This is a genomic window from Streptomyces sp. NPDC058086 (assembly GCF_042885015.1).
GTDB lineage: Bacteria > Actinomycetota > Actinomycetes > Streptomycetales > Streptomycetaceae > Streptomyces.
Map to the genome: position 1 here is coordinate 1 of NZ_JBHVST010000045.1, position 55,853 is coordinate 55,853.

General features: G+C 71.9%; 52 protein-coding genes and 3 pseudogenes (1 of these 55 running past the window's edge). 30 read left to right on the forward strand and 25 right to left on the reverse strand.

Annotation, left to right across the window (positions count from 1 at the left end; all coding sequences use genetic code 11):
• A pseudogene (locus ACFVWD_RS30025) lies at positions 1–168 on the forward strand (sugar kinase); the annotation flags it as partial.
• 129 nt (positions 169–297) lie between these two features.
• Here ACFVWD_RS30025 and ACFVWD_RS30030 read toward each other — a convergent pair.
• Together ACFVWD_RS30030 and ACFVWD_RS30035 are read right to left on the reverse strand one after the other, a co-directional pair.
• Positions 298–849 (reverse strand): DUF3455 domain-containing protein, encoded by a 552-nt coding sequence (locus ACFVWD_RS30030; RefSeq protein ID WP_389600583.1) that lies wholly within the window; start codon positions 847–849, stop codon positions 298–300.
• A gap of 352 nt (positions 850–1,201) precedes the next feature.
• Complete coding sequence (locus ACFVWD_RS30035) at positions 1,202–1,681, reverse strand: hypothetical protein (protein WP_389600585.1); 480 nt, start codon at positions 1,679–1,681, stop codon at positions 1,202–1,204.
• A 91-nt stretch (positions 1,682–1,772) separates the two neighbouring features.
• On the opposite strand from ACFVWD_RS30035, the gene ACFVWD_RS30040 reads away from it, so the two are divergent.
• On the forward strand, positions 1,773–2,138 hold the full coding sequence (locus ACFVWD_RS30040; RefSeq protein ID WP_389600587.1) for a MerR family transcriptional regulator: 366 nt from the start codon (positions 1,773–1,775) through the stop codon (positions 2,136–2,138).
• A gap of 179 nt (positions 2,139–2,317) precedes the next feature.
• Entirely contained in the window at positions 2,318–3,151 is an 834-nt protein-coding gene (locus ACFVWD_RS30045) for an alpha/beta fold hydrolase (RefSeq protein ID WP_389600589.1), read from the forward strand.
• A 13-nt stretch (positions 3,152–3,164) separates the two neighbouring features.
• Here ACFVWD_RS30045 and ACFVWD_RS30050 read toward each other — a convergent pair whose 3' ends face one another.
• Together ACFVWD_RS30050 and ACFVWD_RS30055 are read right to left on the reverse strand one after the other, a co-directional pair.
• Positions 3,165–4,124, reverse strand: a complete 960-nt coding sequence (locus ACFVWD_RS30050; protein ID WP_389600591.1) for an SDR family NAD(P)-dependent oxidoreductase — start codon at positions 4,122–4,124, stop codon at positions 3,165–3,167.
• Positions 4,125–4,575: 451 nt separating this feature from the next.
• Positions 4,576–5,613: a PHP domain-containing protein gene (locus tag ACFVWD_RS30055; RefSeq protein WP_389600592.1), complete on the reverse strand. Its 1,038-nt coding sequence runs from the start codon at positions 5,611–5,613 to the stop codon at positions 4,576–4,578.
• Between the two features lie 127 nt (positions 5,614–5,740).
• Here ACFVWD_RS30055 and ACFVWD_RS30060 point away from each other — a divergent pair, with 127 nt between their 5' ends.
• From ACFVWD_RS30060 to ACFVWD_RS30075, 4 genes are all read left to right on the forward strand, one after another.
• On the forward strand, positions 5,741–5,977 hold the full coding sequence (locus ACFVWD_RS30060; protein WP_389600594.1) for a hypothetical protein: 237 nt from the start codon (positions 5,741–5,743) through the stop codon (positions 5,975–5,977).
• A 232-nt stretch (positions 5,978–6,209) separates the two neighbouring features.
• Positions 6,210–6,596, forward strand: coding sequence for a hypothetical protein (locus ACFVWD_RS30065; protein WP_389600596.1), 387 nt, complete (start codon positions 6,210–6,212; stop codon positions 6,594–6,596).
• 3 nt (positions 6,597–6,599) lie between these two features.
• The gene (locus tag ACFVWD_RS30070; RefSeq protein WP_389600598.1) at positions 6,600–7,328 is read left to right on the forward strand and encodes a hypothetical protein; all 729 of its coding nucleotides are present in this window, start codon (positions 6,600–6,602) and stop codon (positions 7,326–7,328) included.
• Positions 7,325–7,702 carry a peptidase inhibitor family I36 protein gene (locus ACFVWD_RS30075; RefSeq protein WP_389600599.1) on the forward strand — a complete coding sequence of 126 codons (378 nt, stop codon included), beginning with the start codon at positions 7,325–7,327 and terminating at the stop codon, positions 7,700–7,702. The genes ACFVWD_RS30070 and ACFVWD_RS30075 overlap by 4 nt, the downstream gene beginning before the upstream one ends.
• 117 nt (positions 7,703–7,819) lie before the next feature.
• Here ACFVWD_RS30075 and ACFVWD_RS30080 read toward each other — a convergent pair whose 3' ends face one another.
• The 3 genes from ACFVWD_RS30080 to otr(A) form a co-directional block, all read right to left on the reverse strand.
• Positions 7,820–8,401: a VanZ family protein gene (locus ACFVWD_RS30080; protein ID WP_168514332.1), complete on the reverse strand. Its 582-nt coding sequence runs from the start codon at positions 8,399–8,401 to the stop codon at positions 7,820–7,822.
• Between the two features lie 310 nt (positions 8,402–8,711).
• Positions 8,712–9,374, reverse strand: a complete 663-nt coding sequence (locus tag ACFVWD_RS30085; protein ID WP_389600600.1) for a DUF4230 domain-containing protein — start codon at positions 9,372–9,374, stop codon at positions 8,712–8,714.
• A gap of 185 nt (positions 9,375–9,559) precedes the next feature.
• Positions 9,560–11,416, reverse strand: a complete 1,857-nt coding sequence (gene otr(A) / locus ACFVWD_RS30090) for a tetracycline resistance ribosomal protection protein Otr(A) (RefSeq protein ID WP_389600602.1) — start codon at positions 11,414–11,416, stop codon at positions 9,560–9,562.
• Positions 11,417–11,662: 246 nt separating this feature from the next.
• Here otr(A) and ACFVWD_RS30095 point away from each other — a divergent pair, with 246 nt between their 5' ends.
• A complete protein-coding gene (locus ACFVWD_RS30095) occupies positions 11,663–12,616 on the forward strand; it encodes a ribose-phosphate pyrophosphokinase (protein WP_054234269.1) in 954 nt (317 codons plus the stop codon).
• A gap of 131 nt (positions 12,617–12,747) precedes the next feature.
• The gene (tuf, locus tag ACFVWD_RS30100) at positions 12,748–13,941 is read left to right on the forward strand and encodes an elongation factor Tu (protein WP_099919106.1); all 1,194 of its coding nucleotides are present in this window, start codon (positions 12,748–12,750) and stop codon (positions 13,939–13,941) included.
• Positions 13,942–13,985: 44 nt separating this feature from the next.
• On the opposite strand, the gene ACFVWD_RS30105 is transcribed toward tuf, so the two are convergent.
• Positions 13,986–14,366, reverse strand: a complete 381-nt coding sequence (locus ACFVWD_RS30105; protein ID WP_385370069.1) for an anti-sigma factor antagonist — start codon at positions 14,364–14,366, stop codon at positions 13,986–13,988.
• Positions 14,367–14,530: 164 nt separating this feature from the next.
• Positions 14,531–14,968, reverse strand: a complete 438-nt coding sequence (locus ACFVWD_RS30110) for a MarR family winged helix-turn-helix transcriptional regulator (RefSeq protein ID WP_168514340.1) — start codon at positions 14,966–14,968, stop codon at positions 14,531–14,533.
• A 105-nt stretch (positions 14,969–15,073) separates the two neighbouring features.
• On the opposite strand from ACFVWD_RS30110, the gene ACFVWD_RS30115 reads away from it, so the two are divergent.
• Entirely contained in the window at positions 15,074–16,531 is a 1,458-nt protein-coding gene (locus ACFVWD_RS30115) for an aldehyde dehydrogenase family protein (protein WP_389600604.1), read from the forward strand.
• 33 nt (positions 16,532–16,564) lie between these two features.
• Entirely contained in the window at positions 16,565–17,671 is a 1,107-nt protein-coding gene (locus ACFVWD_RS30120) for an NAD(P)-dependent alcohol dehydrogenase (RefSeq protein ID WP_389600606.1), read from the forward strand.
• 46 nt (positions 17,672–17,717) lie between these two features.
• Here ACFVWD_RS30120 and ACFVWD_RS30125 read toward each other — a convergent pair whose 3' ends face one another.
• Positions 17,718–18,668 carry an NADP-dependent oxidoreductase gene (locus ACFVWD_RS30125; RefSeq protein ID WP_389600608.1) on the reverse strand — a complete coding sequence of 317 codons (951 nt, stop codon included), beginning with the start codon at positions 18,666–18,668 and terminating at the stop codon, positions 17,718–17,720.
• Between the two features lie 69 nt (positions 18,669–18,737).
• Between ACFVWD_RS30125 and ACFVWD_RS30130 the strand changes: the two genes are divergently transcribed.
• Positions 18,738–19,694: a GlxA family transcriptional regulator gene (locus ACFVWD_RS30130; RefSeq protein ID WP_389600610.1), complete on the forward strand. Its 957-nt coding sequence runs from the start codon at positions 18,738–18,740 to the stop codon at positions 19,692–19,694.
• 136 nt (positions 19,695–19,830) lie between these two features.
• The gene (locus ACFVWD_RS30135) at positions 19,831–20,682 is read left to right on the forward strand and encodes a hypothetical protein (protein WP_389600611.1); all 852 of its coding nucleotides are present in this window, start codon (positions 19,831–19,833) and stop codon (positions 20,680–20,682) included.
• A 4-nt stretch (positions 20,683–20,686) separates the two neighbouring features.
• Here the strand turns inward: ACFVWD_RS30135 and ACFVWD_RS30140 are convergent, their stop codons facing one another.
• The 3 genes from ACFVWD_RS30140 to ACFVWD_RS30150 all read right to left on the reverse strand — a co-directional run bounded on the left by ACFVWD_RS30140 (position 20,687) and on the right by ACFVWD_RS30150 (position 23,071).
• Positions 20,687–21,241, reverse strand: a complete 555-nt coding sequence (locus tag ACFVWD_RS30140) for a TetR/AcrR family transcriptional regulator (protein ID WP_389600613.1) — start codon at positions 21,239–21,241, stop codon at positions 20,687–20,689.
• Positions 21,238–21,600, reverse strand: a complete 363-nt coding sequence (locus ACFVWD_RS30145; protein ID WP_101403984.1) for a DUF1304 domain-containing protein — start codon at positions 21,598–21,600, stop codon at positions 21,238–21,240. The genes ACFVWD_RS30140 and ACFVWD_RS30145 overlap by 4 nt, the downstream gene beginning before the upstream one ends.
• Before the next feature lie 160 nt (positions 21,601–21,760).
• The gene (locus ACFVWD_RS30150) at positions 21,761–23,071 is read right to left on the reverse strand and encodes a PucR family transcriptional regulator (RefSeq protein WP_389600615.1); all 1,311 of its coding nucleotides are present in this window, start codon (positions 23,069–23,071) and stop codon (positions 21,761–21,763) included.
• 344 nt (positions 23,072–23,415) lie between these two features.
• Here ACFVWD_RS30150 and ACFVWD_RS30155 point away from each other — a divergent pair, with 344 nt between their 5' ends.
• From ACFVWD_RS30155 to ACFVWD_RS30170, 4 genes and pseudogenes are all read left to right on the forward strand, one after another.
• On the forward strand, positions 23,416–25,137 hold the full coding sequence (locus tag ACFVWD_RS30155; RefSeq protein WP_389600617.1) for a fatty acyl-AMP ligase: 1,722 nt from the start codon (positions 23,416–23,418) through the stop codon (positions 25,135–25,137).
• Positions 25,134–27,968 carry a beta-ketoacyl synthase N-terminal-like domain-containing protein gene (locus ACFVWD_RS30160; RefSeq protein ID WP_389600619.1) on the forward strand — a complete coding sequence of 945 codons (2,835 nt, stop codon included), beginning with the start codon at positions 25,134–25,136 and terminating at the stop codon, positions 27,966–27,968. The genes ACFVWD_RS30155 and ACFVWD_RS30160 overlap by 4 nt, the downstream gene beginning before the upstream one ends.
• A gap of 60 nt (positions 27,969–28,028) precedes the next feature.
• Positions 28,029–28,826, forward strand: a complete 798-nt coding sequence (locus ACFVWD_RS30165; RefSeq protein ID WP_389600620.1) for a phosphopantetheine-binding protein — start codon at positions 28,029–28,031, stop codon at positions 28,824–28,826.
• Positions 28,799–29,782: pseudogene (locus tag ACFVWD_RS30170) on the forward strand (cytochrome P450); the annotation flags it as partial. The gene ACFVWD_RS30165 and the pseudogene ACFVWD_RS30170, both read left to right, overlap by 28 nt.
• Before the next feature lie 85 nt (positions 29,783–29,867).
• Here ACFVWD_RS30170 and ACFVWD_RS30175 read toward each other — a convergent pair.
• Positions 29,868–31,526 (reverse strand): amidohydrolase, encoded by a 1,659-nt coding sequence (locus tag ACFVWD_RS30175; RefSeq protein WP_389600622.1) that lies wholly within the window; start codon positions 31,524–31,526, stop codon positions 29,868–29,870.
• A gap of 22 nt (positions 31,527–31,548) precedes the next feature.
• Positions 31,549–33,042, reverse strand: coding sequence for an APC family permease (locus ACFVWD_RS30180; protein WP_389600624.1), 1,494 nt, complete (start codon positions 33,040–33,042; stop codon positions 31,549–31,551).
• A gap of 182 nt (positions 33,043–33,224) precedes the next feature.
• Between ACFVWD_RS30180 and ACFVWD_RS30185 the strand changes: the two genes are divergently transcribed.
• The 3 genes from ACFVWD_RS30185 to ACFVWD_RS30195 all read left to right on the forward strand — a co-directional run bounded on the left by ACFVWD_RS30185 (position 33,225) and on the right by ACFVWD_RS30195 (position 34,910).
• Entirely contained in the window at positions 33,225–33,983 is a 759-nt protein-coding gene (locus tag ACFVWD_RS30185; protein WP_389600699.1) for a TetR/AcrR family transcriptional regulator, read from the forward strand.
• Complete coding sequence (locus tag ACFVWD_RS30190; protein WP_389600626.1) at positions 33,980–34,441, forward strand: pyridoxamine 5'-phosphate oxidase family protein; 462 nt, start codon at positions 33,980–33,982, stop codon at positions 34,439–34,441. Before ACFVWD_RS30185 ends, ACFVWD_RS30190 begins: the two co-directional genes overlap by 4 nt.
• Before the next feature lie 76 nt (positions 34,442–34,517).
• Positions 34,518–34,910 carry a VOC family protein gene (locus ACFVWD_RS30195; RefSeq protein WP_168498961.1) on the forward strand — a complete coding sequence of 131 codons (393 nt, stop codon included), beginning with the start codon at positions 34,518–34,520 and terminating at the stop codon, positions 34,908–34,910.
• A gap of 44 nt (positions 34,911–34,954) precedes the next feature.
• On the opposite strand, the gene ACFVWD_RS30200 is transcribed toward ACFVWD_RS30195, so the two are convergent.
• Positions 34,955–35,272 carry a DUF4235 domain-containing protein gene (locus ACFVWD_RS30200; protein ID WP_389600628.1) on the reverse strand — a complete coding sequence of 106 codons (318 nt, stop codon included), beginning with the start codon at positions 35,270–35,272 and terminating at the stop codon, positions 34,955–34,957.
• A 150-nt stretch (positions 35,273–35,422) separates the two neighbouring features.
• Between ACFVWD_RS30200 and ACFVWD_RS30205 the strand changes: the two are divergent.
• Positions 35,423–35,869 (forward strand): annotated as a pseudogene (locus ACFVWD_RS30205) (cation transporter); the annotation flags it as partial.
• Between the two features lie 66 nt (positions 35,870–35,935).
• Here the strand turns inward: ACFVWD_RS30205 and ACFVWD_RS30210 are convergent.
• Together ACFVWD_RS30210 and ACFVWD_RS30215 are read right to left on the reverse strand one after the other, a co-directional pair.
• Positions 35,936–36,379, reverse strand: a complete 444-nt coding sequence (locus ACFVWD_RS30210; protein WP_389600629.1) for a nitroreductase family deazaflavin-dependent oxidoreductase — start codon at positions 36,377–36,379, stop codon at positions 35,936–35,938.
• Positions 36,380–36,486: 107 nt separating this feature from the next.
• Positions 36,487–37,116 carry a LysE family transporter gene (locus ACFVWD_RS30215; RefSeq protein WP_389600631.1) on the reverse strand — a complete coding sequence of 210 codons (630 nt, stop codon included), beginning with the start codon at positions 37,114–37,116 and terminating at the stop codon, positions 36,487–36,489.
• A 405-nt stretch (positions 37,117–37,521) separates the two neighbouring features.
• On the opposite strand from ACFVWD_RS30215, the gene ACFVWD_RS30220 reads away from it, so the two are divergent.
• Both ACFVWD_RS30220 and ACFVWD_RS30225 read left to right on the forward strand, forming a co-directional pair.
• A complete protein-coding gene (locus ACFVWD_RS30220; RefSeq protein WP_389600633.1) occupies positions 37,522–38,709 on the forward strand; it encodes a cytochrome P450 in 1,188 nt (395 codons plus the stop codon).
• Positions 38,710–38,728: 19 nt separating this feature from the next.
• Positions 38,729–38,923, forward strand: coding sequence for a ferredoxin (locus ACFVWD_RS30225; RefSeq protein WP_054234301.1), 195 nt, complete (start codon positions 38,729–38,731; stop codon positions 38,921–38,923).
• A gap of 119 nt (positions 38,924–39,042) precedes the next feature.
• Here ACFVWD_RS30225 and ACFVWD_RS30230 read toward each other — a convergent pair whose 3' ends face one another.
• Positions 39,043–39,624, reverse strand: coding sequence for a TetR/AcrR family transcriptional regulator (locus tag ACFVWD_RS30230; protein WP_389600635.1), 582 nt, complete (start codon positions 39,622–39,624; stop codon positions 39,043–39,045).
• A 123-nt stretch (positions 39,625–39,747) separates the two neighbouring features.
• Here ACFVWD_RS30230 and ACFVWD_RS30235 point away from each other — a divergent pair, with 123 nt between their 5' ends.
• Both ACFVWD_RS30235 and ACFVWD_RS30240 read left to right on the forward strand, forming a co-directional pair.
• A complete protein-coding gene (locus ACFVWD_RS30235) occupies positions 39,748–40,206 on the forward strand; it encodes a nuclear transport factor 2 family protein (protein ID WP_389600637.1) in 459 nt (152 codons plus the stop codon).
• A gap of 49 nt (positions 40,207–40,255) precedes the next feature.
• Positions 40,256–40,789: a flavoprotein gene (locus tag ACFVWD_RS30240; RefSeq protein ID WP_389600639.1), complete on the forward strand. Its 534-nt coding sequence runs from the start codon at positions 40,256–40,258 to the stop codon at positions 40,787–40,789.
• A 10-nt stretch (positions 40,790–40,799) separates the two neighbouring features.
• Here the strand turns inward: ACFVWD_RS30240 and ACFVWD_RS30245 are convergent, their stop codons facing one another.
• Together ACFVWD_RS30245 and ACFVWD_RS30250 are read right to left on the reverse strand one after the other, a co-directional pair.
• Positions 40,800–42,491, reverse strand: coding sequence for a phospholipid carrier-dependent glycosyltransferase (locus tag ACFVWD_RS30245; RefSeq protein ID WP_389600641.1), 1,692 nt, complete (start codon positions 42,489–42,491; stop codon positions 40,800–40,802).
• 114 nt (positions 42,492–42,605) lie between these two features.
• Entirely contained in the window at positions 42,606–43,460 is an 855-nt protein-coding gene (locus tag ACFVWD_RS30250) for an endo alpha-1,4 polygalactosaminidase (protein WP_389600701.1), read from the reverse strand.
• Positions 43,461–43,761: 301 nt separating this feature from the next.
• On the opposite strand from ACFVWD_RS30250, the gene ACFVWD_RS30255 reads away from it, so the two are divergent.
• The 3 genes from ACFVWD_RS30255 to ACFVWD_RS30265 are packed head-to-tail and all read left to right on the forward strand — an operon-like array spanning position 43,762 to position 48,086.
• A complete protein-coding gene (locus ACFVWD_RS30255; RefSeq protein ID WP_389600643.1) occupies positions 43,762–44,367 on the forward strand; it encodes an NADPH-dependent F420 reductase in 606 nt (201 codons plus the stop codon).
• A 21-nt stretch (positions 44,368–44,388) separates the two neighbouring features.
• Positions 44,389–45,312, forward strand: coding sequence for an alpha/beta fold hydrolase (locus tag ACFVWD_RS30260; RefSeq protein WP_389600644.1), 924 nt, complete (start codon positions 44,389–44,391; stop codon positions 45,310–45,312).
• On the forward strand, positions 45,309–48,086 hold the full coding sequence (locus ACFVWD_RS30265; RefSeq protein WP_389600646.1) for an AAA family ATPase: 2,778 nt from the start codon (positions 45,309–45,311) through the stop codon (positions 48,084–48,086). Before ACFVWD_RS30260 ends, ACFVWD_RS30265 begins: the two co-directional genes overlap by 4 nt.
• Positions 48,087–48,088: 2 nt before the next feature.
• Here the strand turns inward: ACFVWD_RS30265 and ACFVWD_RS30270 are convergent, their stop codons facing one another.
• Positions 48,089–48,883 (reverse strand): phytanoyl-CoA dioxygenase family protein, encoded by a 795-nt coding sequence (locus tag ACFVWD_RS30270; protein ID WP_389600647.1) that lies wholly within the window; start codon positions 48,881–48,883, stop codon positions 48,089–48,091.
• A gap of 79 nt (positions 48,884–48,962) precedes the next feature.
• Here ACFVWD_RS30270 and ACFVWD_RS30275 point away from each other — a divergent pair, with 79 nt between their 5' ends.
• Positions 48,963–49,919 (forward strand): helix-turn-helix domain-containing protein, encoded by a 957-nt coding sequence (locus tag ACFVWD_RS30275; RefSeq protein WP_389600649.1) that lies wholly within the window; start codon positions 48,963–48,965, stop codon positions 49,917–49,919.
• On the opposite strand, the gene ACFVWD_RS30280 is transcribed toward ACFVWD_RS30275, so the two are convergent.
• The 3 genes from ACFVWD_RS30280 to ACFVWD_RS30290 all read right to left on the reverse strand — a co-directional run bounded on the left by ACFVWD_RS30280 (position 49,849) and on the right by ACFVWD_RS30290 (position 54,148).
• Complete coding sequence (locus tag ACFVWD_RS30280; RefSeq protein WP_389600651.1) at positions 49,849–50,373, reverse strand: universal stress protein; 525 nt, start codon at positions 50,371–50,373, stop codon at positions 49,849–49,851. The genes ACFVWD_RS30275 and ACFVWD_RS30280 overlap by 71 nt on opposite strands.
• A gap of 35 nt (positions 50,374–50,408) precedes the next feature.
• Positions 50,409–51,665: an arsenic transporter gene (locus tag ACFVWD_RS30285; protein WP_389600702.1), complete on the reverse strand. Its 1,257-nt coding sequence runs from the start codon at positions 51,663–51,665 to the stop codon at positions 50,409–50,411.
• Positions 51,666–51,763: 98 nt separating this feature from the next.
• Entirely contained in the window at positions 51,764–54,148 is a 2,385-nt protein-coding gene (locus ACFVWD_RS30290; RefSeq protein WP_389600653.1) for a SpoIIE family protein phosphatase, read from the reverse strand.
• Between the two features lie 254 nt (positions 54,149–54,402).
• Here ACFVWD_RS30290 and ACFVWD_RS30295 point away from each other — a divergent pair, with 254 nt between their 5' ends.
• Positions 54,403–55,853, forward strand: partial view of a glycoside hydrolase family 2 TIM barrel-domain containing protein gene (locus ACFVWD_RS30295; protein WP_389600655.1) — the 5' portion only. It continues 1,648 nt past the right edge of the window; 1,451 of the gene's 3,099 nt are visible here — the first part of the coding sequence; it begins with the start codon at positions 54,403–54,405; the stop codon falls past the right edge of the window.

Here is a 55,853-nt window from a genome sequence, read left to right on the forward strand (position 1 = left end):
CGCGTCTCCATCGACCTGGGCCGGCTCGGTCCGGACGCGGTCACGGTCGGTGCCGCGATCCTGCCGCTCGCCGACTTCTTCGCGCGCGGCGGCCGACGCGCCGAGCCGGTGAGCGAGGGCCCCTCCCCGGCGTGGCGCACCGCCCTGGAGGAGCGCGCCCCGCACTGACCCGCAGCCGGGGGTTCACGACGTCCGTCTGGTGATCGCTTCCGGCACGACAGCCGCCCTGCCTACCCGCGGCAGGGCAGGGGCCCTTGAGATCGTCCGGAGGACCCCTGCCGTCGCTCCCTTACCGCGTCACTTGGCGGGCTTGTAGAAGGCGTAGGTGGCGGAGTAACGCACGCTGATCTGGTCGGTTCCGGTGCAGGCGGTGGTGGGGGCGACGCCGCCGTGGGTGTCGAGGCGCTGGATGTAGGAGACGCCGGCGAAGACCCCGGTGCCGCGAGTGGCGGTGGACTGCAGGAGAAGCTCGGGGATGGTGCCGGTCTTGGGGGAGTTGGCGATGGCGGTGGCGTTGACCGCGCTGCCGTCCACCGTGGACACCCAGACGGGGCCGCGGGAGTGGAGGGCGACGGGGCGGTGGGAGCGGTCGTTCCCGGCCCACAGGGTGGCGGCGGGTTCCAGCAGTTTCCAGGTGCCGTCGGTGCAGGTGTAGGTCTGGACGCCTTCGGCGGAGAAGACGCCGGTGAGCCGGTTGCCGTCCGGGACCTTCAGCGCGGCGGGAGCGTCGACGCCGGTGCGGCCGGGCTGCGAGGTCGCGGCCTGACCGACCGTCGCGCCGAAGAGCGTGCCGGCGGTCACTGCGGCGAGAGCTGTCGTGGTGAGGACGAGACGTGTGGCGAGCTTCATCGGGTTTTTCTCCAGAACGTTTTCTGAACGAGGTCGAGTGGCACCGCGGCGGCTGGGCGGGCTGTCGGCGGTGCGCACACGGCTACGCCCTGTTCTTCGGCGTTCTTCGGCGTTCTCCGGCCGTGCTGCACCGGGCGACAGCCACGGTGTCCTTGTCGGGATCACCGAGAGTCGTTCCCGCCGATACCGGGATCGTCGACGCGATGACGAGTAGGGAGTATCGCCGTACGGGTTTCGGCTCGACGAGGGCCTATGGGGCACGTGGCCGGGCACGCCGCCGCGTCCTCGGGGCGTTCGACGGGCCGTCGAAGCGGCGGGGAGCGACGGATCACAGCAGCCCTCGACAGGGGCGTCACTGGCTTTCCGTGGTGAGTGGATGCCCAACGGCCGGGCCGGCCGCGGTGTCCATCGGGTTCGTGTTCCGGTTTCGCCACCACGGCACCAGTTGGACGAGGCCGAACATCACCTCGACGCCGAAGAACAGCCAAAGCAGCCGCATGGCACCGTGGGCCAGCGCGTACGCCTGCCACGCCGCGAACAGCGTGCGCGCGATGCCGTCGAGCAGTCCGTGCACCGGCAGCGGCCGGACGATGCGCAGGACGGCCCAGACCACCACGACCGAGCCCATCAGATTCGCGTACAGGGTCTGCACCGGGTCGAGTTCGGGCAGGGCGCCCAGCCCGAGCGCGTTGCCCGACGAGGACAGCGCATCGTGCACCAGCGCGTACGTCCAGGGCGTCGCGAAGCCCGCGGTGACGACGAGGTCGTACCAGGCGCTTGCCCGTACGGCGCGAAGATAGGCGGGGCGTTCGGGGGCGAGGGTCCGGATCACGATGAGGCTCCAACTGGTCTCGGGTCAGCGACGCCTCACGCTAAACAGTGGAGTACGGTCCAAGGTCAAGCCCGCCGTCCGATGGAGGGACATGCGTATCGGAGAGCTCGCCGCGCAGACGGGCATGAGCAGAGACACCATTCGGTTCTACGAGAAGGTCGGCCTCGTCACGGGTCGGCGGCTGGCCAACGGTTATCGCGACTTCCCGCCCGAGGCGGTGCCCTGGTTGCAGTACGTCCGCACCGCGCAGACGCTGGGATTCTCGCTCGCGGAGATCGCTCGGCACGGCGAGGAGTTGCGGGAGGCGCCGGACTCTGCGGAAGCGCTGTCCGTGCTGTTCGAGCAGAAGATCCAGGTCATCGACGCCCGCATGGCCGAACTCGCCACCCTGCGGGCCGAACTCGCCACGCGCGTCGACACCGGGTGCCCGTTGCGGGCCATCGGCCGACCGAGCTGACCACGAGGTCGTGGGCGCGGGCGGCCCGGTAACTGGCCTACCGCGGCCGGGCGTCGCACGCCGCTCCGCCCGGCGGCGCCTTCGGGCATGACCTCGGAGGTAATCGACCCCGCCCCGGCCCTCCGGAACCATGAAGGACGTACCCACTCGTCCCGCCACCGGATTCCGGGAGGTTTCCCATGCCGTACTTCGAGAGCCCCGTCGATGGCACCCGACTGCACTTCGTCGACTATGGACCCGACACCGGACAGGTGATCGTGTTCGTCAACAGCGCATACTTCGGCACGGAGATGTGGGAGTACCAGATGCTGCCGCTCGCCGCGGAGGGCTACCGGTGCGTCGGCTTCGACCGGCGCGGCCACGGCCGGTCCGACGATGTGTGGGGCGGGTTCGACCTCGACAGCCTGGCCGACGACGTCGACGGGCTGCTGCGCCACCTCGACCTGTCCGGGGTGACACTCGTCGGGCACTCCATCGGGACCGCGGAAGTCGTACGTTGTCTGACCCGGCACGGCGTCGAGCGGGTGGCGAGGGTGGCACTCGTCGCGGGCATGGCGCCCGGGGCCGTCCGGTCCGCGGACCATCCGAACGGCATCGACCCGGGCGTCGTCGAGGCCGGCAACGAGGTCTTCCGCCGCGACCGGGCCGCCTTCTTCGTGGACGGGGCCCGCTCGTTCTTCGCCCTCGACCTCCCCGGGAACGAACTCTCCCCGGCCTATGTGCAGTCCATGATCAACCGCTGCCACGGTGCCACCGCGCGCGGCGGGGCGGCGTTGGGAGACCTCGCGGCCACCCTGAACGTCGCCCCCGAGCTGCCCAAGCTCGACCTGCCCGCGCTGGTCGTCCACGGCACCCACGACACGTCGGCGCCGCTGGAGCTGACCGGCCGCCGGGCGGCCGAACTGCTCCCCAACGGCACACTCAAGGTCTACGAGAACGCGGGCCACGGCCTTTTCGCCACGCACGCCGAACGGCTCCTCGCGGATCTGCGGGAGTTCATGGCCCGCGACTGACGTCCCGGGCGCGTCACGCGAACGCGTTCACCCCGGTCAGCTCCGCCGACAGCGTCCACAGCCGCGCGGCCTGCTCGGGGTCGATCGCGTAGTCGCGTACGCCGGTCCGCTCGCCGTCCGCCGGGGCGACCTCGGCGATGTCGCAGTCCTCGCAGTACACCCCGCCCAGGCCGGCCAGCTGGGGTGAGGTCGCGGCCCACACCTGGGTCGCCGCACCCTCCTGGGGCGACTTGAAGGCGGACGGGTGCAACAGGTTGCCGTCCTCGTCGATCCAGCCGCGCTCCACCATCTCCTCCTTGGCGAGGTGGCGCTGCAGCGGGGTGAGGATGCCGCCGGGGTGGAGGGCGAAGGCACGTACGCCGGACTCCCGGCCGAGCCGGTCGAGGTGGACCGCGAACAGGACGTTCGCGGTCTTCGCCTGCCCATACGCCTCCCACTTGTCGTAGCCGGTGCGCCAGTGCACGTCGTCCCAGCGGATCGCCGAGTTGTGGTGACCGCCCGAGGAGACGGAGACGACCCGCGCGCCGCCCGGCTCGATCGCGGGCCACAGACGGTTCACGAGCGCGAAGTGGCCGAGGTGGTTGGTGGCGAACTGGGCCTCCCAGCCGGGACCGACGCGGGTCTCCGGGCAGGCCATGATCCCGGCGTTGTCGATGACGATGTCGATGGTGCGGCCGGAGGCGAGGAAACGCTCGGCGAAGGCGCGGACGCTGTCGAGGTCGCCGAGGTCGAGCTCGTCCACCTCGACCCCGTCGATGCCCTCGACCGCCTCCCGGGCCACGTCCGGGCGGCGCGCCGGAACGACGACGTGGGCGCCCGCCTTGGTGAGCGCGCGGGTGGTCTCCAGGCCGAGCCCCGAGTACCCGCCGGTGACGATCGCGAGCTTCCCGGTCAGGTCGATCCCCTGGAGGACGTCGTCGGCGGTGCTGTGGGCGCCGAAGCCCGAGCCGATCTTGTGCTGTGCAGTGGTCATGTTTCGACGCTACGGATTAGAGAGCACTCGAAGTCAAGCGGAGGCCGCCGCCCACGGCGGGGGCCGGGCCCGGCGCCGGGCCCGGCGCCAGGCATGGAAAGGCCCCGACCGGACGGGGGAATCTCGGTCGGGGCCGTCTGTGGTGGGCACGGATGGCGGTCGCCTCTCGGCGAAAGGCTCCACAGGGCTTCAGCCGAACGATCGTCCTTGTGGGCAAAAGGTGAGACCCGGGGACACTGTCCCATCCGCACCCACGGTTGGTTTAACGGGGAACTATCGATGGGTGTTCCCGCGTGACCAGGGAAGGTGCGGTGATCTGCGTCACCCGGAGGGGGCAAGAGGGGCGGACGATTCTCGGGTCGCCGTACGACTCACGTCTCGGTTCGCCGTACGTCTTCACGCGTCCGGGGGCTCGGGCGCGGGTTTGTTCTCAGAGCCAAGCCTACTCCCGTCAGGTGCTGGTTACACGGGTCGGCGCCGTCCGCGACCGGGTCCAGGCCAGCAGCTCGTCCTCGCTCCAGGTGGTGATCACGCGCCCGGCGGGCACCCCGCACTCCTCTGCCCGCGCGCAGCCGTGGATCTGCCAGTCGAGCTGGCCGGGGGCGTGCGCGTCGGTGTCGATCGAGAAGAGCACGCCCGCGTCGAGCGCCCGGCGCAGCAGTCGGCGCGGTGGGTCGAGCCGTTCCGGGCGGCAGTTGATCTCCACGGCGGTACCCGACTCCGCGCAGGCGGCGAACACCGCGTCCGCGTCGAACTCCGACTCGGGCCGCCGCCGCTCGGTGAGCAGCCGGCCCGTGCAGTGCCCGAGCACGTCCGCGAGCGGATTGCGTACGGCGGTGACCATACGGCGGGTCATCGACCTGGCGTCCATGCGCAGCTTGGAGTGCGCCGACACCACCACGACGTCCAGCAGCTCAAGCAACTCCGGCTCCTGGTCGAGCGATCCGTCGTCGAGGATGTCGCACTCGATGCCGGTGAGCAGCCGGAAGGGGGCCCACCGGCGGTTGAGCTCCGCCACCACCGCCAACTGCTCACGCAGCCGCTCCGGGGACAGGCCCCGCGCCACGGTCAGCCGCGGCGAGTGGTCCGTGAGCACCGCCCACTCGTGCCCGAGGCGCGCGGCGGTCCGGCCCATCTTCTCGATCGGACTGCCGCCGTCCGACCAGTCGGAGTGCAGATGGCAGTCGCCGCGCAGCAGCGCCCGCAGCCGTTCGCCGCCCTCGGCGAGGGGGCCCGCGGCCTCCTGTTCCAGTGTCTCGAGATAGCCGGGCAGCCGACCGGCCACCGCCTCGCGCACGACCTGTGCCGTCTTCGGCCCGATGCCCTTCAGTGACTCCAGGGTTCCGGCTGCGACGCGCCTGTCGACCTCCCCGGCGGGCAGCGCGGCCAGCACGGCCTCCGCGGTGCGGAAGGCCCGTACGCGATAGGTGGGGGCCTGGGTGCGCTCCAGCAGGAACGCGATCCGGTCCAGGGCCTCGACGGGATCCATCGGCACCACCTTCCGTGAGCTCCCCACCCCTTTCAAGCCCTTCAAGCCTTGCCCAGCCGCCGTCGGCCCGCACGGCGGAGTGTCGCTCACCTCGGCCCGCTCGCGGGAATGGATCTACGCTCTAGGCATGACCGAAATCTCGAGCCCTCGCATCTCCTACCCGCGGGTCATCGTGCTCGGGGTGCAGCCGTGCGACCCGCCGTTTCGGATCGTGGAGATCGACGGGGAAATGGTCGGCGAGGCGAAGTCGATCACCGATGTCCTGACGTTCGCCGGCTCCCAGGGGATCCATATCCACGATCTCGACGACCCGGACGTGGTGCGCTGGGTGGGCGGCGACAAGTTCACCTGGGCGCCGCGCTAGGTCCTGTCCGGCGGATCAGGGCGCGGCGCCGGACGGCTGGATCGAGAGGCGGGAGCGCGCGGACCTCGGGGTTCGCGCCGGTGTGAGCTGCCGCGGGAGGAATGACCCCGCACCCCAGGAAAGATCACCAAAGGGCGGGAACCCGGCATGGGCCGATTCCCGCGAGGGCACGGTTGATCTTGCCGGGTGATCGCGACCGCCCCGGCGCCCCCTCTTCCCTCCGGGAGTCGTCATGCCCCGTGGCTTCGCCGTGCCCGCCGCCGCCCTCCTCGCCTCGACCGGTCTGCTTGCCTCGACCGCCCTGCTCGCCGCCGTACCGGCGAGCGCGGCGACGCACGGCGCGTCGCGGGCCGCGGACGTGTGCTTCTGGACCGCCGCCGGACAGCACGGCTCGTCGTGGTGCTACACCCCACCGGGCTATACGGACGTCCCGGAGTTCCTGCACGACAAGGCCGCCTCCTTCAGGTCCAACGCCGACACCGCCGTGTACGCCATCGACTGGGGCCGCGGCACCTGCTACGCCCGGCTGATCCGGGCGCACGACCTGGCCGACAACTGGCCCTGGGGCGCCCGGCTCGACGGCGTCGCCGACACCATGATGGGCTGCGAGGTCGGCTGACCCGTGCGACTCCTTCGCGCGCTCGCCGCCGCCGCGCTCGCGGTACTGGCGTTGACGGGGTGCTCCACGGCGACGGCACAGCGGGCCGTGCCCCCGCTGCCCAGAACCGAGCGCGACCGCGACGACCTCATCGACACCGCCCAGCAGGTGCTCGTCGACCGCTGTCTGGCCCGGCAGGGACTGACCCTCCAGAATGCCTCGGCCCCGCAGGACCGCAGCGCCGCGGCCCCGCAGGACCGCCGACTGCAGGGCGCACTCTTCGGCCGCGGCCGCCCCGAGCTCTCCGTCACCCTCGCCACCGGCTACACCGTCACCGCCCACACGGACGGCTGCCTGGCAGCCGCCGAGCGCGATCTCTACGGCGACCAGCGGCTCTGGTTCCATACCCGGGTCGTGGTGAACAACCTGCGGGCCGAGGCTCAGCAGCGCATGAAGCGCGACCCCGACTACCGCGCCGCGACCGCCCGCTGGACCCGCTGCGTCACCCCGGCGCACGGGCCCCGCCCCGGCCGCCCCGACCCCGCCGTCTCCACGCGCTGCGCACGCGAGAGCGGCCTCACCCGGCTGCGGGCGCGGCTGGAACCGGCCCTGCTGGCCCGGGTCCGCGCCGAGCGGCACGGACAACTGACCACCTACCGGCAGTTGCGCACCCGCGCACTGCGCCGCGCGGCGGATCTGTACGCCGAGCGGACCGTGCAGATAACCCTGAAGAAAGGCAGTGACCCTTCGTGATCACCCAGCGTCTCGCCCTCTCCGCCGCCGCGGCCCTGCTCGCCCTCACCGGTGGCCTCGCCCTGGCCACCCCCTCCGGCGCGGCCGACTGCCCCAGCGGCAACTTCTGCGTCTGGGAGAACGCCAACTTCGACGGCCAGCGCGCCAACTGGTCGGGGGACGACGGGTGGTGGGAGAGCTGGATCGCCGACACCGACTCCTCCTGGGCCAATCACGGCATCTCGGGCCCCGGCGTCAAGGACCACGTGAAGGTCTACGAGGACGCCTGGCAGGGCGGCGCCATGACGATCTGTCTCGGACCGGGGGAGGAGGTCGGCCACAACGCCGTGGCGAACGACCGCGGTGACTCGCACACCTGGTCCATGGGCTGCTGAGAGGCCGACCCCAGCTGATCGACCCCAGCTGATCGACCGCAGCTGATCGACCGGGCCGATCAACGCCGTCCGCCCGCGGTGGGGGGCCGCGGGCGGACAGTCATGCCATGCGCTCCCTCACGCCTTCGGGACCTCGCGCCGATCGCGCCGGCCCCGCCGACGGCGCTTGGGATGCACCGCGCGGCCGATCCGCCGTCCCAGCAGCAGATAACCCACCAGCGCTCCGGACGTGTTCAGGATGACATCGTCGATGTCGAAGGCGCGCCCGGTGATCAGCGTGCCCTGGACCAACTCGACCAGCAGCATCACCACCGCGGTGAGCAGCAGAACGCGCAGGATCCCCCGAGCCTTCGGAATCAGCACGGGCACCAGCACGCCGAACGGCACACCGAGCAGGACGTTCCCGCCGATCTGCTTCACGGCGTCGCGCAGGGCCGGCTGGTCGAGATACGCCCGAAGGGAACTGCCGGGGTGCAGATTGGTGTGGATCAGCGCCTTCGACGCCGGTGACGGTTCCAGCGTCAGGCGGGCCAGCGCGACCGCGAACGCCACCATGGCCACGAAGGCCAGCAGCATCACGAGCAGCCGCACGGGCAGTGGGAGCGCCTTTCGCTCCTGTGCGGGTACCGATGACCGTCGACCGGATTTCGCTGTACCGGTGGTGCGCAGGGTGCTCAAGAGTGACGCCGTACGGACCATTCGATTCTCCCGGTTTCAACTGCTCTCCAGGTAAGGGCGGTTACCCGCAAAGCGTCCTTCGATGCCGAAAGCCCCGCGCGACGGAAGGAGGGGGTCATGAAAGGGGGTCCCGCGGGCACTCGGGGGCAGGGGCGCCCGGCGGGATCCTGGCGCTGTTCGTCGCCGCGCGGGTGTTCTTCGGACTCGGGCCGAAGCCGGACCACCGGCACCGGCGAGGAACCCGAGACCCGTGGGGCACGCCGTGCGGGAGGCGGGGCCCGGCGGGGCGACGACCGCGCCCCACTGGACCCTCGCCGGAGTGCAGCCCGGCTCAGGCGCCGTAGCTCACGCTCACCTCCTTGAAGCCGAGGGAGCGCAGCAGGCCGTCGAGCATGCCGGTGGTGTTCTCCTCGGCCCGCTTGGTGAGCTCGCTGTCCTTCGCCGCCTCGCCGATGTGCTTGACCGCGAGCTTCTGCACGGCCTGCTCGCTGTCCGGGTTGTCGGAGAAGAAGTCGCCGAGCCGGTCCAGCAGCCCACGCTGTTTGGAGACGGCGTACGAACGGTCGGTGTCGAGTGCGGGCTTGCCGAGGAACGCGTGCGGCAGCCGCAGCGTGGCCGTGGTGCGGTCGGAGTCGACCGTCACGTCCTTCTTGGCGAGCGAACCGAGGTCGACGTACGCCTCGACCGTGCCGGCCCCCACGTACAGCGTGCGGGTGCCGCGGATCGCGTCGGGCAGGTACTTGGCATCCTTCTCCAGGTCCACCACCACCTGGAAGTTGCCCGAGGCGGCGTCGTAACGGCTCATGTCCTGGATCGACTTGAGGAGGGCTGGTCCGGAGCGGTCGTGCGTCTGGGTGCCGAACAGGTCGCGCAGCCCCGGCAGAACGGCCAGTCGCAGCCCGGCGAACAGCACCACGAGCACCAGCACGACGGCAGTGATCACCTTGGCCCACGCGGGCATGCGACTGGGCAGGCGTTTGATGGACGTCGTCATTCGACAGTCCTCCTTCCTGCTCACCGAATGCCCCCCAAATCGCCTACTAGGCCGCCCTGTTGGCGGATCGACGTCGCGGAAGGGGAGCGCGGGCGGGGGCGCGTCCACTCCGGGGGCACCGGCCACCGCACTTCGCCGTACGCCGAAGGAGCGCCGCGTCGACCCGCTGTACCGCGTCTGTCGCACTACATGCGGTGGTCCCCCGACGGGCGGGACCACCAGACCCCTTCCCCGTGGGTGAGCCCCGGGAGCCGCAGTTCGACCTCCCGCACATGCCGGGCCGGCAGCTCGCCGGTGACGAGCCAGGAGGTCCGGCCGCCGGTCGTCTCCCCGAACTGTGCGCCGTGCGCGGCGAGCCGGGCCGTGACCGGGGCCAGCGCGTCGAGCGGGAGCTCCACCTCGAAGGCGTGGTACGGCTCGTACACCCGCGTCCCCGCCCGCTCCAGCGCGCGCCGCAGCACGACCGGGGTGAGGCCGCGGAAGTCGGCGGCCGTGCTGAGCGGCGCGGCGAATCCGGAACGCACGAGCGTGACCCTGTAGTCCGTGACCGGCCGGCCGCGCGGACCGGAGAGCAGGGTCGCGTGGACCGTGTCCTCGATTGCCTGGTGGAAGGCCCGCGGCAGGGCGCCGAGCTCGGTCTCGTACGTGAAGACGCCGCCGGAGCCGTGCGGTCCGGGCTCGATCCGCAGCCCGACCGTGGCCCAGAATCCGATGTGCCCGTGCCGCTGGATCTCCTCGCAGGCCTCGCCGGTGCCGTCCGGCCGTTCCAGGAACCGCACCCGGCTCGGTTCGAAGTCCGCCTCGATGCCGAAGTCCTGGGCGAGCGTGGCCGCGAGGACCTCCTTCTGCACCTCGCCGTAGAGGAGCAGCGCGGTGCTGCCGGACGTGGCGGGCCTGGCGTGCATCAGCGGGTCCTGGTCGGCCAGCGCGAGGAGGGCCGAGCGCAGCGGGGCCGCCTGGCCGGGGTGCCGAGCCCGGACGAGGGTCTCCAGGGTCGGCGCCGCGAACTGCGGCGCACGGGCCGTGACCTCACCGAGACGGTCGCCGACGCGGATGCCGCCGATGCCCCGGAGCGCGGCGATGTTGCCCGCGGTCAAGGTGGCCGCCCCCGGCTGCCCCACGACCTCAAGTTCCCGGGCCCTGCCGGGGACCCGAGTGGTGCGCCCGTCGGCCTCGCGCCGGGTGAACGCAAGTCGCTGACGACGCGTCACTTCACCGTCGTACAGCCGCAGATACGCCGTGCGCTCGCCGCCGGGTCCGGGGCGCACGGCGAAGACCGTGCCCCGTGGCTCGGCGCGGTCGGGGGCCGTCGGGCGCGGGACGAGCCGGCTCAGCCCCTCGACCAGCTCGGCGACCCCCTGCCCGCCCAGGGCGGACCCGAAGAAGACCGGGTGGAGGGAGCCGTCGGCGGTGCGCGCGCCAAGCGCGGCCTCCAGGACGTCCGGGGTCGGCGGAGGGCCGTCCACGACCGCGGCGAGGACGCCCGTGTCCACCTCCGCGAGCGTGCCGGCCGCCGTCTCGTCCAGCGGACGCGGGACGACTCGGGCATGCGCGGTGCCGAGGCCACGCACACCGGCGAGCGGGACGACGTACGGCGTGAGGCGGCGCCGGATGTCGTCGAGGAGCCCCTCCTCCCGCGCACCCGCCCGGTCGATCTTGTTGACGAAGATCAGGGTGGGCAGCCCGAGCCTTCGCAGGGTCTTCATCAGGACGCGCGTCTGTGCCTGCACGCCCTCCACGGCGGACAGGAGCAGCACGGCGCCGTCCAGGACCTCCAGGGCGCGCTCGACCTCGGCGATGAAGTCGGCGTGCCCGGGGGTGTCGATGAGATTGATCTGGACGTCGCCGACGGTGAAGGCGGCGACGGCCGAGCGGATGGTGATCCCGCGCCGGCGCTCGATCTCCCCGTCGTCGGTGCGGGTGTCACCGGCGTCGACGCTGCCGAGCCGGTCGATGGCGCCGGCGTCGAAGAGCAGCCGCTCGGTGAGGCTGGTCTTACCCGCGTCGACGTGGGCCAGAATGCCGATGTTCAAGGTGTCCATGCGTGGTCGAGTCCTCGGGAACAGTCGTCCGGTGGGGGCGCTGAGAAGTTCCGAGGAATCGGCGCACGTCGTTCTCCCGTGGGTGAGGGGCGCTGGCGGGACCATCCTGGCGCATGCCCCGTGACCGTCCGCAACCGAATTTCCCCCGGTGGGGGTACCCGGCCGGGGCCCAGTAGCATGAGGCACGCATCCCGGGTCGATCATGCCGATCGCGGCGCACCCGGATCGATCTTGCGAGGAGCGGTCGTGCGTGACATCGCCGTGTTCAGCGGTAGTGCCCATCCCGAGCTGGCGGCAGAGGTCTGCGCCCATCTCGGCGTGCCCCTCAGCCCGACCCGGGTCAGCCGGTTCGCCAACGACTGCCTGGAGGTCCAGCTCCAGGCCAACTGTCGCGAGCGCGATGTGTTCCTCGTGCAGCCGCTGGTCACTCCCGTGCAGGAGCACCTCGTCGAACTGCTGATGATGTGCGACGCGGCGCGCGGTGCCTCCGCCGGGCGGATCACCGTGGTCATGCCACATTATTCGTACGCCCGTTCGGACAAGAAGGACATGCCTCGGATCTCCATGGGCGGGCGGCTGGTCGCCGACCTGCTGGTGGCGGCCGGGGCCAGCCGCGTCCTCGCGATGACGCTGCACTCCCCGCAGGTCCACGGGTTCTTCTCGGTGCCGGTCGACCATCTGCACGCCCTGCGGGAGCTCGCCGCGCACTTCCGCGGTCACGATCTGTCGCGTACGACGGTCGTGTCGCCGGACCTGGGCAACGCCAAGGAGGCCGCGGCCTTCGCGCGGCTGATCGGCGCCCAGGTGGCCGCCGGTGCCAAGCAGCGGTTCGCCGACGACCGGGTGAGCATCAGCTCCGTCATCGGTGAGATCACCGGGCGCGATGTCATCGTGCTGGACGACGAGATCGCCAAGGGCAGTACGGTCCTCGAACTCCTTGAGCGGCTGCGGGAGTTGGGGCCGCGCTCCATCCGGGTCGCCTGCACCCACGGGCTGTTCGCGGCGGGTGCCCTCAAGCGGCTGAGCGAGCAGGAGGACATCCTGGAGATCGTGTGCACCAACACCGTGCCGGTCCCGGACGAGGAGCACACCGAGAAGCTGCGGATCCTGTCCATCGCCCCGGCGCTCGCCGAGGCCGTGCGGCGCATTCACAACGGTGAGTCCGTCAGCGCCCTGTTCGACGCGCCCCCGAGCGAATAAACAGGAAGAGCGACACTTCCTGACATCGTTCGGCGTTCGGCCTGACACAGTGCTCGACACCTCGCTCGGCCCCCGGCCAGGAAGCGGCGCAGCAACGCTCGGCGTCACCCAGGCGATCAGGAGGGCTCGCAGTGGCGAAGGCGAAGTTCGAGCGGACCAAGCCGCATGTCAACATCGGCACCATCGGGCACATCGACCACGGGAAGACGACACTCACGGCGGCCGTGACGAAGGTTCTGCACGACCGGTTTCCCGACCTGAACCCCTTCACGCCGTTCGACCAGATCGACAAGGCGCCCGAGGAACGCCAGCGCGGCATCACCATCTCGATCGCCCATGTCGAGTACCAGACGGAAGCCCGGCACTACGCGCACGTCGACTGTCCCGGCCACGCCGACTACATCAAGAACATGATCACCGGGGCCGCGCAGATGGACGGCGCGATCCTGGTCGTCGCGGCGACGGACGGGCCGATGCCCCAGACCAAGGAGCATGTGCTGCTCGCCCGGCAGGTCGGCGTCCCGTACATCGTCGTCGCCCTCAACAAGACCGACATGGTCGACGACGAGGAGATCCTGGAACTCGTCGAGCTGGAGGTGCGTGAGCTGCTCACGGAGTACGAGTTCCCCGGCGACGACGTCCCGGTCGTCCAGGTCTCGGCGCTCAAGGCGCTGGAGGGCGACCCGAAGTGGAGTGCCTCCGTTCTCGAACTGCTCGCGGCCGTCGACGAGTTCGTGCCCGAGCCGGTCCGGGACGTCGACCGGCCCTTCCTCATGCCGATCGAGGACGTCTTCACCATCACGGGCCGCGGCACGGTCGTCACCGGCCGGATCGAGCGCGGGGTGCTGAAGGTCCACAACGAGGTCGAGATCATCGGAATCCACGAGCAGAAGACGAAGACCACCGTCACGGGCATCGAGATGTTCCGCAAACTCCTCGACGAGGGACGGGCTGGGGAGAACGTCGGACTGCTGCTGCGCGGGGTCAGGCGCGACGACGTGGAACGGGGCCAGGTCGTGATCAGGCCGGGTTCGGTCACCCCGCACACGCAGTTCGAGGCGCGGGCGTACATCCTGTCGAAGGACGAGGGCGGACGGCACACGCCCTTCTTCGACAACTACCGGCCGCAGTTCTACTTCCGTACGACGGACGTGACGGGTGTCGTGACCCTTCCCAGGGGCACGGAGATGGTCATGCCGGGTGACAACACCACCATGAACGTGCAGCTCATCCAGCCCATCGCCATGGAGGAAGGCCTGAAGTTCGCCATCCGGGAGGGCGGCAGGACGGTCGGGGCGGGGCAGGTCACCAAGATCCTGAAGTGAGCGAGGGGGAGCCGGGCGAGGTCGCACCGTGCGGTCGGCAGGGGTCATAACGTGCCCGACGTGGCCTCCGGCTGGCCCAGCGCCGCGTCCAGCGACGCCGAGGGCGGCAGGAGCTGGGCCAGGCCGGTCACCTTGAGGACGCGCAGCGTCAGCGGCCGGGTGCAGACCAGGTGCAGCCGGCCGCCCCGGTCGAGAACGCGGCTCCTGGCGCGGTAGAGCAGGCGCAGCCCGGAGCAGTCGAAGAAGTCCACGGGCCGCAGGTCGATCACGATCTGCGGCTCCGGGTGCCCCGTCAGGGCGTCCAGGTACGGCGTGATCTCCAGTGCCGCGAGGATGTCGATCTCCCCGTGGAACTCCAGCACCGTGTGACCCCGGTCCCGGCGGACGCGCAGATGTCGGGTGGGCGGTGCGGGGTCGTGCGTCACGGCGACATCGCCTCCAACCGGCTGCTGACCCACTTCTGGTGGCAGGGCCCGCAAAACCGTTCCCTGCTCTGCAAGTTACCCTCGTTGGAGTGAATTGCAGCATGTTCGATTGACATATGTCTGCCATTTGCATGGCGAGTCGTACCCCCGGTCGGCCGCGCGGATCACGACAGCGCGTGCCACGCCTTGGACAGTGCCTGGCGGAACTGATCCGTCTGGTGCGCGCTGAGGTCGCGCACCATGCGTTCCTCCAGCTCACGCACTTCGTCGGTGAACCGCGCCAGCAGTGCGCGCCCCTCGTCGGTGAGCAGGATCAGCAGCTCGCGCCGGTTGCGTGGATTGCGCTCGCGGCGGATCAGTCCGCGGTTCTCCAGTGAGCGCACCAGGTCGGCCATCGACTGTGCGGTCACGAAGGAGTCCCGCGCGAGCTGCGCCGCCGAGAGGCCGTCGTGTCGTTCCAGCACGGTGAGTGACGTGTACTGCAGTGCGGTGATCCCCGCCGGCTTCACCAGTTCGTCGAGGTGGGAGCGCACGACGAGCTCCACCTGCTTGACCATGTAGAGCAGGGACGGAGGTGCCTTCGTTACCTGGGTGCCGACCATGGGTTCAGCCTAAGGCATTGACAGGAAACCTGTCCGTAATGAGACTGCGAACCAACAGGAATCCTGTTGGTTGAAATCTTGGCGATCAAGGCTGAGGAGTGGGCAATGACGACCACCTTGGGGAGCGGGCCCGGGCGACTGTTCATCGGCGGACAGTGGCGCGAGGCGGCCGACGGAGCGCGTACGGACGTGATCGACCCGTCCACCGGCCAGGTGGTCACGACGGTCGCAGAGGCGGGTGCGGCGGACGTGGACGCCGCCGTACGCGCCGCACGGGAGGCCTTCGACCACGGCCCCTGGGCCCGCCTGAGCGGACGGGAGCGGGGCAGGGTGCTGCACCGCGTCTCGGAGTTGATCCGCGAGAACGCCGACGAGCTCGCCGCTCTGGAGAGCCTCGACGTCGGAAAGCCCATCTCCCTGTGCCGCCCCGTCGACGTGCTCACGGCGGCCGACGAGTACGAGTACTGCGCCGCGCTCGCCCAGACCCTGGACGGCGCCACCCGCGACACCCCGCTGGGCGCCTTCGCCTACACGCGCCGGGGACCGCTCGGCGTGGTCGCCGCGATCACGCCCTTCAACTTCCCGCTGATCCTCTCCAGTTCGAAGCTCGCCCCGGCCCTCGCGGCCGGCAACACCGTGGTGCACAAGCCCGCCGACGAGACCCCGCTCAGCGCCCTGTACATGGCCCGCCTGCTCCAGGAGGCCGGGGTCCCGGACGGGGTGGTGAACGTCGTCACCGGCAGCGGACCGGTCGCCGGCGAGGCCCTGCTGCGCAACCCCGGCATCGACAAGCTCGCCTTCACCGGTTCGACCGCCGTCGGCCGGCACGCCGCGAGCGTCGCGGGCGAGGCGCTCAAGCCGGTCACCATGGAACTGGGCGGCAACGCGGCCCACCTGGTCTTCGAGGACGCCGACCTGGAGAAGGCGGTCGGCGCGGTCATCAAGGGATTCGTCTTCAACACCGGGCAGTTCTGCATGGGCGGCCCGCGGCTGCTGGTGGCACGCTCGGTGTACAGCACCCTGGTGAACATCCTCGCCGACGCCGTCCCCGGCGTCCCGGTCGGTGACCCCCGCGCCCCCGAGACCGTCGTCGGTCCGATGGCGGGGGAGAGGCACCTCCGGAAGGTTGAGGAGTACGTCGAACTGGCCCGCAAGGAGGGTGCCCGCGTCGTCTGCGGCGGCGAGCGGCTCGACCTCGACGGCGGCTACTACTACAAGCCCACGGTCCTCGCGGGCCTGCCGAACGACTCCCGCGTGATCCAGGAGGAGATCTTCGGCCCGGTCCTCACCGTCCAGCCCTTCGACACCGAGGACGAGGCCGTCGGACTGGCCAACTCCACCCCGTACGGCCTGGCTTCGGGCATCCAGACCACCGACCTCACCCGCGCGCACCGAGTCGCCGACCGGCTCCAGGCGGGCATCGTCTGGATCAACGACTGGGCGATGCTCGACCCCGCGGTCCCCTTCGGCGGGGTCAAGGACTCCGGCTTCGGCCGGGAGTACGGGCCCGAGGCCCTCGCCGCCTACACCAAGGTCAAGTCCGTCGTCGTCTCGCTCGACTGAGCCGCGCACCATCAAGAAGAAGGAGTTCGTGCGATGTCCATCACCACCCGCGCGGCCGTGGTCGAGTCCTCAGGCGCGCCGTTCACGCTCGCCGATGTCGAACTCGACGAGCCCGGCTCCGGCGAAGTCCTCGTCCGTATGGTGGCGACCGGCCTGTGCCACACCGACCTCGGTGTGGCGAGCGGCGGTCTGCCCTTCCCCCTGCCCGGCGTCCTCGGCCACGAGGGAGCGGGCGTCGTCGAGGCCGTCGGACCGGACGTCACCGGCGTCGCCCCCGGCGACCATGCCGTCCTGTCCTTCACCTCCTGCGGCGGCTGCCACAACTGCCGTGACGGGCACCCCGCCTACTGCGCCACCTGGCTGCCGCTGAACCTCATCGGCGGCCGGCGTGCCGACGGCACCAGCACGATCAGCCGTGCCGGGGCGCCGCTCGGCGGCCACTTCTTCGGGCAGTCGTCCTTCGCCGAGCGTGCTCTGGTCGACGAGCGCAGCCTGGTGAAGGTCGACCCCGATGTGCCGCTGGAGTCCGTCGCCCCCCTGGGCTGCGGGGTGCAGACCGGGGTCGGGGCGGTCTGGAACGTGCTGAAGCCCGGGCTCGGCGACACCCTCGTCGTGCTCGGCGCCGGAGCGGTCGGCCTGTCCGCGGTGATGGCCGCCGCCCTGACCCCTGCCACGAAAATCATCGCCGTCGACCGGGTCGCCGAACGCCTCACCCTGGCCAAGGAGTTGGGCGCAACCCACACGATCGACGCGGGCGAGGCCGATCTCGGCGAGGCCGTCGCGCTGCTGACGGAGGGTCATGGCGCCGACGGTGTCGTCGAGACCACCGGCAGCGTCGCCGTACTGCGCCAGGGCGCCGACGCGCTCGCGGCGCGCGGGACCCTGGTCGTGGTCGGCGCCCCGCCCTTCGGCGCCGAAGTCGCCCTGGACGTCAACGGGTTGATCCCCGGGAAGCGGATCGTCGGCCTCACCCTGGGAGACAGCGAGACCCAGACCTTCATCCCCGCGCTGGTCCGGCTCGTGAAGGAGGGGCGGTTCCCGCTGCACCGCCTGATCAGCCACTATCCGTTCGCGGACATCGAGCAGGCGGTGCGGGACATGAAGGCGGGCAAGACGATCAAGCCCGTACTGACCTTCTAGTCGACAACCCGTACTTGTCTTCTAGTCGACAACCTGCACGTGTCTTCTAGTCGACCGTGAGCACCAGCTTGCCCGTGGTCCGGCCGGTGTCGCCGAGCGTGTGTGCCTCGGCGGCATCGGCCAGCGGGAACGCCCCGGCGATCGTCGCGCGCAGCTTGCCCGCGTCGACGAGGTCCGCGACCGCCCGCATGCCCGCGTGGTCGGCCTCCACCAGCATCCGCGCGGCCCGCACACCGAGCGCCGCGGCTTCCTTGTAGAGCTCCTCCGGCCCCATCGGCAGGATCGATACCACGATCCCGCCCTCGCGCAGCACACGCAGCGAACGGAAGGTGTTCTCCCCGCCGATCGTGTCCAGGACGACATCGACGGCCTGGACCGCCTCGGTGAATTCGGTCTCCCGGTAGTCGATCAACTCGTCGGCGCCGAGGCCGCGCAGGAACTCGTGCTTGCCCGCGCTCGCCGTGCCGATCACATACGCGCCGCGCGCCTTGGCGATCTGTACGGCCACATGCCCGACGCCGCCTGCCGCGGCGTGGATCAGCACCCGCTGCCCCGGCCGCAGGTCGGCCGTGTCGACCAGCGCCTGCCAGGCGGTCAGCGAGACCAGCGGCAGGGCGCCCGCCTCCGTGTGGTCGATCCCGGTCGGCTTCGGCGCGAAGGAGCGGGCGGGCGCGGTCACGTACTCGGCGTGCGAGCCGTGCCCGAACGGGTAGGGCAGCATGCCGAAGACCTCGTCGCCGGGCTCGTACAGGGTGACGCCGACCCCGACGGCCTCCACCACTCCGGAGACGTCCCAGCCCAGGACGAAGGGCGGCTGCCCCAGGAACCCGCCCGTCGCCCGGTGCTTCCAATCGGTCGGGTTGACCCCGGCCGCCCGCACCCGTACCAGTACCTCGCTCGGCCCGGGCGTCGGCCGATCGATCTCCACTTCCTTGAGGACCTCGGGCCCGCCGAGGACGTCCTGACTGATCGCGCGCATCGTGTTCGCAGTGCTCATGAACCCAGCGTGCCGGGCCGGCGTGCTCCGCGAAATGGCAAGATTGCCAACCTTCGATAAGATCGTGCCATGAGCCGAGTGAAGCGTGTGGAGCGCGTGGCCGTCCTGGCACTGGACGGCGTCTACCCCTTCGAGCTGGGCATCCCCAGCCGGATCTTCGGCGCCGCGGACGGCCGCTACGAGGTCCTGACCTGCACCGTCGACGGTCGCCCGGTGCGCTGCAACGCGGACTTCTCGGTCACCGTCGAGCACGGCCCCGAGGTGCTGGGCACGGCGGACACGGTGGTGATCCCCGCCATCGACCCGGCCGCCGTGACCGCGGAGCTCTCCGCCGAGGTCACCGCCGCGCTCGCGCTCATCCGCCCGGGCACCCGTATCGTCTCCATCTGCACGGGCGCGTTCGTGCTGGCGGCGGCCGGTCTCCTACAGGGGCGGCGGGCGACCACGCACTGGCAGCTGGCCGACGAGTTCCGGCGCCTGTTCCCGGGGGTGCTCCTGGACGCGGACGTGCTCTTCGTGGACGACGGCACGATCCTCACCTCCGCCGGTGCCGCCTCCGGCGTCGACGTCTGTCTGCACATCCTGCGCAACGACCACGGCAGTGAGCTGGCCAACAAGGTGGCCCGGCGCTGTGTCGTGCCGCCCTGGCGCGACGGCGGTCAGGCCCAGTACATCGAGCAGCCCGTTCCCGATGCCGCGGCGACCAGCACGGCGGCGACCCGTGGGTGGGCCCTCGCCCGACTGGGTGATCCACTGACCCTGGCCGATCTCGCCGGGCACGCCCGCATGAGCCTGCGTACCTTCGCGCGCCGCTTCAACGACGAGGTGGGTATGAGCCCCGGCCGCTGGCTCATCCAGCAGCGCGTCGTCCGGGCCCGCCATCTGCTGGAGTCCAGCGACCTCTCGGTGGACCAGATCGCCGGCGAGGTCGGCTTCGCGACGGGCACCTCGCTCCGCCAGCACCTGCACGCGGCGATCGGCGTCTCGCCGGGGGCCTACCGGCGCACGTTCCAGGCGGCTCGCTGAGCGACGGACGGGCGCCTTCCCTCGTACGATCGCTCACCATCCCTCGCACGAGCGCTCACCGTCCCCCGTACGAACGATCACGGTCCCTCGTGCGTCGGAGGAGGGACAGCGGGCGTTCGTCGAACAGGGGGCGGGGATGCGCAGAGGGATCATGGCGGCGGTGGCGCTGGTGGGACTGGCGGCGGTGGGGTGCGACGACGGGGTGCGCGAGGACCTCGTCGTGACCGGTACGCCCCCGGCAACGCCGTACGCCGGGCGGCTGGACCTGCCGTTCAGGGAGAGCGCAGACGGCAGTGCCCGAGAATTCGAGGAGAGCTCGGGCGCGGCCGGCCGGGCGTTGGAGTGCGACGGCGCGATCTACTCGGGCGGTGGGGGCGACGGGTGGGCCGAGCGTGACGGCAGCTCGACGCCGGAGGAGGGCCTGAACGCGTACTTCGACATGGACCAGCCCGAACTGCCCGATCACGGCTACCGGGTGGAGCGCAGGGCGGCGGACCGCGTCCTGTTCTCGTACGACGTCGACGGCAGGACCAAGATCGCCGTTGTCGTCGCCAAGGACCAGCCGCACCGCCCCGGTTGGGGCCCGGAGACCAACGCCTCCTGCGACCCGGCCGAACTCCCCGCGAGTTTTACGGACAACAGGTTCGAGATCTGGACCGACCGGGACGGCCGTCGCCTGCCCACCACGACGGTGAGCAGCTCGACGGGGCCGGAGCACTGCGACTGGGAGAGCGTCCACTTCCTCGCGTTGGGCGGGCGCAAGGACGTCAGGCAATACGCCCGCGATCCGCACGGGGTGCTCGGGAGCGACCTGCTCACCGCGGCGTACAAGGGGGAGGTCCGTATGCCCGCAGTCGCGCACGACACCGGATACCGCTTCCATGACTGGGCGCTCTGGCTGACGGACGACAAGGCCACGGCGTACGTACGCACGAACCACGGGGTGGAGGCATGGCCCGCCACGAAGGAGCAGGTGGCCTGCCGGTGAGACTTCAGCGGCTCATGTGCAGGGCGACCAGCAACTGCCAGACCTGGTCGGCGACTGCCTCCGGGGTGCCCTCCAGCAGTCCGTGCAGCCAGTCGGCGAGGACCCCCGCGAACGTGGCGGCGACCGCGGAGGCCACCAGCGGGGCGTCCGCGGCGCCCGCGAGGGTGCGCTCGGCCAGGCTGCGGGCGCGCAGGTCGCGATGGAGGACGTGCCCGAGCGGGCCGCCCCCGCCCGGGCTGAGCAGTGCGCGGTAGAGGCCGGCGTGCGGGGCGAGGTCGGCGAAGAACGCGAGCAGGGCCGGCGGCGCGGACACCGGGTCGGGCCGCCCGCGCCACGCGTGCAGCGCCTCCACGGCCTCCCGTACGACATCGGCGCAGGCGTCGACGGCCAGTGCCTCCAGGTCGGCGTAGTGCACGTAGAAGGTGGCCCGGCCGACCCCGGCTCGCCGCACCAGCGCGGCGACGCCGACCTCCTCCAGCGGATGCTCGGCGCACTCCGCGAGGAGCGCCCGGCGCAGCTTCTCGCGGGTGCGGGCGGCCCGCGGGTCCTCGGGCGTCACCGCGCGAGCAGGACGGCGGCCAGGGCGAGCGCGCCGGGCAGGGCCTGCGCGAAGAGGATGCGGCGGTTGGCGGTGACCGCCCCGTACACCCCGGCGACCACGACACACACCAGGAAGAAGACCTGGACGCGGAACCCGGTCGGATCGGCGGCGATCAGCCCCCACACCAGACCCGCCGCGAGAAACCCGTTGTAGAGCCCCTGGTTGGCGGCCATCGGCGCGGTTGCCCGGGCCATCTCCGGGTCGAAGCCGTGCAGGCCGCGCCCCGGCTTCTTCTCCCACAGGAACATCTCCATCACGAGTATGTACGCGTGCAGCGCGGCCACCAGGCCCACCAGCACGTTCGCGACCGTCTCCATCGTCAGCAAGCTCCCTCGTAAGCGGTTGTCCATGGCGTCCCTGGACAGATGTTTCCTGGACAGGTGTCCACTATAGCTGGACGACTGTCCAAGAAGTGAGGGGGCGCCTCAGGTTGCACCTCCGTACGGCGCCCACCGCGCACTCCGCAGAGCGTGACCGTCACCGGGCTCCGGCGGCCCGCCGCAACGTCAGCGCCCGCAGCGCGAGCTGCATCTCGAACTGGGCCGTCGGATCGTGGAGCCGCTCGCCGAACAACTCGTCCAGCTGCCGCATCCGATAGCGCACCGTCTGCGGGTGCACGGCGAGCCGCACCGCCACCTCACTCGCGTTGTGGCCGCTCTGCAGCCAGGTCAGCAGCGTCTCGGCGAGCCGCTCCCGCTGAGGCGAGCGGATCCGGTCCAGCGGGCTCAGCCGGCGTTCGGCCATCGCGTCCACCAACGCCTCGTCACGGAAAAGCAGGAGAGTGGCCAGGTGCTCCTGGCAGTGCACCATCTCCGTGTCGGGCAGGATTCCCCGCCGCACCAGCTCCAGCGCCTCGGTCGCCCAGCGCAGCGACCGGGCGCCCTCGTGCAGCGCCACCGTCGGCCCCATCGCCGTACGTAACCCGTGCAGCGCCCCGGAGACCGCCCGCGCCCGCCCCGGCCCCTCCGGATCCGGCACGACGAGGATCGCCGGCTGGACGTCGAACCGGGTGAGGAACTCCGGCGGCACGATGGGCCGGGCCGCCGCCGCGGGCCGCGGCCCGCGGTCGATCGCGACCACCGCCAGCGCCCGCGGCACCGGCCATCCCGCGGTGTGCGCGAGCTCGCTGATCGCCTCGGCCGACGCCGGCGGATCGGCGGTGAGCAGATCGAGGAGCCGGGCCCGCCGCTGCTGCAACTCGCCCGCCCGGTGCAGCCGTGCCTCCGTGTAGCCCGCGGTCGTCGCGGCGGCCATCTCGTCCAGGTGCAGGAACAGCGCCTCGCCGAACGCGGCCAGCACATTGCGCGGCAGCAGTTCGGCGTCGACCAGCGCGTTGATCCGACGCCACGTCACCCGCGCGCCGAGCCGCAGCGCGGACTGGAACGAGTCGAGACTGCGCCCCTCGTCCGCCTCGCCCCGCCCGATGCGCCGGTAGGTCTCCTTCACCGGCTCCCAGTCGGTGTCCGGCTGCGCCATCCGCTCCAGGAACCCCTGCAGAGCGTGCTCGACACCCCGCTGCACGACCTGCATGTACGTGTCGTCCGTCGGGCGCGCGTACTCCGGGATCTCGGTCTTGATCGCCCGTACGACCTCTTCCCTGATGTCGGTGAAGAACGGTCTGAGATGGTGGTGCAGGCCCGAAGGGATCGCCTTGAAGGGGCCGTTGGGCTCGTCGCCGGTCTCCTGGGCGTCTGCCGCGTCCGCCGCGGCGTCTGCCACAGCGCCGTCCGTCGCGTCGACCGCCCTGCGACCCGCGTCCTCGCTCTCCGAGGCGCGGAATCCGGTCATCGCTGCGGCTCCCTTCTGCGGGCGCGGGCGGGGGTTCGGAGACGATACCGGCAAGTAAGGAGCCGCGCCCCATCAACGGCGGACAGACGTGGGTGTGTGGATTGTCACTTGGCGACAACGGGGACTCGGTGGCGCGGACGGCCGACGGCCCGGAGCCCCGTGACTTCGCCCCGGGCGCCGAATCGAGGACCGGTCTTTGTCAGCCCACTGACAGAAGACGGGTGACGAACTGTCAACGCGTCGTCTAACCCGACCGGCACCCCTCGGCGGACGCTGGGCCCGTCCCCTGCTCGATCACCCCACCGGACAACAGCCCCACCGCCCCCACGAGTTGGAGCCGACCCATGACCCCCGCCCGGCCGCCCGCCGATGCCCCACTGACGGACCACCTGCGGCACTGGGCCCGCCTCCGCCCGCAGCAACGGGCCTTCAGTCACGTCGACTTCCCCGACGCCGCGTCCCCGGGACAGCACCGCACGCTCGGCTGGCGGGCCCTGGACGCCCGCGCCCGCGCCGTCGCCGACCGGCTGGTGACCCTCGCCGCACCCGGCGACCGGGCCGCCCTGGTCATGCCCCAAGGACTCGACTACGTGGCGGCCTTCCTCGGCTGCCTCTACGCACGCGTGATCGCCGTACCGCTCTTCAGCCCCCGGCTCCCCGGTCACGCGGGCGGACTGGCGGCCGTCCTCGCCGACTGCGAACCCGGCTGCCTGCTCACCGACTCGACCACCGTCACCGCGGTCGACGCCTTTGTCCTGGACCACGCGCTGCCCGCCGTACCGGTCGTCCCCGTCGACCGGCTCCCCCTCCAGCGCTTCGCCTTCGACGAGGTCGAGTCCGCGCCGGTCCCCGAGGACATCGCCTATCTCCAGTACACCTCGGGCTCCACCCGGGACCCCGCCGGTGTGATGATCAGCCACGCCAACGTCGTCGCCAACGCCCGCCAGGCCATCGACGCCTTCGCGGGCGACCTCGACGACCCCGGCGCCACCACGACCGTCGGCTGGCTGCCCCTCTTCCACGACATGGGCCTGGTCCTCAGCGTGGCCGCGCCCGTCGTCGGCGGCTTCCCCTCCGTCCTGATGGACCCGGTGGCCTTCCTGGAGAACCCCGCGCGCTGGCTGCGCCTGCTGGGCGCGTACGACGGCACGATCAGCGCCGCCCCCAACTTCGCGTACGACTACTGCGTGGCCCGCACCGACCCCGCGGTGGCCGAAGAGCTGCGCCTCGACCGCGTACGCGCCCTGATCAACGGCAGCGAGCCGGTGCGGCCGGGCACCATCGACCGCTTCCGTGCCGCCTTCGCACCCGCGGGCCTCGACCCGGCGGCGCACTGTCCCGCGTACGGACTCGCCGAGGCCACCGTGTTCGTGGCGGCGGACGTGCCCACGGCGGAGCCCACGACGGTGGCGTGCGACGCGGGCGCGCTCGCCGAGGGGCGGATCGAGAGCGCACAGGACCCGGCGGACACGGCGGCCGTGCTCGTGTCCTGCGGCGCGCCCGTCGGCCAGGAGGTGCGCATCGTCGACGCCGAGGGCGCCACGCTGCCTGAGGGGCGGGTCGGCGAGATCGAGCTGCGCGGGCCCAACATCGGGCGCGGCTACTGGAAGCGCGCCGATCGGACCCTGCGTGACCCCGAGGGCTGGCTGCGCACGGGCGACTACGGCGCCCTGCACGACGGACGGCTGCTGGTCACCGGCCGCCTCAAGGACGTGATCATCGTGGACGGACGCAACCACTATCCCCAGGACGTCGAGGAGACCGTCCAGAGCGCCGTGGACCTCGTCCGCCGCGACCGGCTGGCCGCCTTCGGCGTGACCCGCGCCGACGACACGGGTGAGGAACTCGTCGTGGTCGCCGAGCACCCCCGCGAGATCGACCCCACCGAGGAAGAGACCCGCGCGGGAGAACGCGACGTACGCGCCGCGGTCTCCGCCCGCCATGGGCTGCGGCTCGCCGCGCTGCTGCTCGTCCCGCCCGGCTCCGTGCCCCGCACCAGCAGTGGCAAGGTGGCCCGAGCGGCCTGCCGGGCCCGCTTCCTCGACGGCGGGTTCGAGCCCCGGTGAGCCCCACGCGTACGGAGATCCGCGGGGTGATCGTCGGGCGGCTGCGCGCCTGGTACGCGCTGGATCCGCGCGAGATCGCCGACGACCGCCCGCTGGCCGAACTGGGCCTCACCTCCCGGGACGCGGTGGCGCTGACCTCACTCCTCGGCGACCTGACCGGACGGCGGCTGCCCGACACGCTGTTGTGGGAGACGGGCACGATCGACGCGCTGGTCGATCGGCTGACCAGACCCCGGCCCGAGGTCGCGCCCGACGCGCGGGATCCGAGACCGACCGCCCCACCCGTCGCCGTCGTCGGCCTCGGCTGCCGCTTCCCCGGCGGCGCCGACACCCCGGACGCGTACTGGCGACTTCTCACCGAGGGCCGGGACGCGGTCGGCACCGTCCCCGCCGGCCGCTGGGAACCCGCCCCGCCCGCGGACGTCACGCGGCACGGCGCCTTCCTCGACGACATCGCGGGCTTCGACGCGGAGTTCTTCGGCATCGGCGCCCACGAGGCCGCCGCCATGGACCCCCAGCACCGCATGCTCCTGGAGGTCACCCGGGACGCCCTCGACCACGCCGCCCTGCCCGCGGGGGAACTCGCCGGCACCCGCACCGGGGTGTTCGTCGGCATCAGCGGCAATGAGTACGCGCACCTCACGGCCGCCGACCCCGACGCCTGGACGGCCACGGGAGCCGCGTCGGGCGTCGCGGCGGGCCGGCTGTCCTACACCCTGGACCTGCGCGGCCCGAGCCTGGCCATCGACACCGCCTGCTCCTCCTCGCTGGTCGCGGTCCACCACGCGGTACGGAGCCTGCTGACGGGGGAGTGCGACGCCGCGCTCGCCGCCGGGGTGAACCTGCTGCTGACGCCCGCCGTCACACTCGGCCTCCAGCGGGCGGGCGCGCTCGCGCCGGACGGCCGCTGCAAGGCCTTCGACGCCGCCGCCGACGGGGTCGTCCGCGGCGAGGGCTGCGGAGTCGTCGTACTGAAACGGCTGACGGACGCGGAGCGCGACGGCGACCGTGTTCTCGCCGTCATCACCTCGACGGCGGTCAACTCCGACGGCCGCTCCAACGGCCTGACGGCACCCAACGGCGAGGCCCAGCACGCGCTGCTCGCCGAGGCGCACCGCGATCCCGCCACCGTGGACCACGTCGAGGCGCACGGCACCGGAACCGCCCTCGGCGACCCGATCGAGGCGAGCGCCCTCGGCGCGGTGTTCGGCGCGGGGCGCGACCCGGACCGGCCCCTGCTCATCGGCTCGGCCAAGACCAACCTCGGACACCTGGAGGCCGCCGCCGGAATCGCCGGCCTGATCAAGACCGTCCTGGCCCTCCACCACGGCGAGATCCCAGCCCAGTTGCACTTCACCCGCCCCGGCCCGCACGCCGACCTCGACGCACTCGGCCTGCGCGTCGTCACCTCCGCCGAACCCTGGCCGCGCTACTCCGGGACGGCCACCGCGGGCGTCTCCGCCTTCGGATTCGGCGGCACCAACGCGCATGTCGTCCTCACCGAACACCGTGCGAGCGCCCGGCCCCAGAGCCCGGGGGAGCGCCCCGCGCTGCTGCTGCTCGACGGCCCGACCGGGGAGCGGGTCCGCTCGTACGCCGGTGAGCTCGCCGACTGGCTCCACACCGCGCCCCGCGTGCGCGACAGCGACCTCGCCCGCACCCTCGCGGGCCGCACGGGACGCGGCCGCCACCGCGCGGCCGTCGTGACCCGGGACCGGTCCCAGACCGTGCACGCCCTGCGACGTCTGGCTGCGGGCGGATCGTCCCCGCACCTGGTCACCGGCGAGGGCACACCCGACGGCCCCGGACCCGTGTGGGTGTTCTCCGGCTATGGCTCCCAGTGGCCCGGCATGGGACGCCGACTGCTCACCGCGGAACCGGTGTTCGCCGACGCCGTGGAGCGCCTCGAACCCCTGCTGCGCTGGCATGCGGGCGTCTCCCTGAGCGCGAGCCTGCGGCCCGACGCGGATCTGTCCTCGCCCGCCGTCGCCATGCCCGTCCTGTACGGCATTCAGCTCGCCCTCGCCGAACTGTGGTCCTCCTACGGTCTGCAACCGGCCGCCGTGATCGGCCACTCCCTCGGGGAGATCGCCGCGGCCGTCGTCTCGGGCGCGATCGACTCCGTCGCGGGTGCCCGGATCGTGGCCGCACGGTCCCGGCTCCTCGCGGGACTGACGGGCGGCGCGATGGCGGTGGTCGACCGCGCCGAGGGCGACCTGCGGACGCCGGCCCGGGACCTGCCCACCGTCCGGGTCGCCGTGCACGCCTCGCCGGTGCAGAGTGTGGTGACGGGATCCGCGGCGGAGGTGGCGGAGCTGGTGGCCAGGGTGCGGGCGGACGGCGGGTTCGCGCGGTTCCTGGACATGTCGGGCGCCGGGCACTCACCCGAAGTCGAGCCGCTGCTGTGCGAGTTCGCGGCGGAACTGGGTGTGGTGCAGTCGACGGACCCCTGCTGCCGCCGCTACTCCACCGTGCTCGACGACCCCCGGGACACCGCCGCCTGTGACACCGCGTACTGGGTGGCCAACCTGCGTCGGCCCGTCCGGTTCCTGCACGCCGTGCGTGCGGCCGCCGAGGACGGGCACCGCGTCTTCGTCGAAGTCGCCCCGCACGCCACGCAGTCGCACCCGCTGACCGACACCCTTCCCGAGGGTTCCCTCGTCGTCCCGACCCTGCGACGGAACACCGACGACGCTCTGACCTTCCGTACCTCGCTCGCCACGCTTCTCGTGCACGGCGTCCGGGTCGACGGGCTGCGCGAACGGTTCGACGGGCGGATCGTGGACGTACCGTCACCGCGCTGGCAGCACCGCCGATTCTGGTTCGGTTAGGCGCCCGCACCAGCGACCGCGCGGGCCACGGCCGTGCCAGCGGCGCCGGACGAGGGCCCCATGGAGCGACTTCGCCGCTGTGTCGCGGGAGTCATGGGGTACGGCCCCGACCGGATCGACCCCGATGTGCCGCTGACCGACCTCGGCCTCGACTCGCTGACGGCCGCGCGGATCAGGGGCGTGGTGGAGCGGGAGTTCGGCGTCGTGGTCGAGCCAGGGACGCTGCTGAGACAGGGGGCACTGCGGGCGGTGGCCGACCTGCTGGGCGCGGGCGAGACACCCCCGTCGAGCCCGCCCCGGGAACCGGCGCGGCACCCCGCCGATCCGTTGTCCCTGCGCGTCCTCTCCGCCACCGGCACCCCGCTGTTACTCGCCCATGCCGCCGGGGGCTCCTCCGCCGTCTACACCCGGCCGGCCGAACGCCTCGGCGGACAGCGCCCGTTGTACGGGTTCGACCGGCAGGAGGACCCCGACGACGTGCCGGGACGGGCGGCGGAGTTCGCGCGGTGGATTCGTCGCGCTCTCCCCAGCAGCCCCTGGATCGTGGGTGGTTGGTCGTACGGCGGTGTCCTCGCGCAGGAGGCGGCGCGGCTGATCCCCGTACGGCACCGTCTCCGCTCTCGTCCTGCTCGACTCGGTGCTGCCGCTGCCCGCCCCACCTGGTCTCACCCGAGCCGACGTGGCGCGCCGCCGCTTCGAGGACTTCGCCGCCCATGTGGAACGCACCCACGGCAGCCTGTTCGTCCTGCCGTACGACGAACTCGCCGCCCTGGACGACCGCGCGCGCGGATCGACCTCGTGCTGAAAGTGCTCGGCGAGTCCGTGTCATTGGGCGAGTCGACGCCACCTCACCGCTGATCCCGATGCTGGGTCGGCGTCCCGACTGCGCGTCCCAGGACGGCGAGCCGCACCGCAGGCTGCGCGGCGCCGTCACCGACAACCTGGGGACCGTCTCGGGGCGCGGCATCCGGCGCCATGTCACGCACTTCGCGCACCGGCGGATCGACGCGTTCGCCGACGCGGGCAGCGCCGACGCGGGCAGCGCCGACCTGGTGGCCGACTACGCCGAGTACCTTCCGATGCTGGTCCTGACCAGGCTGTTCGGGCTCCCGGCGGACGAGGGGCGCAATCTGGCCGAGTCCTGCGCCCAGGTTGTCAAGGGCGGCGAGGAAGCCCTCGCCCACGACGACCGGATCCTGCGGATCCTCGCGGAACTCGCCGAGCGCAAGCGCGCCGAGCCCGGCCCCGACTTCACCACCGGGCTGATCGGACACCCCGCGGACCTGGACGAGGAGGAGATCCTCAGCCATCTGCGCCTGGTACTGATCATCGCGCACACCACGACCAGTAATCTGCCGGCCCGGGTGCTTGAGTTGGTCCTCACCGGCACCTCGTGGCTCGCGGGCCTGGTGAGCGGACAACTCGACATCTCCGCCGTGGTCGGGGAAGTGATGTGGAACGCCCCACCGCTCGCCGTCCTCCCGGGGCGTTTCGCCGCCGGTGACCTCGAACTCGCCGGCCACCCCGTCAAGGAGGGCGACCTGCTGGTGCTCGGGCTCGGCGCGGGCAACCTCGATCCGGAGATCCGGCCCGACCCCGGCGTCTGCGTGCAGGGCAACCAGTCGCACCTCGCGTTCAGCGGCGGCGCGCACGAGTGCCCGGGGCAGAACATCGGCCACGCCGTAATCGAGACGGCCGTGGACGTCCTGCTGCACCGGCTGCCGGACCTGCGCCTCGCGGTGCCGGCCGACGCGCTCACCTCGACCGCCTCCACCTGGGAGACCCGACTCGACGCCCTGCCGGTCGAGTTCGCGGCACGAACCGCGAACGTCCGACCGATCCCTCTCCGCCCCGGCCGGCATCCCGGCCGGGGCGGAGAACGGCCTGCCGCAAGGGGAGTCAGGCCCCCGGCGCCGTGTGGACGCGCTCACCCCCCACATAGGTCAGGGCGACCTTCGCGGACGCGATCTCCTCCGGCGGACCGGCGTACGGGTCGCGGTCCAGCACCACGAGATCGGCCAGCGCCCCGGCCCGTATGCTCCCGGTCTCGTCGAGATGGTTGGCGTACGCCGATCCGGCCGTGTACGCCATGAGGGCAGCCGTCAGGTCGATGCGCTCGGCGGGCAGGAACACCGGCCCGGTCCCGTCCGGAGCCACCCGGTTGACCGCGACATGGATGCCCTGGAGCGGGTCGGCGCTGCTGACCGGCCAGTCGCTGCCCCCGGCGAGCCTCGCCCCGGACCGCAGCAGCGCCCCGAACGGGTACTGCCAGGAGGCCCGTTCGGGCCCGAGGAAGGGCAGGGTCAGCTCGTCCATCTGCGGTTCGTGCGCGGCCCACAGGGGCTGGATGTTGGCCGTGGCACCGAGACGCGCGAAGCGGGGTACGTCGTCGGGGTGCACCACCTGGAGATGGGCTAGGTGTGGACGCGTGTCGCTTCGCCCGTTGGCCCTCCGCGCCGCCTCCACGGCGTCCAGTGCGTCGCGCACGGCCCGGTCGCCCAGCGCGTGGAAGTGACACTGGAAGCCGAGCGCGTCCAACTCGGTGACATATGACGGCAGTTGAGCCGGATCGATGAAACTCTTCCCTCGATTGGCGGTGGCGCAGCCGCACCGGTCCAGATAGGGGTCGAGCAGCGCGGCCGTGCCGTTCTCGGCGACCCCGTCCAGCATCAGCTTGACGCTGGTGGCGCGGAACCGGCCGTGGCTCAACGCGGCCCGCCGTTCGGCGAGTTCGGATATCTGCTCGGCCCCGCGCTCCCGGTCCCACCACAGCGCGCCGACGACACGTGCGGTCAGCGAACCGTCGCGGGCCGCCGTCAGATAGGCGTCCGACGGGTCGTCCATCCCCACGAACGCGCCGACCAGCGCGTCCTGCCAGGCGGTGATGCCGAGCGCGTGCAGCTCCCGCTGGGCGTGCAGCAGCGCGGCGAGCCGGTCCGCGGCGGTGGCCTGGGGGGTGTGCCGGCCGACGTACTGCATGGCCCCTTCCTGGAGCATCCCGTTCGGCTCGCCCGAGGCGTCCCGCTCGAACCGTCCGTCGGCCGGGTCGGGCGTGTCCCGGGTGACGCCCGCGAGCTCCAGGGCGCGGCTGTTGACCCAGGCGCCGTGGTGATCCCGGTTCGGCAGGTACACCGGCCGGTCCGGTACGACCGCGTCCAGCAGTTCCTTGGTCGGCGTACCGCCGGCGAAGGCCTCCATGGACCAGCCGCCGCCCGTGATCCACTCCCGTTCCGGGTGCGCGTCGGCGTAGGCCCGTACGGCGGCGAGGGTCTCCTCGGCGGTCTTCGCCCCCGTGAGGTCGCACTGACTGAGCTCCAGCCCCGCCGGGACCGGGTGGACGTGGGCGTCCTGGAAGCCCGGCAGGAGCAGTCGTCCAGCCAGGTCGACCACCTCCGTCCTCGGGCCGATCAGGTCGTGGACCTCGGAGTTTCCGACGGCGGTGATCCGGTCGCCGGTGACGGCGACGGCTGTCGCGCCGCGGCCTTCGGGACCCCCGGGACCTTCGTGGCCCTCGGGGGTGAGGACCGGGCCGCCGGTGAAGAGGAGATCGGCGTGCATGTGCTTCTTTCCCTGGTTGGATTCAGTTGGATGTGGCCAGCAATTGGGGCGCGTCGGCGTCGGTGCCGTGTCCCGTACGGAAGTAGGGGGACTTGCGGACCCACTTCGCCCACGCGGCGGCCAGGAAACCGGAGGCGATCATCAGGGCGGGGGTGAGCAGAAGGAACCAGCCGTTGTCCGCGCTGACTTCGAAGTGGTCGGTGGAGGTGTAGAAGGACCAGGCGAGATAGCCGCCGAGCGTGAGCAGGGCCGCCGCGCTCAAGGAGGGCAGGACCACGGCCCGTATCCCCTGTCGCCAGTCCTCCCGCAGCAGGCCCCGGAAGCGGGCGGCGGCCGCTAGGGCGGTGAGCGCGTAGGACAGCGCGACCACGATCCCGACCGCGTTCACCGTCGCCATGATCATGTCGGCGAGACGGGGAATCACCAGGGCGAGGGCGGCGACCGCCGTCGCCAGCGCGCCGATCAGCAGCGTTCCGGTCGCCGGAGTCCCGTACCGCGCGCTGACCTTGGACCACACCGGTCCGAGCGTACGGTCCCGGCTCATCGCGAACATCCCGCGAGCCGTCGGGATCACCCCGGCCTGCAGCGAGGCGACAGCCGAGAACATCAGGGCCACCAGGGGCAGCGCGGCCAGCGGCTGGGAGGCGAGCCGGTCTCCGAAGAACGCCAGCCCTTGCGCGCCGTGCCCGGCCAACTCCTGCTCGGACAACACGCGTTGGAAGGCGACCGAGCCGAGGAGGAACAGCCCCAGCATGGTGACCAGTGTGATGAGCCCGGCCCGTGAGGCGTCGCGCGGGTCACGCACCTCCTCGTTCACGGTGAACGCCGCCTCGAAGCCCCAGTAGCAGAACACCGACAGCAGCAGCCCCTGTGCCAGCGCCGACGCCGAGGGAATCGCGAACGGGTCGAACCAGCTGAGCCGGAACGGGTGCGGACCGGTGACGATGCCGTAGCCGCAGAAGCCCAGCAGCACGACGTACTCGAAGACGAGCAGCCCGCTCTGCAGCCGGGCCGCGGTCTTGACCCCGGTGACCGCGGTGAGGGTGACGGCGACGAGGACCACGATGCCCACCGCGGTCGTCTGGGCGGTGGAACCCGGATCCAGCACCAGCCCCGCCACCCTGTGCAGCCCGGCCTCACCCGCCAGTTGGAGCATCGCCGAGCCGGTCACGGCCGTGGTGTACGCGAGGAACGCCACCGTGGCCACGATGTTCACCCAGCCGACGAGGAAGCCGAGCCAGGGGGTGAGTGAACGCCCCACCCACACATAGCCGTTGCCCGCGTTCGGCTCGACCCGGTTCAGCCGGCTGTAGGCACCCGCGATCCCGAGGATCGGCAGGAAGGCCAGCAGCATGATGGCGGGCAGATGCAGCCCGACCACGCCGGCCGTCACCCCCAGCCCGATGCCGATGCTGGTGGTCGCCGCCGTGCTGGAGGCGGCGATGGCGACGCCGTCCACGACGCCGAGCGACTTGCGCAGGGACGGGGGGTCCTCACCGTAGGGCTGCTGCGTCATGGCCTGCTCCGATCGCACCCAGGGGGCCTGATTCCGGCCCGATGACCGGAAATGAAACTGCCCGAGGCCTTAACAGGTCAACGCCGTTGACATAAGGTGCCCGCACCGGAGGCGCAGAGCCCGTGCCGTGCGGCACCGGAGGCAGAGCCTGTGCGACACCGGAGGGAGAGTCCATGACGTCCATGAACGACCGGGTCGTCCCGCCCGCCGCCCGGCGGCGCAGGCGCCCCACCAAGACCGGAGTCGTGCTCTCCGAGGAGCTGATCGTCGAGACCGCGCTGCGGCTGCTCAAGGAGCACGGCGCCGACGCCCTCACCGTCCGCCGCCTCGGCCTCGCCCTCGGCGCCGACCCGACCGCCCTGTACCGGTACTTCCGCGACACCGACGACCTGCTCCTCGCCATCGCCGACGAACTCATCGGCCGCACCCTGCGCACCTGGCGCCCCACCGGCGACTGGCGCGCCGACCTGCGGGATCTCGGCCTGCGGATGCACGCCGGGGCGCTGTCGCATCCGCAGGCCGCGGTGCTCAGCTCCTACCGCGTCACCGGCCGGGTCCACGAGATCGAGGCCGTCGAAACCATCCTCGGCGTGCTGCGCGGAGCCGGTTTCCCGGACCCGGACGCGGTGCGCATCTACCATGCCTTCGTCGACCAGTCCCTGGCCTTCGCCGCCCTCGACGCGGCGAGCCTGGCGCTTCCGCGTGCCGCGCGCGACGCGGAGGCCGGCGTGTGGCGGGCGACGTACGCCCGGCTGCCCGCCGACACACACCCGCACATCGCGGCGACCGCCCGCCACCTGCTGGTGGACATGCGCCGCAGCGCCTATCCGGCGGCGCTGGACATGCTGCTGACCGCGGCGGCGGCCTGCCTCGAAGAGGTCGCCGGTCACGCCGATCCTTCCCGCGCCCGAGTAGAAGATCAGGAGACCGCCCGCCCATGAACCCGCCCGCCCGCTCCCCGAAGCAACGCAAACACGACACCCTCCACCGGCTGGAGAACGACGTCGACTGCTGGGTGTCCACGGCCGACGGCGCCGGGGAGACGCCGTACCTGATCCCGCTGTCCTTCCTCTGGGACGGCACCACCCTGCTGCTCGCCACCCCGGCCGCCAGTCCGACCGGCCGCAACCTGCGCGCGACCGGCAAGGTGCGCCTGGGTATCGGCCCGACCCGCGACGTGGTGCTCGTCGAGGGAACCGCCGAGGCGCTGGAACCCGCCGCGCTGCCGGACGGAGTCGGCGACGCCTTCGCCGAGAAGACCGGCTTCGACCCACGCGGACTCACCACGGCCTACCTCTACTTCCGTATCGCCCCGCGGCGCGTGCAGGCCTGGCGCGAGGCCGACGAACTCGCCGGGCGCGACCTCATGCGCGACGGGGAGTGGCTCGTGGCGGACTGAATTCGCCCTACGGGGTAACCGGGAACACAGCGGGCGGCCGGCCGCCGCCCGCGCCCGGAACCCGTACGGAGGACAGATGGCACTGGTCACCGCAGGCGTCGTGGTGCTGGACTGCGCCGAGCCCGAGAAGCTCGCCGCCTTCTACAGGGAGCTGATCGAGGCCGAGGAGACGGACGCGACCGCGAACCGGGTGGAGATCAGGGGCGCCGACGGCATCCGGATGGCGTTCCGCCGCGATGTGATGGCGACGCCGCCCAGTTGGCCGCGTCCCGAGAACTCCCTCCAGGTGCACCTGGACTTCCAGGTGACGGACCTGGACGAGATGGAACGCCGGATCGTCGGCCTGGGCGGGCGCCCGATCGAGACCAACGACCCGGCGAGCCCGTTCGAGGAACGCGGCTACGCCGACCCGTCCGGACACTCCTTCACCCTGCGCCTCCTGCCGCAGACCACACCCAAACAGGGCTGACCGCCCGACCCGCGCCGGGCCGGTCTCGCGCGGGTCGCCGGTCCTCAGTCCCGGCCGCTCTCGTCCGAGGACGGCCAGACCCCCGTCGAGCGTTCGACGGCCTTCGCGCCCGTACGGTCCGCGGCGCTGCGTGCCACCGCGAACAAAGCCCCCTGAAGGGCCGCGGCGAGCAACACCTCGCCCCAGCCGCGGTCCTTGTCCAGGGCGTCGGGCGCGTCCTCCTCGTGGCGGATCGCCTTCCACGTCGCCCGGAAGGCGATCCCGGCCAGGGCGCCGCTCGCCCAGCCCAGCGCGAAGCCGAGGGGCTTGTAGGGGAGGGGGAGTTTGAGTTTCTTCGGCTTCTTGGACGCCTTCTTGGACACCTGGTCCTCCTTCTTGGTCGAGGCCGACGGTGTCACCGAATCCGGGCGCCGGGTAGAGGGCGTGGGCGTACGCCGAAGTGTGAGGCAGCCACGCCGGGGAAACCGGCCGAGGCGAACCGGAAACCCAGCAAGTCGGACCGCAGGAAGCGCGTCACCGTGCTGGTCGTCCTGGGCGCCGACCTTTCCCTGCTCCGGGCGCCGCACCAGGTGCGCCGGCAGGGCGGCGGCGCGGACCGGATGCGCGACCCTGCCCTGCGTACGGTGGTCGCCGAGGACGGCACCGCCGTGATCGGTGTCATGCTCGCGATCACCGGCATGGTGCAGCACATGGTCACCGGCCAGGTCGTGTGGGAGGCCTGCGCCTCACTCGCCATCGGGGCGCTCCTCGTGTGCGTCGCCCACTGGCTCGGCCGGGACGCGCGCGAACAGCTCATCGGGCGGGCCGCCGACGAGGAGGCGAGCCGTCGGATCCGGGCCCTGCTGGAGGCCGACCAGATCTTCCTGGACGTCACCCACGCGCGTGCGGAACGGGCCGCGGCGCGCGGGAACGTGGCAGCGGAAAGCCCCGCCGCGACGGGGGAGCACGGCGGGGCCTGAGGCACGGGTGCCCGGCGCGCGACGGATCATGCGCACCGATATCCAAGGAATTTCGGTCCGGGTCGGTCAGTCCGTCGGCTCCAGCACGAAGACGGGGATCTCGCGGTCCGTCTTCTTCTGGTAGTCGGCGTAAGGGGGGTACGCGGCGACCGCGCGCTCCCACCACTGGGCCTTCTCCTCGCCCCTGACCTCACGCGCGGTCATGTCCTGGCGCTCGGGGCCGTCCTGGAGCTCCACGTGCGGATCGGACTGCACGTTGAAATACCAGACCGGATGCTTGGGGGCGCCGCCCTGCGAGGCGACCACCGCGTAACGTCCGTCGTGCTCGACCCGCATCAGCGGGGTCTTGCGGATCTTGCCGCTCCTGGCACCCAGGGTCGTGAGAATGATGACCGGCAGTCCCGTGTCCAGCAGCGTGGTTCCCTTGGTGCCGCCGGAGCCCTCGTACAACTCCACCTGGTCGCGCACCCACTGCGTCGGGCTGGGTTCGTACTCACCCTCAAGAGGCATGACTTCCGTCCCATCGTCGCTCGTGCTGATCCTGTCTCGGCACGATTCAACACCAGCGCGGACGCGAATCATCCGCACCCGGCCCGCAGACGCGCGAGCTCCACTCCTCATGGTGCGACGAGCATCCGTACCGCCAGCACCATGATCACGGCACTCGACGCGAGCGCAGTGACCAGCCGCCCCCGGCGTCCCGTCAGCGCCCGGCCCAGCAGCGCGCCGCCACCGGCGAGCAGGAGTTGCCAGCTGGCGGACGCGAAGAACGCGGCGAGCACGAACACCCCCTGCTCCAGGGGACGCACCGCCTCGGCCGTCCGGCTGCCGAGGACCAGGGCGGCGAAGTAGATCACGGTGGTGGGGTTGAGGAGGGTGATCCCGAGCAGGGTCAGGTACGCCCGCGCCGGGCGCACCGGGTCCCGTACGGACCGGGCCGCGAGCCGCTGTTCGCGGTACTGGCGCAACGCGCCGACCGCGCCCCGTACGGCCAGCGCGAGCAGTACCAGACCGGAGGCCCAGCGCAACGGCACGAGCACCGGTTGCAGCGCGGCGGCGAGCGCGGCGCCCCCGAGGGCGGCGATCAGGGCGTACAGCCCGTCGGCGGTCGCGACGCCCAGGGCGGCGCACCCGCCGGTTCTCAGGGAGGTACGCGCGGTGAGGGAGACGAGATAGGTCGCGACCGCTCCGACGGGGATGGCGATGCCATAGCCCGCGAGAAGCCCCGCGACGAGCGCGGCGGTCATGACCGGGGAAGCGAGGGCCTCCGCGGACGGCCGGGCTGCTGCTGGACCCGCACCGGACGAGCGGCGGTGGAGGTCGGCGGCAGGAGGGCTTCGATCGTGGGCATGGGCAGATCCTGAGGCCCTCGAGCCGCCCGTGCAAGCGAATTGCGCGAGGACGTCACCGAGCCACCAAAGGCGGGTGTGTACCGTGGAGGTAGCGGTTGGATCGAGCCACACTCGCGCCGTACGTACGGCACCCGGGCGGCGACCGAGGCCCGTGGGAGCCCGGCGGCCGCCCCGACCGGCGACGGCGTTCGGCCAGATGGTCCGTCCGGGGCATCTGGCCGAACTTTGCGTGGCTCCTATAGGTGCCTGGGGCATCTAATGAAGATCGGCAAGAGGGAACCATCGCTTGCGAGGTCACTCATGACAGAACCCGTTGCCTTCCCCCAGGACCGTACGTGTCCCTACCACCCGCCCACCGCCTACGACGCCCTGCGCGAGGCGCACCCCCTGTCGCGCGTCTCCCTGTTCGACGGGCGCAACGTGTGGGTCGTCACCGGTCACGGCACCGCCCGAGAACTGCTCACCGATCCCCGGCTCTCCTCCGACCGCACCCGCCCGGCGTTCCCGATGCCCACGGAGCGGTTCGCCCAGTCCCGAAACCGGCGGGTCGCGCTGCTAGGGCTCGACGATCCCGCCCACCACACCCAGCGCCGCATGCTCGTTCCGAGCTTCACCCTGAAACGGACCGCGGCCCTGCGTCCGCGCATCCAGGAGACCGTCGACCGGCTGCTGGACGCCGTGGAGCGGCAGGGACCGCCCACCGAACTGGTCAGTGCCTTCGCGCTGCCGGTGCCCTCGATGGTGATCTGCGCGCTGCTCGGCGTGCCGTACGCCGACCACGACTTCTTCGAGGAGCAGTCCCGCAGGCTGCTGCGCGGCCCGGCCGCCGCGGACACCCAGGACGCGCGCGACCAGCTGGAGGCCTACTTCGGGGCGCTGATCGACCGCAAGTGGAAGGACCCGGGGGACGGGCTCCTCGACGAGCTCATCCACGAACAGCTGCGCGAGGGGACGGTGGACCGCGAGGAGCTGATCAGTCTGGCGACGATCCTGCTGGTCGCCGGGCACGAGACGACCGCGAACATGATCTCGCTCGGTACGTTCACCCTGCTGCACCACCCCGAGCAGCTGGCGGAACTGCGCGCCGAGCCGACGCTCATGCCCGCCGCAGTGGAGGAACTGCTGCGCTTCCTGTCCATCGCCGACGGGCTGCTGCGGGTGGCCACCGAGGACATCGAGGTGGCCGGGGCGACGATCCGCGCCGACGAGGGCGTGGTCTTCTCGACCTCCGTCATCAACCGTGACGCGGGCACCTTCCCCGAGCCCGACGCCCTGGACTGGCACCGTTCGGCCCGTCATCACGTCGCGTTCGGCTTCGGCATCCACCAGTGCCTCGGCCAGAACCTCGCCCGCGCCGAGATGGAGATCGCCCTGCTGTCGCTCTTCGACCGGTTGCCCGGACTGCGTCTGGCCGTGCCGGCGGACGAGATCCCCTTCAAAGCGGGAGACACGATCCAGGGGATGCTGGAACTCCCCGTGACCTGGTAAGAGGCTGGCGGCCATGAGTATCGAGATCGCCATCGACAAGGACGTCTGCATCGGCGCGGGACAGTGCGCGCTGACCGCGCCGAACGTCTTCACCCAGGACGACGACGGCTTCAGCGCGCTGTTGCCCGGCCGTGAGGACGGCGGCGGCGACCCGCTGGTCCGGGAGGCCGCGCGGGCCTGCCCGGTGGGCGCCATCACCGTCTCCGAGAGCTGAGGACCACTCGACGAGACCCGAGAACTACTCGGCGAGACCCGAGAACGACTCGGCGAGCGCTGAGGACCACTCGACGGGGACGGCCGGCTCGCGTCGGCCGTCCCCGCCGGGCGCCGGTCCTATCGCCGCTGGGCCTCGATGAGCACCCGTGCCGCCCCGCCCGCTTCTTCGGCCGGCGCCGTGCTCCGTGTGATGCCCGCGGTGACCATGGCGCCTTCGGCCAGCAGGAACAGCTGGTCGGTGAGGGCGCCGGGGAGCCCCGCGGCGGTCACGAGGCCGCCCAGGTAGTCCTTGAACGCCCCCTTGTGGGCGCGGACCTGCGCGACCACGGGTGGCGAGGTCGCGCCGAGTTCGCCGTAGGAGTTGATCCAGGCGCACCCACGGAAGTCGGGCTCGGAGAACCACTGCCCCAGCCAGTCGAACACCGCCAGGATCCGCCGTCCGGGCTCCTCGTACCCCTCGACGTGCTCGGCCAGCCGCTGCCGCCAGCGCACGTCGCGCCGCTCGAGATACGCCTCGACCAGGAGCTCCTTCGCCGGGAACAGCTGGTAGAGCCGCTTGAGGGAGACCCCCGAGGCGCCGCGGATGTCGTCCATGCCGACGGTCTGGATACCGCGGGCGTAGAAGAGCTCCTCAGCGGCGTCCAACGCCTGTTCGCGGGCAACGGCGAGGGCCTGTTCGCGGGCGGCTGTGCTGTCCATACGGGCTGCTCCTTGACGCGAGAACCAACGTTCTCTACGTTAGCAGGCGAATGGGAGAACGCCCGTTCTCCACTTATGTGATGCGCGTGGACCAGATGCGCGTGTATCTGAAAGGACACCCCCATGAACGACCGACCGCCCCTCCCGCCCTTCACCCCTGAGACCGCGGCCCAGAAGGTCCAGGCCGCCGAGGACGCCTGGAACACCCGTGATCCCCACAAGGTCGCCCTCGCCTACTCCGAGGACTCGGTCTGGCGCAACCGCGACACCTTCGTCACCGGCCGCGCCGAGATCGTCGAACTCCTCACCGCCAAGTGGGCGCGCGAACGCGAGTACGCCCTGCGCAAGGACCTGTGGGCCTTCGACGGCAACCGCATCGCCGTCCGCTTCCAGTACGAGTCGCGCGACGCCGACGGGCAGTGGTGGCGGTCGTACGGCAACGAGCTGTGGGAGTTCGACGAGCACGGGCTGATGACCCGGCGCGAGGCCAGCATCAACGACGTACGGATCGAGGAGCACGAGCGCCGCATCTTCGGCCCGCGGCCGGAAGCCGAACGCGGGGACTCCTTCCCGGTCCACTAGGCACCCCGCGTGTCCGCCGGCGATCCCACATGTTCACTAGGGTTCCCACGTGACCGAACACGCCGAACAGCCCTTCCTCTACGTCGTCGTGTGCGCGGCCGGTATCGCACAGGACGTCAGCAAACTGATCACCGAGGCACAGGAACGGAGCTGGGAGGTCGGCGTCATCGCCACCCCGCAGGGGCTCGGTTTCTTCGACGCGTCGGCGGTCGAGGCGCAGACCGGTCGCCCGATCAGGTCCGCCTGGCGGGCCCCGGGCGACCCGCGCCCCTTCCCGGCCCCCGACGCGGTGGCCGTCGCCCCGGCCACCTTCAACACCGTCAACAAGTGGGCGGCCGGGATATCCGACACGCTCGCGCTCGGCACGCTGAACGAGGCGTACGGCCTCGGCGTCCCGATCGCCGTACTGCCTTGTGTGAGCGACGCGCTGGCGGCACACCCCGCGTACCGGGGGAGCGTCGAGCGGCTGCGCGGGATGGGTGTCCGGTTCGGCGACCGCTACTCCGGGGAGCCGGGGCAGGACGGCCTGCGCGCGGAGTTCCCCTGGGGCCGGGCCCTGGACCTGCTCGCTTCTCGCGTGTGACGCCCGGGGGTCAGGGGCGACGGTAGATCGTGATCGAATGGCCGACGTCGTCGATGGGCGTGGCGCCGTCGAGCAGCGCAGCCAGACGGCCGTCGGCCTTCGCGACGGCGGTGTCCGACACGGCGAGCAGTCCGTGCACCTCGCTCGGGGGCACCTTGCGCGGATCGGCCGCCTCGATCCCGTAGTACGAGGGCACACCACTGCCCTTGTAGACCAGCCAGACCCGCTCGCCCGGATACCGCCCGGCCAGACGGTCGGCCAGGCGGCCCAGGTCCTGCCCCCAGTCGACGTTCGAGTCGTGCAGCCGCAGACGGGTTTGCGAGGGTCCGCCGAACGCCTCGTTGGAGTACGGCAGGTAGTACGGGAACGCGCGCAGCGAACTGATCGCGACGAAGCCGACCAGCGCCGCCGTGACGAGGTGGGCCCAGCGTCGGCGCAGGGCCACGACCCCGGCCGCCGCCACCGCCAGGAACACCGGGACGAAGAGGGCGTATCTGACGCCGAGGTCCCGGGACCCGGTCATGGCCACCGCCAGCAGGACGGCCGGGGGGAGCAGGACGTACGGGGCGGCGGGACGCAGCCGGGGTACGGCCGTCATCACGGCGAGGCCCATGAGCCAGAGCGCGATCATGCCGAGCGGTGTCTTCACCAGCAGCGCGGCCGGCAGGTAGTACCAGAGCGAGCCGTGGTAGACCCGTCCGAACAGGAAGCCGGTCCACACGTCGTTCTCGAAGCCGAACTGGATCCGCATCCCGTCGCGGTACGGCCGAGGCACCGGCAGCCAGTCGATGACGAGCCCGCGCAGACCGTGCACGGCAGGGAGGTTCGCGGGAGCCGCCCAGCGCAGCTGCGGGTCGACGACCAGGTAGGTCGCCCACACGACGGCGAGCGCCACCAGCACCGTACCGGCCGCCACCGCCATCCCCAGGCCGACGAGCCGCGGCTGCGCGCGCAGGCCCAGGCCGGGCGTGCGGTGTGCCTGCCAGTAGGAGAGGAACACCAGGAGCAGCAGCACCGGCACCGCCGGCAGGGTGCTCATCTTGGTGGCGAGCGCCGCGCCGAGGGCCGCCCCCGCGAGGGCGAGGTGGAGCAGGGGTCGCCGGCGCCGGGCCCGCCACGCCAGCCACACCGACGTCAGCAGGAATCCGGCCGCCGGTACGTCGAGTGTGGCGAGCGAGCCGTTGGTGATGACGTCGGGCGAGAAGGCGTACAGCGCGAGCGCCACCAACCCGCCCACGGCGCCGACGAGTTCACGGGCGAACGCGAGGACGACCAGACCGAACAGCAGCGTCAGCACGATCACCGGCAGCCGCGCCCACAGCATCACCCGCCAGGGATCGTTGCCCGACTCGTACAGCAACCGCCGTCCGAGCGCCGTCTGATCGCCCGTGAAATGCCCGTCCAGATGCGGATGGGCGAACAGCAGTCCGGTCGCGATGATGAGCTTGCCCAGCGGCGGATGCTCGGGGTTGAAGCGCAGGCTGTGTTCCCGCACATAGGTCTCCGCCGTGCCCACGTACACCGGCTCGTCGATCGTCGGCGTCTGCTGCGCGGCCGCCGTGACCATCGCGACCGCCATCTGGGCCAGCAGGGCGACCACCGCCAGCGCGAGCAGCCACCGCCGGTGCCGCCGGAGCCGATCGAACCGGCCCGGCGGTCTGGCGGTGCTCGTGGGCAGGCGGTCGCCCTGCCTGCTGGCCATGGATGTCGACATGCCCTTTGATACGTCCGCTCCGTGCGTACCCGCTCATCCGGAAACCACCCGGCTTCGCTGCGAGTATGCACGCTGACCTCTCCCGGCCCGGGGCAGCGTCCGTCAGCGCGTCCGGCGGACGTACTGCGCGGTGCCCGGCGTCGACACCTGCACATCGCGGCGCACGATGCTCAGCCGATTCCCGTAGCTCGCGAGGGCCTTGCGCAGACCGCTGTCGGAATACTCGATGTCGACCACCCGGTCGTCGAACGCCTTTGCGTACGTGCCGCACTCGTCGTACTGGCCGCACTCCTCGGCCACCGCGAAGTCGAGCTTGGTCCTCGACCTGAGCCCGGCCAGTTCCGCGGTGTTCTTCTGCCCGATGGCCAGCCCTCGGGCGTGCGCGTGGGCCGAGAGGAGGGTGATGAACGCGGTGGCGTCGTTCGCCGTCAGCAGATGGCCGGAGCGGGCGTAGCTGTCGTAGTTGTCCGGCTCGACGGCGTCGAATCCCTTGTCGGCGCATTCGTCGATCCAGCGGTTGACCCGCGCGGCCACCCGCTTGCGCCTGGCAGGCGTGCGGAGATCGAGGAGCGCCTCGTTCCAGTCGCGGTCCATGACGACCTTGCCGCGCGCGTCCCGCAGCAGGAGATCGGCCGGCCAGGCCTTCGACTCGTCAGGCTGGGCCTGGAAAGCATTGACGTAACAGATGTTGTACAGGCCGGGCGCGGGCGAGTCCGAAAGGTCGCGGCTGACGATACGGACGCCGGACGGCGGCGGATAGGCGCCGCCGATCTGGTAGTCGAAGCCCGCGTGGAGCGGGGGGAGTTGTACGGCCTCCGAGGTCGGCGGGGAGGCCTTACCCTGCTGGGGTGGCGTCCCCTCGTCCGACCCGGTCGTACAGCTCACCAGCGTCGCGAGCGCCACCAGGGCGGCGGCTGCCCCCAGGCCGGTGACGCGGGAAACACGTTGGGCGGGAATGTCGGCTCCATCGATCGCGGGTACGACCCCGCCTCGGACGCTCCCGCGGTCCTGGCGACTCTGGCCGGACTCGAACGGTGTCCGCTACCGGCTGGGCGTACCTCTGCGTGCCCGGCGCGGCGCCTCGGCACCTCAGGATCAAATCGTCTGGACGACGCCCGCGTCAAGGCGGCCCCCGCGACACCCGCCCGCGCCGCGGACCCGGCCCAGTCACATGACAGAAGCGCTGCTGTGACCTGCGGCGTGATGCTGACCGTCACCCTGTTGTCGTAGCCGCGGGACTCAAGGAGGAGGACACCTCATGCCCATCGGAATCATCGGTGCCGGAGCCATCGGCCAGGCCCTCGCCTATCGGTTCGTGGCGGCGGGCGAGCAGGTCGTCATCAGCAACAGCCGGGGCCCGCAGTCACTGCGGGACCTTGCCGCCTCCATCGGCCCGGCCCTGATGCCCGCCACCGTCGCGGAGTCGGCGAAGGAGGAGATCGTCGTCCTCGCCGTGCCGTGGCGACGGCTGAGCGAGGCGGTGGCCGCCGCTGATGTCCTCGACTGGCAGGAGCGGATCGTCATCGACACCACCAACCCGCTCGGACCACCCGACTTCAAGGTTGCCGACCTCGACGGCCGCACCTCCAGCGAGGTCGTCGCCGAACTCGTACCCGGAGCACGCTTGGTGAAGGTGTTCAACACACTGACACCGGCGGTGCTCGGCTCCGATCCGCGCACCTTCGTCGGACGGCGGGTGGTCTTCCTCTCGGGAAACCATCCAGGCGCCAACGAGCGCGTCACGCGGCTGGCGGACCGGGTGGGCTGGGCGGTCATCAATCTGGGCCCGCTGGCGTCCGGCGGACGGCTGCAACAGTTCCCGGGCGGCCCCTTGCCGACGCTCAATCTGCTCCTGGAGCCCTGACCCACGCCGTATTGTCAGGACATGACCGGAGACCGCATCGAACTGGCCGTACACGACCACGGTGGTGACGGCCCACCCCTGCTTCTGCTGCACGGAGCCAGGCGCACGCTGGCCGACTGGGCCGCCGTGGCCCCGCGTCTCGTCGCCCGCCACCGGGTGCTCGCCGTGGACCTGCGCGGACATGGTCTCTCACCGTCGGGGACCTGGAGTCTTCCCCGGGTACTGGACGACATCGAGGCGGTGCTCGAGCGGTACGACCTTCCCGGCGCGCTGCCCGTCGGGCACTCGCTCGGCGGGATGATCGCCGTACTGTACGCGTTGGAGCATCCGGGCATCACGCCCGGCGCGGTGAACCTGGACGGATACGGCTGGGGCCGCCCCGACCAGTACGTGGGCCTCGACCCGGCGTACGTCGAGGAGCGTCTCACCCAGGTGCGGGAGTCGGCGATCGCGACGGCCTCCGGCGGGCCGCTTCCGGTCGACGGCCTGAAGGAACTGCTCGCCGAGCAGCGCGCTCTCTCCGACCAACTGGGCATCCCTTACGAGCTGTTGGAGGCCGGTCTGCTGCGCAGCGTGCGGCCCGCACCCGACGGACCGCTGGAGGTGCACCCCGAACGCGCCCTCGTGCTGGAGATGCTGGCCGCCGTCGACGCACTCGACCTCTTCGACCTCTTCGACGCCTTCGCGCGGACGCGCCGGCCACTGCTGCTCGGACGGGCCGCCCGACCCGTACCGCCCGCCCCCGGCCTGACCTGGTTCGACGAACTGATGACGGCGTACGGGAAGGGGCTCGCCAGGGATCTCGCCGCACTGGCCGCGCGGCGGCCCACCGTGCGGGTCGTCGGGATCGACGGTACGCATGAGATGCTCCTGGAGAGCCCCGGCGCGGTCGCCCATGCCCTCCTCGCCTTCACCTCCGACGCGTTCCCCGGGGCCGACTCATGACGCCGCTCGGTGACGAGTGGATCGTCGGCCGGGACCATGAACTGGCCCTGCTGTCACGGATGGTGGACGACCTCACGACGGGGCGCACCGGGGCCCTGATGATGACGGGAGGGCCCGGCGCGGGCAAAAGCGCGCTCCTCGACGCCGCCGCCCGCATGGCCCGCCGGTCCGGGGTACGGGTGCTGCGGTGCCGAGGGAGCGAGGGCGAGTCGGGCCTCGCCTTCGCCGGGCTGCACCAGTTGCTGCGGCCCTTTCTCGACCTGGCCGAGGGGTTGCCCGCACGCCAGCGGGCCGCGCTGCTCGGCGTGTTCGGACTCGACGACGGCACGCGGACGGTCTCCGATCCCCTGCTGACCTCGCTCGGCGCGCTCACCCTGCTCTCCGACGCCGCGGAGCACGGCCCGCTCCTCCTGGTGATCGACGACACCCACTGGCTGGACCTGGGCACCCTCGACGTCCTGGCCTTCGTGGCCCGACGCCTCGAAGGCGAGCCGGTCGCCCTGCTCCTGGCGGCGCGCGACACCGCCGTACCCGCACAACTCGACCGTCAGATCAACCGGTTGACGATCGAGCCGCTCGATCCGGCCGCTGCCGGACGGCTCCTCGACCACCAGCCCCGGCCACCCGCGGGACGGGCCCGCTCCCGCGTCCTCGCACAGGCGGCGGGCGTGCCCCTCGCCCTCGTCGAACTCGCCCGGGCCGTGGCGCGCGACCCGGCGGCCGCCCACGAGGACGCGCTGCCCCTCACCGACCGGCTCGAAGCCATCTTCGCCGCCGACCTTCCCGAACTTCCCCGGGCCACCCGTGAGTTACTGCTTCTCGCGGCCGCCGCGGAGAGCGCCGAGCTGCCCGTCATCCTCTCGGCCGTGGGAGACGGGGCGACCCCGGACGACTGGCTGCCCGCCGAACGCGCCGGACTCGTCCGCATCGACGCCGACCGCGTCCGCTTCCGCCATCCGCTGATACGTTCCGCCGTCTATCGGGCCGCGACCTACACCGAACGCCACACAGCCCACCGGGCGCTCGCCGACGTCCTCGCCGGCGATCCGGACCTCCGTGCCTGGCACCACGCGGCCGCCGCCTCCGGCGTCGACGAGGAGGCCGCCCAGGAACTCGATGACAGCGCGGCCCGGGCACAGCGCCGCGGCGGCTACGCGGCCGCCGCGGCTGCCCTCGAACGCGCGGCCCGGCTCAGCCCCGACCCCACCGTTCGCGCCGGGCGCCTGGTACGGGCCGCGACCATGGCGATGTACGCCGGTCACCCGCGCTGGGTCGGCGAGCTCAGCGCCCAGGTCGCCACCCTCACCGACGAACCGGCCCTCCTCGCCGAGGCCTCGCTCCTGGCGGGCTGGGCGCTCGCCGTGACCACCCAGTTCGCGGGCTCGCTCGGCTTCCTGCTGCCAGTCGCCGAGGCCGCCGTCGACCAGGACCCCGTGCTGACCCTCGATGCCCTGGCGACGGCCACCACACCCGCGTACAACTCCGGGGCCCCGGAACACCGCGAGCACATCCTGCGGATCCTGGAGCGCGTGCCGCCCCAGGACGACGAGACGGGCCGGCTCTGGGCCCTGGCCGGCTGCGATCCGGTACGCAACCGGGCCCAGGCCCTCGATCTGCTCGCGGCCACCTGGACCGAGCCCCTGCCGAAACCTGGATCCGGCGTCGACGTCCCGCTGTCCCGCCTGGTCGTCTCCGGCGGGGCGGCCTGGGTCCTGGACGAGACGGCCGAGGCGATACGGCTGCTCGGCGCGGCCATGGACCATCTGCGCCGCTCCCCGACCTCCGGGGCCAACGCCACCGTGGCCCAGGCCCTCGCACTGGCCCTCTACGAGAGCGGGTCCTGGACCAAGGCCCGCGCGGCACTCGACGAGGCGTACGGCCTGGCCGCCGAAGGGGGACTGGAGAACGTGGTGGTGGGAGCGCCCGTGCTCCGCGCCACCCTGCTCGCCCTGCGCGGCGACACCGAAGAGGCCCGCGCCGCCGTACAGCGCGCCGTGCACGGCATCGACCTGCCCAACTGCCGCAGCCTGCAGGTGCGCACGCACTACGCGCTGGGCGCCGCCGCACTCGCGGAGGGCGACCACGCGGCGGCCTACGATCGCTTCCGCGCCGTCTACACCCGGCAGCCGGAGCCCGCGCCCCTGCACTTCCACGCCTCCGACTACTACCTGGCCGACCTCGTGGCAGCCGCCGTCCGCACGGGCCGGGCCGAGGACGCACGGCTCGTCCTCGACACGACCAGGCGGCGCCTCGCCGAGGGCACGACGTCCGCACGGCTCACCGCGATCGTGCACCGGGCCGACGCCCTGCTCGCCGAACCGGACGACGCCGAACGGCACTTCACGGCGGCCCTGGCCGATCCGGCGGGCGACCGGTGGCCCTTCGAACGGGCACAGGCCCGGCTCGACTACGCCGAGTGGCTGCGCCGCCGGCGCCGCGCGGTGGAGGCCCGCCCTCTGCTCGCCGCGGCGCTGGAGGTCTTCGAACGGCTCGGCACCCGCCCCTGGACGGACCGTACCCGTGCCGAACTGCGCGCCGCGGGCGTCACCCCGGCGAGCGCGCCGACCGGCTCCCCGGACGGCCTCGCCGAACTCACCCCGCAGCAGCTGCAGATCGCCCGCCTCGCCGCCGCGGGCCTGACCAACCGGGAGATCGGCGAACGGATCTTCCTCTCGCCCCGCACGGTCGGCTTCCACCTCTACCGGATCTTCCCCAAGCTCGGCATCACCTCCCGAGCCCAGCTCCGCGACGCGCTGCCCGAGCCGCGGGAATGACATCAGTGCGGTGCCGCCGGGGCGAACTCCGTGCCGCACGGGCCCGCACCCTCGCTCTCGGCCAGGGCGACGGGATCACCGCCCATCGTCAGCGTGGGGTAATGGCGGCCTATGTGATGGGTGGAGCGGCCGACGTAATGGCCGATGAAGGAGCGGCGGAAGCGGTCGGCGCTGCGGTTGGGCCCGGAGCCGTGCACCAGACTGCCGTTGAAGAACAGCACGTCGCCCGGTGCCATGTCGACGGGCACGGCGGCCAGACCGGGCGGCGGCGGGACGCACTCCCGTACGAAGGACAGTTCCGCGTCCGCCTCCTGAGGGCAGAACAGGTCCATACGGTGCGTGCCCGGCACCACTTCCAGGCCGCCGTTCTCCCGGTCGATCGCGTCGCAGGCGATCCAGGCGGCCACGCAGGTGCCCGGCTCGACCCGCAGATAGAAGTTGTCCTGGTGCAGTGCCTGCCCTCGGGCCCCGGGCGGCTTGAAGTAGAACATGCTCTGTGCCGCCAGGACCTCCTCGCCGAGCAGGGTCTCCAGGATTCGCCGCAACCGGGGATCGAGGAGGCGGCGCAGGGACAGCTCGTTGATGCGGTGCGGGTGCATGACCCGGGGATGGGCGTCCAACGGATCCGCCGGAGCGCCGGCGGCGGTGGCCCGGGGTTCGAAGTGCCCCGCGACCGGCCCGGCGGCGTGCAGGGCCGTGAACTCCGCGCACAGCTCGTCGATCTCGGCGCCGGTGAACAGGCCGCGCGCCACCACGAATCCGTTCTCCTCGAAGTCCGACCACCGCGGCCCGCTCATGTCCATGACTGTCATCCGACCGTCCCTTCTCACCGGAGTCCCAGGTGCTTCACGCTAGGTCGATGAGCCTTCCAGGAGGATGCCCGTGCGTGCTGAGGAGTTGCCCGAGCCTGCTGCCCCGTCCCCGCCGCCGGGCCTGGTGACCGTCGGGCGCTTCGAGCAGGGACCGGGATATTGCATCAACCGGCCGCGGGGCAGCGACAGTTGGCTGTTCACCTGGACCACGGGCGGACGGGGAGAGTTCAGGCAAGGAGCGGCCCGGACGGCGACCGGCGCCGGAGACCTGGTGGTCCTGGGGCCCGGCGTGCCGCAGCGCTACGCCGTCGAACAGGGGGCCGGGCACTGGGCGTTCTGGTGGGCGCACTGCCAGGCCCGCCCGTCCTGGACCGGATGGCTGCGGCCCTACGCCCTCGACGACGGTTTGTACGCCGTCGGACCCGCGCCCGCCGGGGAACGTATCGAAGCGGCGTTCCGCCGGATGCTCACCGACGCCCGCTGGACGGGAGAGGGCCCGCCGCCCGGGGGCGCGGAGCCCGCCCCGGGCGAGGTCGCGGTCGCGCACGGCACCGCCGCCCGGGAACTGGCCCTGTGCTCCCTGGAGGAGATCGTGCTGCTCGCCACCGCCCGGGCGGAGCGCCACCACCCCGATCTCGACGCCCGCGTCCGCCACGCGGAGGCGGTGATCGCCGCGGACCCGGGCGCGCCCCACACCGTCCGCTCGCTGGCCGGGGCGGTCGCGCTCTCACCGTCCCGGTTCGCCCATCTCTTCACCGAGCAACTCGGCCGCTCCCCGATGCGCGCCCTGCGCGAGGCCCGGCTGCTGCACGCGGCCCGGCTGCTGGAGGCCACCGAGCTCCCGGTGGAACGGGTGGCAGCGGCCTCCGGATTCACCAGCGGGTTCCACTTCAGCCGAGTCTTCCGGCAGCGCTACGGGACTCCACCGGGCGCCTACCGGAAGAGCACCGCTAGGAGTGCGGGGGATGCGGGTGATGTGGGGGATCCGGAGGACGCGGGGGATGCGGCGGGATCGTCGTGACGGCGGGCGTGGCCTCGGGCCAGATCAGCAGCACCGGGCACGGCGCGTGGTCGACGACGAACCGCCCGGCCCGGCCCAGGCTGTGCGGTCCGAGCCGGGCCCGGTCGCCGTCCCGGGCCACCACGAGCAGATCGGCGCCCTCGGCGGCGGCGACCACCTCACGCTCCGTGCGCCCGGTGCGTTCCTGACGGGTGCAGGGGCGGCCGAGGCGCTCGGCAGCCCTGTCGAGCAGCCGCGCCGCCGACAGGGCGCCGAGGTCCTCCAGCCGGTTCCCGGGATCGCGTTCGACGTGCCCACGGCCGAGCAACCCGGCGAAGGCGCCGTGCGCCAGTCCGGGCACCCCAGGTTCACTGACGTGCAGCAGCACGACCTCGGTCGCCTGCGGGGCGTGCGTGCGTACGGCGTCCACGCAGGCCGGCCAGGTCCCCTCGACGAGCCACACGACGACCCGCATGAGCATCAGCCTCCGGCCCTCACTTGAGCGACGGCTCAGCCCCCGATGACCTGGAGCGAGAACCACAGTGCCAGTACGGCGGGAACCAGCGCCGCCGGCACGGCGATCAGACCCAGCCGGGTGAACTCCCGCAGATCGACGCCGTGGTCGTGCTCCTGCACGATACGCCGCCACAACAGGGTCGCCAGGGATCCCGCGTAGGTGAGGTTGGGGCCGATGTTGACCCCCAGCAGGACCGCCAGCACCGCGCCGGAGCCGGACGTGGCGGCCAGCGGCAGCAGCACCAGGACCGCGGGCAGGTTGTTGATGAGATTGGCGAGTACGGCGGCGAGCGCCGCGATACCGAGCAGCGCGGGCAGTCCGCTGCCGTCCGGGAGGAGATGCCCGAGAGCGTCGGAGAGTCCGTTGTCGACCACCGCCCGGACGACGATGCCCAGCGCGAGCACGAACACGAGGAAGGCCGGAGCGGCCGCCCTCACCACGGTGAGCGGGGTGGCGCGCCCGCGCAGCAGGGCCCGGGCGGCGAGCACCAGTGCCCCCGCCGCGGCGGACCAGGCGGGGTCCACGCCCAGCGCTGAGGCGAGGACGAACCCCGCCAGCGTGCAGCCCACGGTGACCAGCGCGAACAGGGGCAGCTCCGGCGGCTCCCCGGTCGTCGGCTCGGGCACGGCCGCGGCCAGGTCGCCGGCGAAGAAGCGCCGGAAGACCACGTACTCGGCCCCGATGGCCACCAGCCAAGGCAGCACCATCAGCGCCGCGAACCGGGTGAAGCTGAGGCCGCTCGCGGTGAAGGCGAGCAGATTGGTGAGGTTGGAGACCGGCAGCAGCAGCGAGGCCGTGTTCGACAGATGGGTGCAGGCGTACACGTGCGGCTTCGGACGGGCGCCCATCCGGGCGGCGGTGACGAACACGACCGGGGTGAGCAGCACGATGGTGGCGTCCAGGCTGAGCACCGCGGTGATCGCCGAGGCGAGCGCGAAGACCGCGGTCAGCAGGCGCCCCGGCCGCCCCGCCGCCCAGCGGGCCATCCACGCGCCGCAGGCGTGGAAGAGCCCCTCGTCGTCGCAGAACTTGGCGAGTACCAGCACCGCCGCCAGGAAGCCGATCACCGGCCCGAGGTGACCCGCCTCCGCGCCTGCGTGGTCCCAGGAGATCGCGCCGGTGGCGATCACCAGCAGGGCGGCCGGGGCCGCGACGACCGCCTCGGGCCAGCCGAACGGGCGGACCACCGCGCAGACGAGGACGGAGACGAGCAGGACGACGGACAGTGATTCGGCGAGCGGGGTGTTCAGGGTTCGGTCCTCCGGGACACAAGTCGTGGTGCCCGGCCATCACATCAGACGCCGCCCACCGCCCCGCTCACCGACCCTTCGGGCCTGCGCCGATGTCGTCAGAACTCCCCGAGGAGCGTCAGCTCCGCCCAGATCGTCTTGCCGTCGGCCGTGTGGCGGCTGCCCCAGCGCTGGGTGAGCTGCGCGACCAGCAGCAGCCCGCGCCCGCCCTCGTCGTAGGCCTTGGCCCGGCGCAGATGTGGGGCGGTGTGGCTGCTGTCGGAGACCTCGAAGATCAGGGTCTCGCAGTCGTGGATGAGCCGCAGCCGGATGGGCGGCTCGCCGTACCGGATCGCGTTGGTGACCAGTTCGCTCACCACGAGCTCGGCCGTGAACGTCGCCGCGCTCAGCCCCCAGACGTCGAGCTGGTCGACGACCTGCTTGCGGATCGGCGCGACCAGGGCGGGGTCGGCGGGAATGTCCCAGGTCGCCACCTGGGAGGGCGCGAGCCCGCGGGTCCGGGCGAGCAGCAGCGCCACGTCGTCCTGGGCCCCGCCCACCGGAAGCAGGGTCCGCAGAATGGCGTGGCAGGCACCTTCCAGGGAGTCCGCGGACTCCGCCAGGGTGTGGCACATCAGCTCGTGGTTGGCCTCGACGTCCCGCTCGCGGTTCTCGATCAGGCCGTCGGTGAACAGCGCGAGCACCGTGCCCTCGGGCAGGGCGAGCTCGACGGACTCGAAGGGCAGTCCGCCCAGGCCCAGCGCCGGACCGGCCGGCAGGTCGATCTGCCGGGGTGGGCCGCCGGGCGGGAGCATGACGGGCGGACGATGGCCGGCCCGGGCGAGGACGCAGCGCCGTGAGACCGGGTCGTACACCGCGTACAGGCAGGTCGCGCCGACCTCGCCGGTGGTGCCCTCGGCGCCGGCCTCCGTGGAGAGCCGTACGACGAGGTCGTCGAGGTGGGTGAGCAGTTCGTCGGGGGCGAGGTCGATGTCGGCGAGGGTACGGACGGCGGTGCGCAGCCGGCCCATGGTGGCGGAGGCCGCGATGCCGTGGCCGACGACGTCTCCGACGACCATGGCGACCCGCATCCCGGACAGCGGGATCACGTCGAACCAGTCGCCGCCCACCCCGGCCCGTGCGGCGGGCAGATAGCGGGAGGCCGCCTCCACGGCGGCCGTCCGGGGCAGTGACTGGGGGAGCAGGCTGCGCTGGAGGGCGAGGGCGGTCTCCCGTTCCCGGGAGAAGCGCCGGGCGTTGTCGATGCAGACGCCGGCCCTCGCCGTCACCTCCTCGGCCAGCAGTATGTCGTCGGGGGTGAAGGGACCGAGGTGCTGGAACCGGGTGAGGACGGCCACCCCGAGGGTCTGGCCGCGGGCCTTGATCGGCACCGACATGCTGGTGTGGGGGCCGAGCTCGGCGATGCGCGCGCGCCGCTCGTCGTCCCAGGAGAGCCACTCCGCCAGCGTGGCGGTGTCGTCGGGCGCCACGATCGTCCGGCCGGCCGTGAGGGAGTCCGCCTGCGGCGAGTGCGCGGGGTAGACATCGACCTGGCCGGGCTTGACGACCGCCTCCGGGCAGCCCGGGTTCACGGACTGGTGGGCGGCGCGCCGCAGCGTGATAGGCGCGGTCGGCGGCTCCGGGTGGGGCTCGCCCCCGTGCTCCGGCGGATCCAGCAGATCGACCCTGACGAAGTCGGCGAGGGCGGGTACACAGACGTCGGCGAGTTCCTGGGCCGTTCGGGTGACGTCGAGGGTGGTGCCGATGCGCACGCTGGCCTCGTTGACGAGTTGCAGTCGCTCCCGGGCGTTGTACTGCTCGGTGAAGTCGTGCGCGGCCAGGCACACCCCCCGCACCCGGCCGTCGGTGTCGGTCAGCGGGGCGATACGGGCCATCCAGGCGTGCGCGTGGTATTCGCCGCCCGTCTGCATGAACGTCTCCACGTCACGACCGGTTCCGGAGACGAGAACCTCGTGCAGCTGTCTCTCGAGGGCTTCGCTCTCCTCCTTGCCGCCGATCTCGGAGATCCTCAGGCCCTGGATGCGGGATTCGGGGAGGCCGATCACATCGGCCATCGCGTCGTTCACCCCGAAGAGCCGCAGTCGGTCGTCGTAGACCGCCATCGGGCACGGGGACTGTGCCAGCACGGCCGTCGTCAGGGGGTCGTCCGGCGAGCGCGGGCCGCGGGCATACAGCGGGGTGACCACCAGCCAGGTGCCCGCGCCGCCGTCCCGCGGCTTCCTGCGATGGGCGAGCAGCCACACGGAGACGGTGTGTCCGTCGCGGTGGCGCAGGGCGAGGGTGCCGTTCCAGCGGCTACCGGTGGGTTCGGCCGGTACGGGCGTGCCCGTGGCCAGCAGATCGGCGGCGGGCCGCCCCTCGACCTCCTCCGGGGCATGACCCAGTAGCCGGCGGGCCCCTTCGCTCCATCGGAGCAGGGTGCCGTTCCCGTCGATGACCGCCCGTGCCGTGGCAGCCTCGTCGAGCGGGTGGACCGGGCTCATCGTCGCCACTCCATTGCGGACACTCACAGTGAACAGGCGCGTCACTCAGGTTCCAGCCTAGTGCGTACGCGCGTTCCGCACCCGGCACACGGGCGGCCCCAGGGGTACATCCGTACGACGGATTCCGGCCGATGTGGTGCGCGGGGCGGAAGTGAGTGCCGCACCCTTGACGGGCCCGTGTGTCACCCCGTCAGAATCTGTTTGTTCACGATCAGTTGTGATGACTTATGAGCCCTTGGTTAGGGAGAGCCGCCATGACGGTCACTCGAAGATCGGTATTGATCGCAGGAACCGCCGTACCCGCGGCCGGATCGCTCCTGGGCGCCGCCGACGCCTGGGCGGACTCGCCGGGGCGCGCCGCGGGCCGCCGCTTGGTCGAGCTGCGCGACGGCTGGCGCTTCGCGCTGGTCGACCCGGGTGGGATCACCGACCCCACCGGCGCGTACGAGGGCGCCGAGCAGCCCGGCTACGACGACTCGGCGTGGCGGGAAGTCTCCGTTCCGCACGACTGGAGCATCGAACAGACCCCCACCACGGAGCACGGCACCACCAGTGGCACCGGCTTCTTCCCGGGCGGTCTCGGCTGGTACCGCACCACCTTCACGCTGCCGCCCGCCCTCGCCGGCCGGCGGATCTCCGTGGAGTTCGACGGCGTCTACATGGACTCGCACGTCTACTGCAACGGCGAGGAGGTCGGCCGTCACCCCTACGGCTACACGGGGTTCGCCTTCGACCTCACCGGTCTGCTGCACACGGACGGCACCACCGAGAACGTCATCGCGGTGCAGGTGCAAAACCAACTGCCCAGCAGCCGCTGGTACTCGGGCAGCGGCATCTACCGCGAGGCCCGGCTCGTGGTCACCGAACCGGTGCACGTCCAGCGCTGGGGCACGTATGTCACCACGCCGGACATCACGGCGGAGCGGGCGGTCGTACAGGTGCGGACGACCGTCGTCAACGAGTCCGGTGCCGCCGCCGAGGTCCAGGTGATCTCGCGGATCGTCGCCCCCGACGGCCGTACGGCGGCCCGTACGTCCACCACGGTCCCGGTCACCGGCCGCGCGGACGAGACCCATGAACTCACCGTCGCCAAGCCCCGGTTGTGGGACTTCTCGACCCCGGACCACCGCTACACCCTGGAGACCGAACTGCGGGTCGGCGGCGCGAGGGTCGACGCCTGCCGCACTTCCTTCGGCATCCGCACGTTCCGCTTCGACCCGGACGAGGGCTTCCACCTCAACGGTGTCCACGCGAAGATCAAGGGCGTCGACCTGCACCACGACCAGGGTGCGCTGGGCGCCGCGATCAGCGTCGACGCCGTACGCCGGCAGATGACCATCATGAAGTCGATGGGCGTCAACGCCTTCCGCACCTCGCACAACCCGCCCTCGCCGCAGATGATCCAGGTCTGCGAGGAGCTGGGCATCGTGATGATGGTGGAGGCCTTCGACTGCTGGCGGACCGGCAAGACGAGGTACGACTACGGCCGGTTCTTCGACGAGTGGTGCGAGAAGGACGCCACCGAGATGGTCCTCGCGGCCCGCAACTCGCCCGCCGTGGTCCTGTGGTCCATCGGCAACGAGATCCCCGACTCCACCTCCACCCCGGGCCTCGCGATGGCGGACCGGATCATCGCCGCGATCAAAGCGGCGGACGACACCAGGCCGCTGGTCATCGGCTCGGACAAATACCGTCGCGTGCCCAC

Coding starts and splice junctions, on each gene's coding strand:
- ACFVWD_RS30030 (WP_389600583.1), bottom strand. CDS start 849: ATGAAGCTCGCCACACGTCTCGTCCTCACCACGACAGCTCTCGCCGCA.
- ACFVWD_RS30040 (WP_389600587.1), top strand. CDS start 1,773: ATGCGTATCGGAGAGCTCGCCGCGCAGACGGGCATGAGCAGAGACACC.
- ACFVWD_RS30045 (WP_389600589.1), top strand. CDS start 2,318: ATGCCGTACTTCGAGAGCCCCGTCGATGGCACCCGACTGCACTTCGTC.
- ACFVWD_RS30050 (WP_389600591.1), bottom strand. CDS start 4,124: ATGACCACTGCACAGCACAAGATCGGCTCGGGCTTCGGCGCCCACAGC.
- ACFVWD_RS30055 (WP_389600592.1), bottom strand. CDS start 5,613: ATGGATCCCGTCGAGGCCCTGGACCGGATCGCGTTCCTGCTGGAGCGC.
- ACFVWD_RS30060 (WP_389600594.1), top strand. CDS start 5,741: ATGACCGAAATCTCGAGCCCTCGCATCTCCTACCCGCGGGTCATCGTG.
- ACFVWD_RS30065 (WP_389600596.1), top strand. CDS start 6,210: ATGCCCCGTGGCTTCGCCGTGCCCGCCGCCGCCCTCCTCGCCTCGACC.
- ACFVWD_RS30080 (WP_168514332.1), bottom strand. CDS start 8,401: ATGGTCCGTACGGCGTCACTCTTGAGCACCCTGCGCACCACCGGTACA.
- ACFVWD_RS30085 (WP_389600600.1), bottom strand. CDS start 9,374: ATGACGACGTCCATCAAACGCCTGCCCAGTCGCATGCCCGCGTGGGCC.
- ACFVWD_RS30110 (WP_168514340.1), bottom strand. CDS start 14,968: ATGGTCGGCACCCAGGTAACGAAGGCACCTCCGTCCCTGCTCTACATG.
- ACFVWD_RS30115 (WP_389600604.1), top strand. CDS start 15,074: ATGACGACCACCTTGGGGAGCGGGCCCGGGCGACTGTTCATCGGCGGA.
- ACFVWD_RS30120 (WP_389600606.1), top strand. CDS start 16,565: ATGTCCATCACCACCCGCGCGGCCGTGGTCGAGTCCTCAGGCGCGCCG.
- ACFVWD_RS30125 (WP_389600608.1), bottom strand. CDS start 18,668: ATGAGCACTGCGAACACGATGCGCGCGATCAGTCAGGACGTCCTCGGC.
- ACFVWD_RS30130 (WP_389600610.1), top strand. CDS start 18,738: ATGAGCCGAGTGAAGCGTGTGGAGCGCGTGGCCGTCCTGGCACTGGAC.
- ACFVWD_RS30135 (WP_389600611.1), top strand. CDS start 19,831: ATGCGCAGAGGGATCATGGCGGCGGTGGCGCTGGTGGGACTGGCGGCG.
- ACFVWD_RS30145 (WP_101403984.1), bottom strand. CDS start 21,600: ATGGAGACGGTCGCGAACGTGCTGGTGGGCCTGGTGGCCGCGCTGCAC.
- ACFVWD_RS30150 (WP_389600615.1), bottom strand. CDS start 23,071: ATGACCGGATTCCGCGCCTCGGAGAGCGAGGACGCGGGTCGCAGGGCG.
- ACFVWD_RS30155 (WP_389600617.1), top strand. CDS start 23,416: ATGACCCCCGCCCGGCCGCCCGCCGATGCCCCACTGACGGACCACCTG.
- ACFVWD_RS30165 (WP_389600620.1), top strand. CDS start 28,029: ATGGAGCGACTTCGCCGCTGTGTCGCGGGAGTCATGGGGTACGGCCCC.
- ACFVWD_RS30175 (WP_389600622.1), bottom strand. CDS start 31,526: ATGCACGCCGATCTCCTCTTCACCGGCGGCCCGGTCCTCACCCCCGAG.
- ACFVWD_RS30180 (WP_389600624.1), bottom strand. CDS start 33,042: ATGACGCAGCAGCCCTACGGTGAGGACCCCCCGTCCCTGCGCAAGTCG.
- ACFVWD_RS30185 (WP_389600699.1), top strand. CDS start 33,225: ATGAACGACCGGGTCGTCCCGCCCGCCGCCCGGCGGCGCAGGCGCCCC.
- ACFVWD_RS30190 (WP_389600626.1), top strand. CDS start 33,980: ATGAACCCGCCCGCCCGCTCCCCGAAGCAACGCAAACACGACACCCTC.
- ACFVWD_RS30195 (WP_168498961.1), top strand. CDS start 34,518: ATGGCACTGGTCACCGCAGGCGTCGTGGTGCTGGACTGCGCCGAGCCC.
- ACFVWD_RS30210 (WP_389600629.1), bottom strand. CDS start 36,379: ATGCCTCTTGAGGGTGAGTACGAACCCAGCCCGACGCAGTGGGTGCGC.
- ACFVWD_RS30215 (WP_389600631.1), bottom strand. CDS start 37,116: ATGACCGCCGCGCTCGTCGCGGGGCTTCTCGCGGGCTATGGCATCGCC.
- ACFVWD_RS30220 (WP_389600633.1), top strand. CDS start 37,522: ATGACAGAACCCGTTGCCTTCCCCCAGGACCGTACGTGTCCCTACCAC.
- ACFVWD_RS30230 (WP_389600635.1), bottom strand. CDS start 39,624: ATGGACAGCACAGCCGCCCGCGAACAGGCCCTCGCCGTTGCCCGCGAA.
- ACFVWD_RS30235 (WP_389600637.1), top strand. CDS start 39,748: ATGAACGACCGACCGCCCCTCCCGCCCTTCACCCCTGAGACCGCGGCC.
- ACFVWD_RS30245 (WP_389600641.1), bottom strand. CDS start 42,491: ATGGCCAGCAGGCAGGGCGACCGCCTGCCCACGAGCACCGCCAGACCG.
- ACFVWD_RS30255 (WP_389600643.1), top strand. CDS start 43,762: ATGCCCATCGGAATCATCGGTGCCGGAGCCATCGGCCAGGCCCTCGCC.
- ACFVWD_RS30260 (WP_389600644.1), top strand. CDS start 44,389: ATGACCGGAGACCGCATCGAACTGGCCGTACACGACCACGGTGGTGAC.
- ACFVWD_RS30265 (WP_389600646.1), top strand. CDS start 45,309: ATGACGCCGCTCGGTGACGAGTGGATCGTCGGCCGGGACCATGAACTG.
- ACFVWD_RS30270 (WP_389600647.1), bottom strand. CDS start 48,883: ATGAGCGGGCCGCGGTGGTCGGACTTCGAGGAGAACGGATTCGTGGTG.
- ACFVWD_RS30275 (WP_389600649.1), top strand. CDS start 48,963: ATGCCCGTGCGTGCTGAGGAGTTGCCCGAGCCTGCTGCCCCGTCCCCG.
- ACFVWD_RS30280 (WP_389600651.1), bottom strand. CDS start 50,373: ATGCGGGTCGTCGTGTGGCTCGTCGAGGGGACCTGGCCGGCCTGCGTG.
- ACFVWD_RS30290 (WP_389600653.1), bottom strand. CDS start 54,148: ATGAGCCCGGTCCACCCGCTCGACGAGGCTGCCACGGCACGGGCGGTC.